This is a genomic window from Bifidobacterium callitrichos DSM 23973, from assembly GCF_000741175.1.
Classification (GTDB): domain Bacteria; phylum Actinomycetota; class Actinomycetes; order Actinomycetales; family Bifidobacteriaceae; genus Bifidobacterium; species Bifidobacterium callitrichos.
In genome coordinates, this window is sequence record NZ_JGYS01000014.1 from 1 (window position 1) to 57671 (window position 57671).

Annotated in this window: 43 protein-coding genes, 1 tRNA gene and 2 pseudogenes (1 of these 46 running past the window's edge); 31 read left to right on the forward strand and 15 right to left on the reverse strand. The window is 63.6% G+C overall.

The features are described from left to right. Nucleotides 1-1740 (forward strand): annotated as a pseudogene (locus BCAL_RS07985) (glycoside hydrolase family 3 C-terminal domain-containing protein); the annotation flags it as partial. Continuing rightward, a complete protein-coding gene (locus BCAL_RS07990) occupies nucleotides 1733-2293 on the forward strand; it encodes a GtrA family protein (RefSeq protein WP_043166213.1) in 561 nt (186 codons plus the stop codon). The pseudogene BCAL_RS07985 and the gene BCAL_RS07990, both read left to right, overlap by 8 nt. Before the next feature lie 96 nt (nucleotides 2294-2389). Here the strand turns inward: BCAL_RS07990 and BCAL_RS07995 are convergent, their stop codons facing one another. From BCAL_RS07995 to BCAL_RS08005, 4 genes are all read right to left on the reverse strand, one after another. Continuing rightward, entirely contained in the window at nucleotides 2390-3733 is a 1344-nt protein-coding gene (locus tag BCAL_RS07995) for a GHKL domain-containing protein (protein ID WP_420796824.1), read from the reverse strand. A gap of 29 nt (nucleotides 3734-3762) precedes the next feature. Continuing rightward, nucleotides 3763-4545: a LytR/AlgR family response regulator transcription factor gene (locus BCAL_RS08000; RefSeq protein ID WP_052119185.1), complete on the reverse strand. Its 783-nt coding sequence runs from the start codon at nucleotides 4543-4545 to the stop codon at nucleotides 3763-3765. Nucleotides 4546-4722: 177 nt separating this feature from the next. Then, the gene (locus tag BCAL_RS12805; RefSeq protein ID WP_081887379.1) at nucleotides 4723-6027 is read right to left on the reverse strand and encodes a sensor histidine kinase; all 1305 of its coding nucleotides are present in this window, start codon (nucleotides 6025-6027) and stop codon (nucleotides 4723-4725) included. Beyond that, nucleotides 6024-6680, reverse strand: a complete 657-nt coding sequence (locus BCAL_RS08005) for a response regulator transcription factor (RefSeq protein WP_043166211.1) — start codon at nucleotides 6678-6680, stop codon at nucleotides 6024-6026. The genes BCAL_RS12805 and BCAL_RS08005 overlap by 4 nt, the downstream gene beginning before the upstream one ends. A 185-nt stretch (nucleotides 6681-6865) precedes the next feature. Between BCAL_RS08005 and BCAL_RS08010 the strand changes: the two genes are divergently transcribed. The 11 genes from BCAL_RS08010 (at nucleotide 6866) to htpX (ending at nucleotide 20423) form a co-directional block, all read left to right on the forward strand. Then, nucleotides 6866-7171 (forward strand): hypothetical protein, encoded by a 306-nt coding sequence (locus BCAL_RS08010; protein WP_043166209.1) that lies wholly within the window; start codon nucleotides 6866-6868, stop codon nucleotides 7169-7171. 167 nt (nucleotides 7172-7338) lie between these two features. Continuing rightward, entirely contained in the window at nucleotides 7339-7905 is a 567-nt protein-coding gene (locus BCAL_RS08015) for a hypothetical protein (RefSeq protein WP_238549670.1), read from the forward strand. A gap of 88 nt (nucleotides 7906-7993) precedes the next feature. After that, nucleotides 7994-9016, forward strand: a complete 1023-nt coding sequence (locus BCAL_RS08020; protein WP_238549671.1) for a peptidoglycan-binding domain-containing protein — start codon at nucleotides 7994-7996, stop codon at nucleotides 9014-9016. Beyond that, a complete protein-coding gene (locus BCAL_RS08025) occupies nucleotides 9006-9608 on the forward strand; it encodes an ABC transporter ATP-binding protein (protein ID WP_043166205.1) in 603 nt (200 codons plus the stop codon). Before BCAL_RS08020 ends, BCAL_RS08025 begins: the two co-directional genes overlap by 11 nt. Then, the gene (locus tag BCAL_RS08030; protein WP_043166202.1) at nucleotides 9605-10702 is read left to right on the forward strand and encodes a hypothetical protein; all 1098 of its coding nucleotides are present in this window, start codon (nucleotides 9605-9607) and stop codon (nucleotides 10700-10702) included. Before BCAL_RS08025 ends, BCAL_RS08030 begins: the two co-directional genes overlap by 4 nt. Before the next feature lie 436 nt (nucleotides 10703-11138). Next, nucleotides 11139-11516, forward strand: a complete 378-nt coding sequence (locus BCAL_RS08035; protein WP_152600364.1) for a hypothetical protein — start codon at nucleotides 11139-11141, stop codon at nucleotides 11514-11516. A gap of 101 nt (nucleotides 11517-11617) precedes the next feature. Further along, nucleotides 11618-12841 carry a glycosyltransferase gene (locus BCAL_RS08040; RefSeq protein ID WP_043166295.1) on the forward strand — a complete coding sequence of 408 codons (1224 nt, stop codon included), beginning with the start codon at nucleotides 11618-11620 and terminating at the stop codon, nucleotides 12839-12841. A gap of 370 nt (nucleotides 12842-13211) precedes the next feature. Then, on the forward strand, nucleotides 13212-14339 hold the full coding sequence (locus BCAL_RS08045; protein WP_043166197.1) for an ABC transporter ATP-binding protein: 1128 nt from the start codon (nucleotides 13212-13214) through the stop codon (nucleotides 14337-14339). Between the two features lie 1036 nt (nucleotides 14340-15375). Further along, complete coding sequence (locus BCAL_RS08050; RefSeq protein WP_052119184.1) at nucleotides 15376-17526, forward strand: heavy metal translocating P-type ATPase; 2151 nt, start codon at nucleotides 15376-15378, stop codon at nucleotides 17524-17526. Nucleotides 17527-17803: 277 nt separating this feature from the next. Further along, nucleotides 17804-19282 (forward strand): FAD-dependent oxidoreductase, encoded by a 1479-nt coding sequence (locus tag BCAL_RS08055; protein WP_052119183.1) that lies wholly within the window; start codon nucleotides 17804-17806, stop codon nucleotides 19280-19282. Between the two features lie 172 nt (nucleotides 19283-19454). Then, nucleotides 19455-20423 carry a zinc metalloprotease HtpX gene (htpX, locus tag BCAL_RS08060; protein WP_043166195.1) on the forward strand — a complete coding sequence of 323 codons (969 nt, stop codon included), beginning with the start codon at nucleotides 19455-19457 and terminating at the stop codon, nucleotides 20421-20423. A gap of 110 nt (nucleotides 20424-20533) precedes the next feature. Here the strand turns inward: htpX and BCAL_RS08065 are convergent. Together BCAL_RS08065 and BCAL_RS08070 are read right to left on the reverse strand one after the other, a co-directional pair. Continuing rightward, nucleotides 20534-20607 (reverse strand) — tRNA-Gly (locus BCAL_RS08065). Between the two features lie 96 nt (nucleotides 20608-20703). Continuing rightward, complete coding sequence (locus BCAL_RS08070; RefSeq protein WP_238549672.1) at nucleotides 20704-22035, reverse strand: polysaccharide deacetylase family protein; 1332 nt, start codon at nucleotides 22033-22035, stop codon at nucleotides 20704-20706. Nucleotides 22036-22414: 379 nt separating this feature from the next. On the opposite strand from BCAL_RS08070, the gene fbaA reads away from it, so the two are divergent. The 4 genes from fbaA (at nucleotide 22415) to BCAL_RS08090 (ending at nucleotide 26287) form a co-directional block, all read left to right on the forward strand. Continuing rightward, entirely contained in the window at nucleotides 22415-23485 is a 1071-nt protein-coding gene (gene fbaA, locus BCAL_RS08075) for a class II fructose-bisphosphate aldolase (protein WP_263390626.1), read from the forward strand. A gap of 87 nt (nucleotides 23486-23572) precedes the next feature. Beyond that, nucleotides 23573-24859, forward strand: coding sequence for an adenylosuccinate synthase (locus BCAL_RS08080; protein WP_043166193.1), 1287 nt, complete (start codon nucleotides 23573-23575; stop codon nucleotides 24857-24859). Nucleotides 24860-24905: 46 nt separating this feature from the next. Further along, nucleotides 24906-25919 carry a fluoride efflux transporter FluC gene (locus BCAL_RS12320; protein ID WP_052119182.1) on the forward strand — a complete coding sequence of 338 codons (1014 nt, stop codon included), beginning with the start codon at nucleotides 24906-24908 and terminating at the stop codon, nucleotides 25917-25919. Further along, a complete protein-coding gene (locus tag BCAL_RS08090; protein ID WP_043166192.1) occupies nucleotides 25919-26287 on the forward strand; it encodes a fluoride efflux transporter FluC in 369 nt (122 codons plus the stop codon). Before BCAL_RS12320 ends, BCAL_RS08090 begins: the two co-directional genes overlap by 1 nt. Nucleotides 26288-26485: 198 nt before the next feature. Here BCAL_RS08090 and BCAL_RS08095 read toward each other — a convergent pair whose 3' ends face one another. Beyond that, the gene (locus BCAL_RS08095; RefSeq protein ID WP_043166285.1) at nucleotides 26486-27916 is read right to left on the reverse strand and encodes a DUF4032 domain-containing protein; all 1431 of its coding nucleotides are present in this window, start codon (nucleotides 27914-27916) and stop codon (nucleotides 26486-26488) included. A gap of 53 nt (nucleotides 27917-27969) precedes the next feature. After that, a complete protein-coding gene (gene rlmB / locus BCAL_RS08100) occupies nucleotides 27970-28968 on the reverse strand; it encodes a 23S rRNA (guanosine(2251)-2'-O)-methyltransferase RlmB (RefSeq protein WP_043166191.1) in 999 nt (332 codons plus the stop codon). 183 nt (nucleotides 28969-29151) lie between these two features. On the opposite strand from rlmB, the gene BCAL_RS08105 reads away from it, so the two are divergent. Both BCAL_RS08105 and BCAL_RS08110 read left to right on the forward strand, forming a co-directional pair. Next, nucleotides 29152-30351: an MFS transporter gene (locus tag BCAL_RS08105; RefSeq protein ID WP_420796825.1), complete on the forward strand. Its 1200-nt coding sequence runs from the start codon at nucleotides 29152-29154 to the stop codon at nucleotides 30349-30351. 151 nt (nucleotides 30352-30502) lie between these two features. Beyond that, complete coding sequence (locus BCAL_RS08110) at nucleotides 30503-33469, forward strand: cation-translocating P-type ATPase (RefSeq protein ID WP_043166189.1); 2967 nt, start codon at nucleotides 30503-30505, stop codon at nucleotides 33467-33469. A gap of 181 nt (nucleotides 33470-33650) precedes the next feature. On the opposite strand, the gene BCAL_RS08115 is transcribed toward BCAL_RS08110, so the two are convergent. Next, nucleotides 33651-35417: an FIVAR domain-containing protein gene (locus BCAL_RS08115; protein WP_052119181.1), complete on the reverse strand. Its 1767-nt coding sequence runs from the start codon at nucleotides 35415-35417 to the stop codon at nucleotides 33651-33653. Between the two features lie 78 nt (nucleotides 35418-35495). After that, nucleotides 35496-36077, reverse strand: coding sequence for a dCTP deaminase (dcd, locus tag BCAL_RS08120; protein ID WP_043166187.1), 582 nt, complete (start codon nucleotides 36075-36077; stop codon nucleotides 35496-35498). Nucleotides 36078-36943: 866 nt separating this feature from the next. Here dcd and BCAL_RS08125 point away from each other — a divergent pair. Continuing rightward, the gene (locus BCAL_RS08125) at nucleotides 36944-37906 is read left to right on the forward strand and encodes a hypothetical protein (RefSeq protein ID WP_052119180.1); all 963 of its coding nucleotides are present in this window, start codon (nucleotides 36944-36946) and stop codon (nucleotides 37904-37906) included. Here BCAL_RS08125 and BCAL_RS13255 read toward each other — a convergent pair. Continuing rightward, nucleotides 37901-39082 carry a sensor histidine kinase gene (locus BCAL_RS13255; protein WP_152600362.1) on the reverse strand — a complete coding sequence of 394 codons (1182 nt, stop codon included), beginning with the start codon at nucleotides 39080-39082 and terminating at the stop codon, nucleotides 37901-37903. The genes BCAL_RS08125 and BCAL_RS13255 overlap by 6 nt on opposite strands. Before the next feature lie 8 nt (nucleotides 39083-39090). Next, nucleotides 39091-39741: a response regulator transcription factor gene (locus BCAL_RS08140; protein ID WP_043166183.1), complete on the reverse strand. Its 651-nt coding sequence runs from the start codon at nucleotides 39739-39741 to the stop codon at nucleotides 39091-39093. 186 nt (nucleotides 39742-39927) lie between these two features. On the opposite strand from BCAL_RS08140, the gene BCAL_RS08145 reads away from it, so the two are divergent. The 4 genes from BCAL_RS08145 to BCAL_RS08160 all read left to right on the forward strand — a co-directional run bounded on the left by BCAL_RS08145 (nucleotide 39928) and on the right by BCAL_RS08160 (nucleotide 44384). Beyond that, on the forward strand, nucleotides 39928-41952 hold the full coding sequence (locus tag BCAL_RS08145; RefSeq protein WP_043260072.1) for a hypothetical protein: 2025 nt from the start codon (nucleotides 39928-39930) through the stop codon (nucleotides 41950-41952). Between the two features lie 39 nt (nucleotides 41953-41991). After that, the gene (locus BCAL_RS08150) at nucleotides 41992-42699 is read left to right on the forward strand and encodes an ATP-binding cassette domain-containing protein (RefSeq protein ID WP_081887380.1); all 708 of its coding nucleotides are present in this window, start codon (nucleotides 41992-41994) and stop codon (nucleotides 42697-42699) included. A 166-nt stretch (nucleotides 42700-42865) separates the two neighbouring features. After that, nucleotides 42866-43546 carry an alpha/beta hydrolase gene (locus tag BCAL_RS08155; protein WP_081887381.1) on the forward strand — a complete coding sequence of 227 codons (681 nt, stop codon included), beginning with the start codon at nucleotides 42866-42868 and terminating at the stop codon, nucleotides 43544-43546. Between the two features lie 91 nt (nucleotides 43547-43637). Beyond that, a complete protein-coding gene (locus tag BCAL_RS08160; RefSeq protein ID WP_081887384.1) occupies nucleotides 43638-44384 on the forward strand; it encodes a sulfite exporter TauE/SafE family protein in 747 nt (248 codons plus the stop codon). Between the two features lie 5 nt (nucleotides 44385-44389). On the opposite strand, the pseudogene BCAL_RS08165 reads toward BCAL_RS08160, so the two are convergent. Beyond that, nucleotides 44390-44862: pseudogene (locus BCAL_RS08165) on the reverse strand (nucleoside deaminase). A gap of 193 nt (nucleotides 44863-45055) precedes the next feature. Between BCAL_RS08165 and BCAL_RS08170 the strand changes: the two are divergent. Further along, nucleotides 45056-47128, forward strand: coding sequence for a cation:proton antiporter (locus BCAL_RS08170; protein ID WP_043166178.1), 2073 nt, complete (start codon nucleotides 45056-45058; stop codon nucleotides 47126-47128). Between the two features lie 124 nt (nucleotides 47129-47252). Further along, nucleotides 47253-49622 (forward strand): alpha-galactosidase, encoded by a 2370-nt coding sequence (locus BCAL_RS08175; protein WP_043166176.1) that lies wholly within the window; start codon nucleotides 47253-47255, stop codon nucleotides 49620-49622. A 79-nt stretch (nucleotides 49623-49701) separates the two neighbouring features. Here BCAL_RS08175 and BCAL_RS08180 read toward each other — a convergent pair whose 3' ends face one another. Next, nucleotides 49702-50961 (reverse strand): ROK family protein, encoded by a 1260-nt coding sequence (locus tag BCAL_RS08180; RefSeq protein ID WP_081887382.1) that lies wholly within the window; start codon nucleotides 50959-50961, stop codon nucleotides 49702-49704. Between the two features lie 195 nt (nucleotides 50962-51156). Here BCAL_RS08180 and BCAL_RS08185 point away from each other — a divergent pair, with 195 nt between their 5' ends. From BCAL_RS08185 to BCAL_RS08195, 3 genes are read left to right on the forward strand one after another with little or no spacing between them, the layout of a single operon-like run. Continuing rightward, the gene (locus BCAL_RS08185) at nucleotides 51157-52431 is read left to right on the forward strand and encodes an ABC transporter substrate-binding protein (protein WP_043166175.1); all 1275 of its coding nucleotides are present in this window, start codon (nucleotides 51157-51159) and stop codon (nucleotides 52429-52431) included. Between the two features lie 29 nt (nucleotides 52432-52460). After that, nucleotides 52461-53390, forward strand: coding sequence for a carbohydrate ABC transporter permease (locus tag BCAL_RS08190; protein WP_043166268.1), 930 nt, complete (start codon nucleotides 52461-52463; stop codon nucleotides 53388-53390). Between the two features lie 17 nt (nucleotides 53391-53407). Beyond that, a complete protein-coding gene (locus tag BCAL_RS08195) occupies nucleotides 53408-54298 on the forward strand; it encodes a carbohydrate ABC transporter permease (protein WP_052119177.1) in 891 nt (296 codons plus the stop codon). 353 nt (nucleotides 54299-54651) lie between these two features. On the opposite strand, the gene BCAL_RS08200 is transcribed toward BCAL_RS08195, so the two are convergent. Further along, nucleotides 54652-55677 carry a LacI family DNA-binding transcriptional regulator gene (locus BCAL_RS08200; RefSeq protein WP_043166173.1) on the reverse strand — a complete coding sequence of 342 codons (1026 nt, stop codon included), beginning with the start codon at nucleotides 55675-55677 and terminating at the stop codon, nucleotides 54652-54654. Between the two features lie 341 nt (nucleotides 55678-56018). On the opposite strand from BCAL_RS08200, the gene BCAL_RS08205 reads away from it, so the two are divergent. Both BCAL_RS08205 and BCAL_RS08210 read left to right on the forward strand, forming a co-directional pair. Next, nucleotides 56019-57344: an ABC transporter substrate-binding protein gene (locus BCAL_RS08205; RefSeq protein WP_043166171.1), complete on the forward strand. Its 1326-nt coding sequence runs from the start codon at nucleotides 56019-56021 to the stop codon at nucleotides 57342-57344. A gap of 175 nt (nucleotides 57345-57519) precedes the next feature. Next, nucleotides 57520-57671: the start of a carbohydrate ABC transporter permease gene (locus BCAL_RS08210; RefSeq protein ID WP_193350937.1), read on the forward strand. Its footprint extends 769 nt past the window's final position; 152 of the gene's 921 nt are visible here — the first part of the coding sequence; the start codon lies at nucleotides 57520-57522; its stop codon lies off the right edge, out of view.

A 57671-nucleotide genomic window follows, 5' to 3' on the forward strand; every position in this document is an offset into this window, starting at 1 on the left:
CACACGTCTCGAAGGCGTCGGCCGCGACCGACCTGCTCAGGCGACATCGCCGCCGCGCACCACGACGTCGCCCGCCGCGTCGCCGAAGGCTCGATGGTCCTGCTCAAGAACGCCGACGCCATGCTTCCGCTCGCCGCCGGCACGTGTCTCGCCGTGATCGGCGACATGGCCACAACCCCGCGATTCCAAGGCTCCGGCTCGTCGAAGGTGAACGCCACGCGTGAGGAGAACATCCTCGACGCGTTCAAGGCGCGGGAATCCGCCGCCGGCACCGACTCGCCGTCCATCACCGTCGCCGGCTACGCGGCAGGCTACGGCCGTCAGGGCACCGCGAACCAGACCCTGATCGACGAGGCCGTCGCGCTCGCCTCCCGCGAGGACGTCGACGTCGCGCTCGCCGTCGTCGGCCTCGACGAACGCAGCGAATCCGAAGGCCTCGACCGCTCCACGATGGCGATCCCGCAGGTGCAGAACGACCTGGTCACCGCCCTGACCGCCACCGGCAAGCCGGTCGTCGTCGTGCTCGTCGCCGGCTCGCCGGTCGAACTGCCGTGGCACGACAGCGTCGCCGCGATCCTGTACGTCGGCCTGTCCGGCCAGGCGGGCGCGTCCGCCACAGTGCGCGCGCTCGCCGGAGAGGTCAACCCGTCCGGCCATCTCGCCGAAACGTGGGCCCTGCGCTACGACGACTGCCCGTCCGCCGGCTGGTATCCGGCCGTCGGTCGCGACGCGATCTACCGCGAAGGCCCGTTCGTCGGCTACCGCTACTACGAGACCGCGGGCGTGCCCGTCCGCTTCCCGTTCGGCTACGGCCTGTCCTACTCCACGTTCACGTACGACGCGATCGCGCTCGCCGCCGACGGCTCCGGCGTCGACGTCACCGTGACCAACGACTCCGACGTGGCCGGTTCGACCGTCATCCAGCTGTACGTGAGCGGCCCGTCGCGATCGGCGGTGTCCGGACGGACAGCTGCGTCCGGCGTGCTGCGTCCCGTGCGCGAGCTCAAGGGGTTCGCGAAGGTCGCGCTCGCGCCGCACGAGACGAGGACCGTGCGCATCGCCTTCGACCGCTACACGTTCCGTCATTTCGCCGCCGCTGCCGGCACGTCCGGCACGTCCGGCGCAGGGGAGTGGCGCGTCGAGGCGGGCGATTGGACGATCGCCATCGGCCCGGACGCCGCGCATCTGCCGCTGACTGCGACCTATACGATCGCCCTTCCCAAGAACGGCGACGCCGAGGCGCACGCCGACGGCACGCTGTTCGGCATGCCGATCATCACCCCCGAGGCGGCCGCGTTCCAGTCCGCCACAGACCCCGCGCTCGGCCACTACCTCAACGGCGACGTCAAGCACGTGACCGACGCCGAAATGACCGCGCTGTTCGGACATGAGGTCATCGCCCCCGGCAAGCCTGCGGTACTCGGCGTCAACGATCCGATCTCCTCGTGGGCGTCGTCGCGTGGATTCGTCGCGCGCACCATCGCCAACACGCTCGCGAAGCGCGAACGCACGGTGCGTGAGAAGACGGGCGCGCCCGATCTCAACACGCTGTTCATCCTCAACATGCCGCCGCGCGCGATGAGCAAGATGACGCAAGGCATGGTCGATTCCGCGATGGTCGACGCGATCGTGAAAATCGGCAACGGGCGTACGTTCCGTGGCTTGGGATCGCTGATCTCCGCCTACTTCCGCAACCAATCCGCCAACAAGCGCACCGCAAAGGAGCTGAACCATGAGTGATACGACGAACCCCACGCCCACGCAGGCCCCCACGCCCGCCGAGCTCGCCGCGATGGGCCCGGTCCGCCGCTGGATCGCCACCCATCCGACCATCTGGGAGTTCATCCTGTTCAACGTGCTGTCGAACATCTCCACGATCGCCCGATTCGTGGTCACGTGGATCGGCACCGCGGTGTTTGTCGGCGCGCTGGGACTTACCGCGCCATTCCACTTCCTGATCTTCAACTATCCGGAAAGCGGCAACGGCCTGGGCGGATTCCTCACGTTCCTCACCGCCGAGGTGCTGGCGCAGGTCGTCAACTTCTTCGTGCAGATGAAGTGGGTATTCAAGTCCGATTCCAGCTTCCGCGACGCCGCATGGAAGTACGCGATCCTCGCCGTGGTGATCGTCGTCGTCAACCTCGTGCTGCCCGGTTACGTGACCGCGCTGTGCCAGGGATTGGGCATGAACGCCGGCATCGCAGGCACGATCGCCTCCGTGGTCAACACGCTGCTCGCCGTGGTCGTCAGCTATCCGATCCTCAAGTTCTGGATCATGCCCAAGACCAAGTAGGGTCAGTCGGGTGACCCGTTTTCTGGCTCACGGGGGATCTCTCCCCCAGTCAGCTTGGCGCTGACAGCCCCCTCGTCAGAGGGGGCCGACTACTGTTCACGGAATGAGGACGGTCAAGGTGAACCAGTGGTCCTCGGCGTGGATCGACACCTCGCCGCCGTACTGCGCGGCGATGTGTCGGATCGACTTCACGCCGAACCCGTGCCGCGACTTGTCCTGTTTCGTGGTGCGCAGGTTGCCCGCCGCATCTCGGCTCAGCGGCGTCGAATCGTCGAAGTAGTTCTCGACGCGGATCACCGTGAACGCGCCCTGCCGGTACAGGGCGAGGCGGATCAGCCGCTGCTGAGGGTCCGCGAGCCGTGACGTCGCCTCGATCGCGTTGTCCAGCGCATTGCCGAACAGCGTGGCGATGTCCATCGACGACATGTTCGATTTCGCGAGCAGCGACCCGTCCGCCACGGCGGTGAACGTGATGCCGCGTTCGTCGCACGTGCGCGTCTTCGTCGTCAGGATCACGTCGAGCACCGGATTGCCGGTGTGCTGCTGTGCGCTGTACTCCGCCACGGATCGCTCCAGCTGCTCGAATCCGGCCGCCGCATGCTGCGGATCGACCTCCGCACGCAACGCGGCGATCTGATGCTTGAGATCATGAGCGAGTCGTCCGATCGACTCGAGATTCTCCTTCGACGCCAGATACTCCTGATGCTGGCTCTCCAGCTGCGCGTTGATCGAGGCGAGCTCCATGTTCGCCGCGAGCCGGCGCGCCTGCTCCTGCTGCGCGTACAGGATCGCGAAACCGCAGAAATCGACCAGCGTGCGGATGTAGAACACCTCCTGACCGATGCGCCCGGAGAACGGCGTGTTCGTCGAGACGAAACTCAGATTGCTCATCGCAAACGTGACCAGCGTGATCGCCACCGTGCCCACCGCCAGCTGCGGGGTCACGGTAGTCTGCTCGTCACGGCTGAAATTGCCGCGTTCCACGAGCCACGCGACGCCGAAGCACACCGCATACACGACGATCAGTGTCACGAGGGAGACCGAGATCGACACCCATTGCGGCAGATCGTCGACTCCCGTGGCCGCACGCAGGAACGTCGCCAACTGCCAGTGCAGCGACGCCACCAGCTCCGCGAGCACGAACGCGCGGGCCCCGATGTACAGGCCCTCGCGCTTGCCGGTTCCGGCCCCCAGCAGCACGATCGCGAACATGCCGCCGAACGCGAGCAGCATGCCGATGATCCAGAACCAGATCGGCATCATGCCGTCAAAATACTGGATCGCGATCATCGCCGGCAGACCGATCGACGCGACTGCGACCGTGCGGCGCATCGACACGCGGTGGTGGATCACCGCGAGGTACATGACGCACGCCAGCCATTCGCACGCCGCCGTATACAGGCGCGGGATGTCCGGCAGGGCGTTCGTGATCGTGTTCATCGTGTTCATCGTGTCCATTAGGCTGTCCGTCACATGCCGCCGGTGCCGCCGGTCCTGCCGGTTGCACCGGTACCGCCCATGTACTCGGCCAGCGCGGTCATGAACGCCTTCTTACGCGGGCGACTCACGCGCAGGCGCTCGCCGTTCGACATCACGCAGTCCTGATCCTCCATGCCGCGCACATGCCGCAGATTCACCAGATAGCACGAGTTCGAGCGGAAGAAGTCACGCGCCTCCAGCCGCTCCTCGAACGACTTGAGCGTGCCCGTCACCGACAGCTTCCCGTTCAGCGTGTGGATGATGATCGTGTGCCGGATCGACTCCACATAGAGCACGTCCGCCAGCTCCAGACGCTGCTGGCGCCCGCCCGCCTCGATGAGCATCGCCTCATCCGCACGCCGACGCACCATGTCGATCGACCGCTTCATCTCCTGCTTGAACGCGAACCACGGCACCGGCTTCAGCAGATACGACAGCGCTCCCACCTGATAGCCGTTGATCGCGTACTGCGGTGCCGCGGTGATGAACACGATCACGACCGAATCGTCGCGCTCGCGGATGCGCCGCGCCGCCTCCATGCCGTCCATGCGCTTCATCTCGATGTCGAGCAGCAGGATGTCATACACCGGCCGGTACTGTTCGACGATTCTCTCGCCGTCGTCGAACACGGACACGGTGAATCGCACGCCGTCCACGTTCTGACCGGGCTGCCCGCCGTCCTGGCTTTCCGCCTGATAGCGATTGAGATAGTCCAGCACCTGCTGGCATGCGGTGGCGTCGTCCTCGACCACCCCGACACGAATCTCGCGCATGCGAACCTCCCTCGCGCATCCCTCGCATCCCTACGCTTCGATTGTATCGGTTGATCTTCATCTTCGTTACCTTAACGTGATGAAATGATCGCCATGTTGAAATAGCATGCTGATACTTTCCCGGAAAAGTATCAGCATGCCTTGCTGAGGTTTTCGTGATCATTTTTTTGATCGGGGTTATTGGACATATGATTCCATTGGTGATACAGGTAAAAATACAGTGACTTCTAATCCACCTCCACGTCGGGGATGCATAACCAAATGTCCATGATGCATCATCACAATTTCTTTCACTATAGATAATCCTAATCCATGATGTTTAGTGGTAGGCTCTGTATGTATGTTTATTCTATTGCCATTTCCTCTATTAAAAGGGGACAGTAATTCGTCCATATTTGTATTGGAAAGATCGATTCCGGTATTGGATATTTGCAACATTGCGTAAGTCTTACCTTCGTATGTACCATTGCAACATACTTTTACCCATATTTGCGGATGAATGGGCTGATTGTGCTGTATGGAATTTGATATTAAATTTGTGACCATCTGTTTGATCAGAAGCCTGTCGGCAAGGATATGAACATTTTCAAGATCAACGAGAATCTGTATGTCCTCTGTTATGAGTTCTTCATTTTCGTGAAGAACTATACGAATTATTTCGGAAATATCAATGCGGCTTAGATCGGTAAGATCTAGTTGCTGTATTTTCGACAGTTCTAGTAGGTGATTGACGATTTCAGCTCCAGAACGATTCGATTCTAAAGCTTTTTCTACAAAAGGTTGGCATTGCTTATCAAAAAGATGATTGTGCAATGGAATTTCCAATGCTGTATAAGTGGCTGCAAGTGGATTCTTCAACTCATGTGAAGCATTCGCAATAAACTCCTTCTCTCGTGCGATCGCATTGTTGAGATCCTCTAACATAAGATTGTATGCTGAAGCAATAGTGTACGCCTCATCATTTTCATATGAAATAACGATAGGTTGTCTTTCCAATCCAGCGTCAGAGGCGGTAATCTGAGAGGCCACGCTATTGATTCTTCGTTGTGTCTTAGTGGTAATAATCCAAGTTATTCCTCCAGATAATAGTCCAAAGGCAATGATGGGGGCTATGCTTATCGCTAATATCAGATCCCTGGTTATTTTGTCTCCTTGTTCCATAGTTAGCGTTAAAGCGTCTTTACTGGAGTCATATCCAGCGGAAACGTAATCCTTGTCGGCTTCGGGAGGAATGGCTTGCGAATTCAAACTATGTTGTTCATCGGCCTCTTCTGCCTGGGTAAAAGATTTATTTACGGTCACCGTTTCCAGTTGCCGGTTCACGACATAATACGTCATGGCAGTCACCACTCCAGTAAGCATGAAGAATGCGATGACGATCGTGGTGACCAATCTTCTTCTTGTAGACCACTGGAACGGTAAATGCGGTTTCGGATGGCTGGAATGGTTCTCATTCAACGAAGGGTATTCCAGCTTTTTCATGATATGCGATATCCTTGCCCGGGAACGGTCTCAATGAAATCAGTAATTCCGATTTTTGTGCGAATCGAATAGATTGTGGTCTTGACGATTCCTCTCGTATGAGCATGATCATCCTGCCAAATCTCACGATATAGGCGTTCTGCGCTAATCACCGCACCTCGCGCCTCAATCAGCGTCCTCAATACGGCAAGTTCTCGTTTTCCAAACTTTAGTTCTGCGCCGCGAACAGTGATGGATCCGGTTCTGAAGTTCGCAGAAAAGTCACCCCGGTTGTAGACCATGTCATTCACCATGCCCAAACGTCGCCGCACCGCATTAACTCTGGCCAGCAGTTCGGCGTATTCAAATGGTTTCGTCAAATAGTCATCTGCACCAAGATCAAGCCCGTTGACTATGTCTTCGGTTTGAGACGCTGCGGTTAACATGAGAATGTGTATGGGATCACGCCGTTCGCTTAACCTCTTAGCGATTTCGTCACCATGTATTCCAGGAAGATCGCGATCAAGTATCAGCATGTCCCACTCCCCGGGATTCAGCTCCTCCAGAGCATCCCGACCATCGTAAACAGCTTTTGCCTCAATCTCTTCCATGGAGAGTCCCATCCGTACCACATCAGCGAGATTGGCGTTGTCTTCGACAATTAGAACCTTCATTCGGCCAGCTCCTTTCGCGAAACAATGCGCACACCATAGCATTCGCACCCAACTTGGTCAGAAATCGGTCAGGTTCAGTCAGTAGCGGGTCAAAACTCATCTCGCCAGCCATACACGTCGTAGCTTTGACTCCGGCTGGACGGACTTCCCCGTGGCATCCTCTTTTGCAAGAGAAAGGAAACAACATGATGAACATGAAGAAAAGAGTCATGTCCGGTGTACTTGGCGCAGCACTTGCCTTGACCGGATTTGCCGGTATCACGGCGCCGGCGATGGCAGTGGTCGGCAACGGCTCATACATCAATGCAGCAAAGAATCTCACTTGGGCTAACGCATACAACACAGCAGGGAACAACGGATACGCACGAGCTGAAGTCGGACGTATCGTGAATGGCAAGAAAGTCGTCTACTACAACGGCTGGAAGCACGGATACGCTTATGCGTCCTCCACCGCTGGATCCTCTTGGTACGCCCGCGGAATGCTGAAGTAACTTTCATACTGTGCTGGCATTCCATTCGATAGCTATTCGTATGGGACGCCAGCACTTTCTTTTTATGCATCAGAGTTTTGAAAGGGACGCATATGTCAAAAGATACGTTGCGCGTGGTTGCGGCTGCCGGTGTGTTGTCGGTGGTGTTGGGTTTGGGGGCGTGTTCGATGTCTGGTTCCGGGAATGCCGGCGCGTCGAACGGTGGTTCCTCCTCCTCGTCTTCGTCGTCTTCGACATCGGCGTCGTATGAGGCGGAATTGAAGCAGGCGTTGCAGTCGGCGTCGAACGATTTCGAGCGCGGTGTGTTGGAGCGCGCGGTCAAGGCCGGCAGGATCAGCGAGTCGGATTACCGCGAGGCGAACGAGAAGTACCAGGAATGCATGGCCGCCAAGGGTTATGACGTGGAGTTCGACACGGACCAGTCCACCGGGTTGATGCAGGAGCACATGAACACAGACGACAACTACGATTCGGCCAAGGCGAACGAGGACAGCATGGCGTGCGCAAAGGGCACGAACCTGCAGATCCGCGATCTGTACGAGCGAATGGCGCAGAACCCGTCGAACGCGGACGAGATCGAACTGGTCGTGGGTTGCCTGAAACGACGCAAGCTGGTGCCTGATTCGTTCACGAAGCAGGATTACCTGACCGAGATGGACAAGCCCGAGGGGTCGTCGAAGCTGGACACGTCGTCGGACGCGTTCTCACAGTGCCTGGCGAACCCGAGCAAGTAAGAGGGGAGTGGCGTTCGTGTTTCGATCGAAGACGAAGGATGGCCGCAAGCGTCGGCGGGTGGACGGTGTGGGATTCGTGGCGGCGTGTATGGCTGCGTGTCTGGCGGCGGGCATGGGCTTGGCCGTGGGGGTGGAGCGGATGGTGACGCCACCGTCCCTGTCGGCTTCCACGGATGCGGGGAGTCTCGCGTTGGGATCGGAGGAGTTCGATGACGCGCGTTCCCTGAACGTGGACGTGACGACGTCGCCGGCCAGCGGGGTCACGTTCCCGGTGTCGGGCAGGGTCACGTTCGCGTCATGCCCCGCGGACGGCGTGGTGCGTTCGGGTTCGCACGAGTACGACGTGGACGGCGTCCCCTTGGTGAGCCTGCATACCGACACTCCCCTGTATCGTGATCTGGCGTACGGGGACAAGGGCGACGACGTGAAGGCGCTGCAGAACGAGTTGACCGCGCTCGGCTATGGCGGTTCCCGGTCGGGCGTGTTCGACCGGGCCACATGGGCCGCGTGGCGGCGCCTGTATGCGGCGAACGCCGGCACGGCCGCGGCGGCGGCTGTGGTCCAGCAGGGCGCGTTCTCCCGCGCGTTGGCGGTGTGGCTGCCCGCGCAGGCGATGAGCGTGTCGTGCACGGCGTCGCTGGGTTCGACCGTGACCGGGGATTCGACGGATTCACCAGCGTTCCGCAGCATGGCTGGGGTCGCGTCGGTCAAGGCCGCGTCCCTGCCGGATGGCCGCATCCAGGGCGATCGCGTAGTCGAGATCAACGGCAGGGACTATCCCATCGGCGACGACGGCATCGTGTCGGATACGGCCGCATTGCAGGCGATGGCAGGATGGTCCACGTACACGGGCGCTCGCAAGGACGACGAGGACACCACGAGCGTGACCGTGACCTACAAGCTCAAGAAGCCGATCGGCGTGTACTCGGTGCCCGCGTCCGCCCTCACCGGGCTCAAGGGCAGCGAGGGATGCGTGGTCTCGACCGACGGCGCAAGCGTCAAGGCGCATGTGGCCGGCAGCTCGTTGGGGCGCACGCTGGTCACGATCGACGGCAAGGCGCCCGCGCGCATCAAGGCCGATCCGGGACAGGCGGCGTGCGATGCGCGTTGACCTCGACCGCGTCGGCCACCGGTACGCCGACGGCCCGCTCCTGTTCCACGGCCTGACCGCAAGCCTCATGCCCGGGCATGTATACGCGCTGACCGGGCCGAGCGGCGCGGGCAAATCCACGCTGCTCGGCATCATCGCCGGCTGGACCACGCCCGCCGAAGGCCGGGTGACCTGCCACGGCATCGACTCGATGCGCTGGATCTTCCAGAACCCGCACGGCGTGGCCCAACGCACCGCGATCGACCACGTCAGTCTGCCCCTGCTTGCCAAGGGACTCTCTCGCCACGAGGCCGAGGAACAGGCACGCACGCTCATGGACCGGTTCAACCTGACCCGGGTCGCCGACCGCAGGTTCGCGGAACTGTCTGGCGGCGAGGCCCAGCGACTCATGCTCGCCCGTGCATTCGCGGCCCAACCATCGCTCATGCTCGTGGACGAACCCACCGCCCAGCTCGACATGCACACCGCGTCCACGGTCAGCGAATCCCTCTCCCATATCGCTCGCAACGACACGATCGTCGTGGTCTCCACACACGACCCGAACACGCGCGACGCGTGTACCGACATCATCGACCTGAAGAACTACCAATGAACCACACCACGATGCAAGCAACCTCCGTCATCTCCGAGGCATGGCGCTCCATCACCAGCGGCGCCGCCCGCCTCGCCCCGGCTGTCCTCGCCCTAGCCCTGACCGCCGCCGGCATGGGCGTCATGGACATCGCCGCCGGCTCGGCCATCCTCGACCAGGCAAGCGCATACCGTCAATCCGGTGCCAACATCCTCGTGCTCAACGCGCCCGACGGCATCGACGCGGCATCCTGCGAACGCCTTGCCAGCCTCACGGGCGTCCAGGCTGCCGGCGCGATCCGAGAAACCGATCCGCTCACTCTCGCCGCTCTTCCCGACACCACCACGCCCCTCTACCAGATCACCCCGGGACTGGCCAAACTCCTCGACACGAAACAGGGCACGAACACGACCGGGCTGATCGCATCCCAACAAGTCGCCGAAACGCTCGGCACTTCCACCGGCGGCACGATCGGCCTCGCCGACGGGCGCACCGCGCGCGTCAAGGGCGTCTACCAATACCCCGACGACGGTCGCACTCCCGGATACGCGTACGCGCTCATGGAGGAAACACCCGCCACTGGCACGTTCGACGCCTGCTGGGCCAAGACCTGGCCGCAAACCGACCAGACCCGCAACGCCCTATGGTCAACCCTCACCCCGAACGCGAAAACCACCGGCAACGACGCGCCCACCCTCGGCCAGCTCAACACCACCAAGGGCGACGGCTTCGACGGACAAACCCTCTACCGGCAACGCTCCACACGCATCCTGCCCGCCTTCGGCGGGCTCATCGCCCTCGCCATCGGATACCTGCTCATACGCGGCCGTCGACTCGAAATCGCCTCCGCACTGCACTGCGGCGTTCCTAAACCCGCGCTCGTCACGCAGATCATCATCGAAACCGGCATCACCATCCTGCTCGCCACCGCCATCATCCTGCCAATCGACATGACCACCGCCAGACTCCTCATCGACACCACCGATCGAACCGCCGTCACCCTCAACGCCATCCAAACCACCATCACCACCATCACCGCCTACCTGCTCGCCACCGCCATCACCACCCTCAGCATCAAAGAACGACATCTCTTCACCTACTTCAAAGAACGTTGAGATAGTTCGATGATCTTCACTTCCGGGATTGCCGTTTAATGTAATCAGGGGCGCAAGGTGCTCGTTGAAATGTGCCCGCTTGCTTCCATGCCCGCTTCCATGCCCGCAGTTCGTCAGTGATTTTACGCCGTAGCATCCTTGTTCTCCTTGCAGATGGTGATGGTGTGGCGATTTCCCTTATAAGAGCAGTGCTTAGGGCGCCGTATGTGCAAAATGCCGCAGTTCGAATCGGCGTTTTTGTGCAAAATGCCGCAGTTCAAAATGGCGTTTTTGTGCAAAATGCCGCAGTTCGGGGGAGTGTGATCGGCGATCCACCTCGGATCAGCAGACGCAGTCCAAGCGGTCGAGTGGCGAATCTCAATCGCAATCCGGGAAACAGGACCGAACCGAGCGCCGCCGCAACCGGTACGCAACCATAGCGTTCCTGTGCGCGATCGTGGGGGTGGCATACCCGGCGATCGCACCCGCTGCGTGGGTCGACCCGCGTTGGATACCGGCGGCCCCCGTCGTCACGGCGCTGTTCGCGCTGCTCGCCATCTCGATCTATGTGCGCAATCGCAGGAACGGCGGTCTGGTCCGTGCGATCATCGCGCTGCTGTGCGCGGGCGGGCTGATGAGCGGGATGATCGAAACGAGCCACGGGTCGATTGTCGTTCACCCGCTCGACGGCATGAACATCTCCGTGCCGGGCGTTATCGACATCACGGCCTCGCAGGGTCCGCAACCATCGGACGGCGAGACCCGTGACACCGTGATCCACGACAATGAGATCGTGCTGATTTATGAGCGGGTGCCGGGGCCGGCCGCGGTGTAGTCGTCCCAGTCGTCCCAGTCGTCCCAGTCGTCCCACAGCCGTCCGGGTTTCGGGGGTGGAGCTTCACCGTTTGTTCGTTTCGGGGCGTTACTCTGGTGCGCATGGAACTTGAGCCGTTGGTCAGCATCATCATCCCGATCTACAAGGTTGCGCGGTTCCTCGACGCATGCGTCGAGAGCGTGACGGCGCAGACCTACCGCAATCTGGAGATCCTGCTCGTCGACGACGGATCGCCCGACGAATGCCCTGCGATGTGCGACGCGTGGGCCGAACGCGACTCGCGCGTACGCGTCATCCACAAGCCCAACGGCGGCCTGTCCGACGCGCGCAACGCCGGCATCGCGCATGCCACCGGCGACTACATCTACTTCGCCGACTCCGACGACGCCATCGCGCCGAACCTCGTCGAGGACTGTCTCGACGCGATGCGCAAGTATGACGCCGACCTCGTGATGTTCAAGTTCGACACGATCTCCGAGTCCGGCAAGACGCTGCTGTCCGACTACCGTCACAACGATTTCGACCAGGTGCAGGTGCTTACGCCGGTCGAGGCGATCAAGATGCAGGTCAAGGCGGAGATCGACGGCTATTTCTGGGCGTTCCTCGCGCCCGCGTCGACCTATCAGGGCACGGGATTCTCGTTCCCCGTAGGCCGCAAGATCGAGGATCTCTCGCGCATCTGCAACGTGATCGGCGCCGCGACGCGCGTCGTGCGCATCCCCGAGGTGCTCTACCACTACCGCATGCGCGGCGGGTCGATCACCGCCACCGCCGATCCCAAGCTCATGCGCGACTGGATGAAGGCCGCCGACGATCGCGAGGAGTACATCGACGAGCGATTCCCCGAGCTCAAGGGGTTCATGAAGCTCCAGCAGCTCAACTTCTTCGCGAACCTCGACTACGAGACGATGCGTCAGTCGCTGATCGCCGGACTCAAGATCGACCCCGAGGACGCGGACGCCCTGCGCCGGCGTATCGACGGACTGCGCAGCGACGTCGAGAAGGATGACAGCGAGACGATTCCGGACGCGCTGCTCGAACTGCTCGGCATTCTGAAGCTGGCCGTCGCCAACGGGGTGAACGGGCTGGTCGAGGGCGCGGCGATGCCGGTGGGTGCCGTGCCGGTTCGGCCGGGCGCCTCCGGCGGCTCCGTCGCCTCCGGCGCGGGGGCGATCGAGTCGACGGGGAAGGACAAGTCGGATGGATCGGATGAGAGGCCGTCGCTGTCCGACCTGTTCCGCGACATGCGCGAGGACTGGCGTCAGATGCGCATCCAGTGGGTCGACGCGATGCAGAATGCGGTCGAGGAGCGTCAGCGGGATTGAACGGCTCGGCTCGGCTGGGTTGGCTCGGTCAGGTTGGCTCGGATTGGCGTCGGTCGGCGTTCGGCGTGATGTGTGATTCGCGTCACGTCGAGTAGCCGATTTTCTGTGTGCGACACGCCGTTGCGTTTGCGCAAAACGCTTGCGAAAGCGCTTTCCTTGATTCGGTCGATAAACCGTGTATAGTGAAGCGCAGGCTCGACGGAGGAGTCCGGAGGGTCCGCAATAAGTAAACGCCGAGGTTTGCGGTTTACCGGATGTTGCAGTGATGCGGCGGAAGGTGACGAACGGATCAAAGCACAGAAAGTAAAGCAACCAGTAATCCCTTTACAACGGATCGTGAGGCACGTACCTGCCTCTGAAAGGATGAACAATGGCAGAAGTTATCTTCGACCACGTCACTCGTATCTACCCGGGCAACGACAAGCCCTCCGTGGATGATCTCAACCTCGACATCAAGGACGGCGAGTTCCTCGTTCTGGTCGGCCCCTCCGGCTGTGGTAAGTCCACCACCCTGCGCATGCTGGCCGGCCTCGAGGAGGTCAACAAGGGCCGCATCCTGATCGGTGATAAGGACGTCACCACCATGCAGCCGAAGGACCGCGACATCGCAATGGTGTTCCAGAACTACGCGCTGTACCCGCACATGACCGTTGCCGACAACATGGGCTTCGCCCTGAAGATCGCCGGCACTCCGAAGGAGGAGATCCGCAAGCGTGTCGAAGAGGCCGCCAAGATCCTCGACCTGACCGAGTACCTCGACCGCAAGCCGAAGGCTCTGTCCGGTGGTCAGCGTCAGCGTGTCGCCATGGGCCGCGCCATCGTGCGTAAGCCGAAGGTCTTCCTCATGGATGAGCCGCTCTCCAACCTCGATGCGAAGCTCCGTGTCCAGACCCGTACCCAGATCGCCGCTCTGCAGCGTCAGCTGGGCGTCACCACCCTGTACGTCACCCACGACCAGACCGAGGCCCTGACGATGGGCGACCGCATCGCCGTCATCAAGCTCGGCATCCTGCAGCAGGTCGGCGCCCCGACCGAGCTGTACGATCGCCCGGCCAACGTCTTCGTCGCCGGCTTCATCGGCTCCCCGTCGATGAACATCAACGTGCACCCGGTCGTCAACGGCAAGGCCCAGATCGGTGAGGACACCGTGGACCTGCCGGCCGACGCCGTCAACAAGCTCACCCCGGAGGACGGCGGCAAGATCGTCGTCGGCTTCCGTCCGGAGGACGCTTCCCTGGCTCCGGCCGATGACCCGAACGCCTTCTCCCTGAAGGTCGTGAACGTTGAGGACCTCGGCTCCGACGGCTACATCTACGGCAACATCATCACCGACGGCTCCGCCGCCGAGGAGGCTCAGGTCATGTCCGACCAGAACAAGCTCACCACGGTTCGTGTGAACCCGCGTGCGCTGCCGAAGGTTGGCGAGACCGTCAAGATCAAGATCGATCCGGCCAAGATGCACCTGTTCGCCCCGTCCACCGAGCTGCGCCTCAACTGAGACCGGCTCCACGCCAATCGCTTCCGGTAGTCGGCTGCCGCCGGTTCGGTCCGCGCGACCGGCCGGCGGTGTCCGCCGGGTTCGCGATTGCCGATTACAGACTTGGCCGAACAGCTGTTGGTTCGGTCAACCATTAAACGAGACGTCTCTCTTCCTCTCTATTCCGTCTCGTTGAAGAAGCCCCGCTATGTTGCGGGGCTTCTTTTTTGGGCGCGATGTTGGTGTTATGTCGCGTTGCGCTGCGGTGTGGCGCGATGTGGCGCCCATGTTTCCTGTGGGGTGTCCCATGTTTCCTGTGGGGTGTCCCTGTCTCCCAAGGGGTGCCCCCTGTCTCCCGTGGGTGCCCTTGACGCGGTTTCCCATGGTGTAGTTTCCGGTACCATCGCGCGGTGTCTTTCCCATGAAGCGGTGAAATCCCCATGACGCGGTGACGCAAAACGGCGGAATCATGCGGTTTTAGGAAAACGGCTCACCGCGTCATGGGAAAGTCACCGCGTCATGCGTGCACAGACCGCGCGATGGAAGGGCATCGGAGCTTCGTGGAGGGTGCGCATGTCACCATGGAGGGGCGCATGTCACCGTGAGTTGTTACAGTGCCAATGAAAACTGAATAACGAATTTTTACGCCGTGTATCGTGCGCATCATGCACTTGGCTTCTGTGGTACGGGAGCCGACGTGTTGCATGCGTCGATGGGTTAACAAGGCGTGACCGCATAGTCGTGCGGCACGTTTGCGAACCATCCGATCCGATACCGGGGGATTGCCAGCAACGAAGCCGTGCGGCCCTGACCAGCGTAAGGAAAACCGATGAGCCGACTCAACGGCAATAGCAATGGCAACGCAACAAACGCACCACATGGCAACGTAACCGGCGGCAACGCAACAGGCCCCAAGTCAACCGTCAATACCTCCCATCGGAATCGCCCCGATAGGCCCGGTCACCCCGGTTCCGACGATTCCGCCACGCCCGTACCCGTTTCTGACCGCATCGGTAGTCTGTTCGCTGCCGTCATACGCCTGTGCCGACGTGTGCCGATGCTGCCGGTCGTGATCCTCTCCGCGATCCCGATCGCATTGCTGTGGGACGCGAAGCCGTGGGGTTCGGCGCCCTGGGTGAGCGCCCTCGCAACCCGCATGAGTATGAGTATGGGCAGCGGCGACGGCGTGGCCTCCTCCAGTGCGATGCCGTTCCCGCCCGATCCGTCGATCGGCCAGTGGATCGTCGTCGCGCTCGTCGCCTACACGGTCGTCGATACCGTGCGCGGCATGATCGACGACATCCGCCACGGACAGGTCGGCGTCGATCTGCTCGCCGTGATGGCATTGCTCTCCACCCTTGCGGTTGGCGAATACTGGGCCAGCTGGGCCGTCGTCCTGATGATCACCTCCGGCGAGGCGATCGAGGAATACGCGCAATCGAAGGCCGAAGGCAACCTGAACGCACTGCTTCAGGCCGCACCGCGCACCGCGCACGTCTCGAACATGCCCGGCGTCGGCGAGGGAACCGGCGACTCCTGGTTCCAGACCGTGCCGGTCGATCAGGTGAAACCCGGCGACGTGATCATCGTGCTGCCGGGGGAGACCGTGCCGGTCGACGGCGAGCTGCTCTCCGGTTCCGCCACGCTCGACCTGAGTGCGATCAACGGCGAACCGGTGCCACGCGAGGTGTACGCCGGCGCGCGCGTCATGTCCGGCGCGGTGAACGGCGCGACCACGCTCGCGATGCGCGCCACCGAACTCGCCGCCGACTCACAGTACCAGCGGATCATGGCGCTCGTCTCCGAGGCTCAGGAATCACGCCCCGCGGTCGTACGCGCCGCCGACCGACTCGCCGTGCCGTTCACCGTGCTCTCGCTGCTGATCGCGGGCGTGGCATGGGCGGTATCCGGCAGCCCGACGCGATTCGCACAGGTGCTCGTGCTCGCCACCCCCTGCCCGCTGCTCATCGCCGCGCCGATCGCGTACATCGCGGGAACAGGGCGACTCGCCGCCGCCGGAATCCTCATCAAAACGCAGGATGTGCTCGAATCGCTGGGGCGCGTCACGCAGATCTTCTTCGACAAAACCGGCACGCTGACCGTCAAGCAGCCGCAGGTCGTGCGCGTCGAACTTGTAACGAGCCCTCGCCCGCGACTGGACGAGGACCACGTCCTGATGTTCGCCGGCGTGGTCGAAAGCTACTCGGTGCACGTGCTCGCCAAGGGCATCGCCGCGGCCGGACGCGACGCGATCGAACGCCTCCACGCCCGTTACGCCGCCGGACAGCGCGCCTGCCCGGAACCTGAGGCGAGCTGGGCGGGGCATGGCCGCGATTATCCGGTCGTCAAACACGTCGAGGAGATCGCAGGCAAGGGCATCGTCGCCGAGGTCAACGGCCACGCTGTGCGCGTCGGACGACTCTCCTTCGCAGCCGCCGGCGACGACGGCTTCCTGTCCACCGGGTCTGGGTCCGGTCTGGGTCCGGGCCTTGGTTCGGGCTTTGGCTCGGGGATGCAGCAGCCGTCAGCACTCGCCGCCGCGGCTGGCCAGTCCGACGCCTCGGCCGATGCCCAAGCCGGCCTGCGGCGCACCCGCTTCGGCGCGCTCGCGGCGGACGAGATGGCCTCGTACGTGTCTGTCGACGGGTATCTCATCGGACGCATCGTGCTGCGAGACGTGCCGCGCGCCAACGCGCGTGAGACGCTTTCCGGCCTACATGCGCTGGGGGTCGAGAAGCTGACGATGCTCACCGGCGACAAGCGCACCTCCGCCGAGATCATCGCCCGCGAGGTCGGCATCGACGAGGTGCACGCCGAACTGTTCCCCGAGGACAAGGTCGCCGCGGTGCGTGACGCCCACTCGCCGGTCACGATGATGGTCGGCGACGGCGTGAACGACGCGCCCGTGCTCGCGGCGGCCGGCATCGGCGTCGCGATGACCGACGGCACGTCCACCGCCGCGTCGGAAAGCGCACAGGTCGTCATCATGAACGACGACATCGCCGCCGTGCCGCGTGCGATCGCCATCGCCCGGCGCACCAGGCGCGTGATGCTTCAGGCCGTGATCCTCGGTCTCGCGCTCGCCGTCGTTGGTATGGTCGCGGCCGCGTTCGACCTGATCCCGGTCGTCGTCGGCGCCTTCCTGCAGGAGGGCATCGACGTGGTGAGCATTCTCTGGGCCCTGACCGCCGTCCTCGACCGTGAGTGAGGAGCCGACAGCGAGCCGCCACCGGCCTCCATCGATCGCATCTCGCCCGGATGGCGGGTCTGGATGGCGTCCGCGGCTCATTTCTTAGGCACATTTTGCATTTCTTAAGCAGGTGGCCGTTGTGCTGGCGGTCAAGTGTCGGCTTAAAGTGACCATTTTCCAAGGTGCCATCCGATCGATTCGTTGAATGACCTGCCTAAGAAATGCAAAATGTGCCTAAGAAATGTGAGGAAGACGGCTCTTCCGCGATTCGCCGGCCTGCGATACCCTGTAAGGCGTGACTGAATCTTCGAATACTGCTGAAAACACCGCGAACACTGCGAACGAACTGCGCATCGCCGTGATCGGCGCCGGCCCCGCCGGCGTCTACTCCTCCGACATCTTCCTTCGCCAGCTCAAGAAGCTCGGCACGGAACTCGGCCTCGGCACCGAGGCCCGCATCGACCTGTTCGAGAAGCTGCCGGTGCCGTTCGGCTTGGTCCGCTACGGCGTCGCCCCCGATCACCCGTCCATCAAGTTCATCGCGTCCGCACTCGAGAAGACCCTCGACAACCCGGACATCCACCTGTACTGCGACGTCGAATTCGGCAAGGACGTGACGCTCGACGACCTGCTCGCGCGCTATGACGCCGTGCTCTTCGCCACCGGCGCGGTCAAGGACAAGCCGCTCACGATCCCCGGCGCCGACCTCGACGGCGTGTACGGCGCGGCCAAGTTCGTCGAATGGTATGACGGCTACCCCACGGGCGCGCGCGAATGGCCGCTGACGGCCGAGAACGTCGCCGTGATCGGCGGCGGCAACGTCGCGATGGACGTCGCGCGTGAGCTCATGCGCAACGCCGACGACCTGAAGGCCAAGACCGACATTCCGGACAACGTCTACGAAGGCATTCAGAACAACAAGGCCAAGGTGCTGCACCTGTTCATCCGCCGTGGCGTGGCCCAGGCCAAGTTCAGCGTGCAGGAGCTGCGCGAGATGGAGAAGCTGCCCGGCGTGCAGCTCATCATCAACGAGGACGACTTCGAACTGGACGACGAGACCATCGAGGTCGCCGGCCAGGACAAGCTCACCCGCCAGATGGTCGAGGAGCTGTTCGCCATCCGCGAGATGGCCGAGGACATGGAGGACGACGGCGACGTCGACTTCGAAGGCAACCCGGCCGACCGCAAGTACTACGTCCACTTCAACTCCGCCCCCACCGAGATCCTTGGGTCTGACGGCAAGGTCAAGGCGATCCGCGTCGAACGCACCGAAACCGGCGCCGACGGCAAGATGCACCGCACCGGCGAGTTCACCGACTACCCGGTCGAGGCCGTGTACCACGCGATCGGCTACAAGCCGGCCGAAGCGCCCGGCATCGCCTACGACGAGCACGGCGCGCACCTCGCCAACGCGAACGGCGACGGCCGCATCACCACGTCGGCTGACGGGGGAGAGGTGCGCGAGCGCCTGTACGCCACCGGTTGGGCCAAGCGCGGTCCGGTCGGCCTGATCGGCTCGACCAAGTCCGATGCGCTCGCGATCGTCACGAACATGCTCGAGGACCTCGCCAAGGCCGCTGAGGGTGGTCGCGTGGCCGCCGATCGCGACCCCGAGTCGATCGATCGACTGCTCGCCGAGCGCGGTATCAGGCCGATCGACTTCGCCGGCTGGAAGAAGGTCGACGCCTTCGAACGCGCCGAGGGCGCCAAGGAGGGTCGCGAGCACAAGAAGGTCGTCGAACCCGACCAGATGCGCGAGCTCGCCCTCGCCTGATTCGCTCGCTCTGATCCTATAGGATCCGCCGATGATGTGCCCCTGTGGCTGCTTGGTGCGGTGGATCCTGTAGGATCGGACGTTTTGTTCCCCGTCAGTGTGGCGTAGTTTGGTCGTTCACGTCTGGCGTACGTCCAGCTAAAACTCAGCTCGTGAATTTAGTGTGTGCCTTATGGACGGCAAATTGCGAGTGCACGGCCATTTCAATGGCCTGAAGACGACCCTCCTGTTCGGGTTGATGTGGGGCGTCATCATGCTCATCTGGTGGGCCACCGGCGGCTCACGAGGCACCCTCGGCATCTATATCGTCATCGGACTGGTCACCACATTCGGCTCCTATTGGTTCTCCGACAAGCTCGCCATCGCCTCGATGGGCGCACGCGAGGTCAGCGAGGCGGAGGCCCCCACCCTGTACAAGATCGTTCGGGAGCTGTCGGCCAGGGCTGGAAAGCCGATGCCGCGCATCTACATCGCGCCGACGATGAGCCCGAACGCATTCGCCACCGGGCGCAACGAGCGCCATGCGGCGGTCTGCTGCACGCAAGGCATCCTGCGCATCCTCAACGAGCGCGAGATCCGCGGCGTGCTCGGCCACGAGCTCATGCACGTGTACAACCACGACATCCGTACCTCCGCGATCGCCTCGGCGATGGCCACCGTCATCACGTATCTTGGCTACTCCCTCATGTACTTCGGCGGCGGCACCTCGCGCGACGAGCGCGAGAACTCCTCCGGCGGACTCGGGCTGATCGGCGTTCTGCTGAGCATGATCCTCGCGCCGGTCGCGGCATCGCTCATCCAGATGGCGATCTCCCGCACGCGCGAATACGATGCCGACGAGGACGGCAGCGTGCTGACCGGCGATCCCGAGGCACTCGCCTCCGCGCTCAACAAGATCTCCTACGGTGCGCAGACCACGCCGATGCGCAAGACCGCCGGCACGCAGTCGGTGTCCGCGATGATGATCGCGAACCCGTTCTCCGCTGCCGGTTTCTCCAAGCTGTTCTCCACGCACCCGCCCACCGAGGATCGCATCGATCGCCTCATGCAGATGGCGCAGGAGATGCGCGCCGCGCAGGCCGGACAGGTCTACGGCGGCATGGGAGGCGGCATGGGAGCCGCGCCTCAGGTGCGCTACTAGGTGACTAATTACAGCGTCAACTGTCAACTGCGTTGTCTACCGTGTGTCCACGGAAGCTATTAAAACGCCTCAACAATGACGAAGACCGTTGGAATTCCAACGGTCTTGACTGGAGCGAATGACGGGAGTCGAACCCGCCTCTACAGCTTGGGAAGCTGTCGTTCTACCGATGAACTACATTCGCGAAGGGTGCGTCTTTTGGACGCGAGCCACTAGTGTACCACGGCGGTGAGCCGTGGTGCCGGCCGTCTCATTAAGCGGGACGCCCTCAGTTCTCAGGTCAGTTCTTCAGCTCGAGCTTAGGGCTCATCTCGATGAGCTGCTTGACCGTCACGAACTCATAGCCCTGTGCGCGCAGATCATCGATGATGCGCGGCAGCGCCTCGATGTCCTGCGTGCGATCGCCGCCGCCGTCGTGCATGAGCACGATCGCGCCGTTATGCGCATGCTGCATGATGTTGTCGTGGATCGCGTCCGCGCCCGGACGCTTCCAGTCGAGCGTGTCGATATCCCACAGCACGTTCATGTCGATCAGATCGCCCGCGTCCTTCCACTGCTGCACGCCGAACGCGCCGTAGGGGGAGCGCAGCACCTTCGTGTCGACGCCCGAGGCCTCCTTCGTCGCCTCGAATCCCTTCGTGATGTTGTCACGCAGCGCATCGCGATTCAGCTTCGGCATGTTCGGGTGATCGTAGCTGTGGCTCGCCACCTCATGCCCTTCGGCGACCATGCGCTTCTCGGCCGAGGCGAATTCCTTCGACTGCTGCCCGAGATCGAAGAACGTCGCCTTGACGCCCTTCGACTTGAGGATGTCGAGCATCGGCGCGCTGTACTTGCTCGGTCCGTCGTCGAACGTCAGGGCGATCACCTTCTTGCCTTCCGGGCGCGGACTGTACGAGCGCACGATCATGTCCTCGGGCTTCTTCGTCACGCCCTTGTCGACCTTCTTGCCGGACTTCTTGCCGACCCACGTTTCGGCGACGCCGTCCTTGCCGTGGCGCAGCCGCATCTGGATCGCGCCGCCCCTGAGATCGACGTCTGCGCCGTACGGTTCGGCGCGTTTGATGACGGTATGCGCTTCGGTCACGTCCGCGCCCGAGTCGACGGTTACGTCCGCGTGATCCGGCACGACCATCTTCGACCAGTCCGATTCGGGGATGGCCTGGCCTCCGATGGCCGGCACGACCGCCTTGCCGCCGTGCTCGTCAAGCACCGAGCCGTCGATGGCGAGCAGGCGGCCGCGTTTGGCGCCGAAATCATCGTTCTTCTTGAGCAGTATGTCGAGCGTCGTGTCGACGCGCGTGCGGACGACCTGATTGTTGACGGTCACGTTGATCGGACGCCAGTGGTCGTCCCACATCCAGGAGAATCCGGCGGCGAGCCCCGCGATCAGTCCGAGTGCGAGGATGACGAACATGGTGCGCATCCACAACGGCATGCGACGGCGCATACGGACCGCGGTGCCGAAGGACAGCTCCTCCGGGGCGCCGGGGGTTCCGGGAGTGCCGGCGTCCCCGTCGGAGGGGACGCCTTCGGGGATCTGCGCGCCACGGGAATCCCGCGTGTTGCGGGTCGGCCCATTCCATGCGTTGGGATCGTGCGAATCGTGCATGACACTCTCCTTAACCGTGCTTATTACCGTCGCTCATTCTATGGTTGATTGGTGTGCGCAGGTAATCCGAAAGTAATGCTTTTGCGTAGATTCGTAAGGTTGTTCAAGCGCGCAAAACGGTGGTATGAAGCCGAAATCGAGGGGTAATGCGGGTGTGAGCGTTCACTAGGATTTCACTAGTAATACGGCGGACGGCTGTCGATGCATGGCGATCGTCATCTAATGAACGCGTCGGTGATCACTATGTGATCGACGGACGGCGTGGCAGGCGTCGCACTGTGCATTGCGACCCCTCACTGTGTAAAGTGTCTGTGAGGCAACGCACATATGATTTGTGAGCGACGCGTGAAGCCGCGTCACCGCGACGCGGGATAATGTAATCATGACTATCGCAACGCCAGAACGCTATGCAGAGATGCTGGATGCCGCCCGTCGCGGCGGCTATGCCTACCCCGCGATCAACGTGACGAGCACGCAGACCCTGAACGCCGCTCTTCAGGGCTTCGCCGAGGCCGAATCGGACGGCATCATCCAGGTGTCGGTCGGCGGTTCCGCATACTTCTCCGGACAGGCGGTCAAGAACCGCGTCACCGGATCCCTTGCGTTCGCGGCGTTCGCGCACGAGGTGGCCAAGCAGTACCCGAACATCACCGTCGCGCTGCACACCGACCACTGCGCCGAGCAGTACCTCGACGAATGGGTCCGCCCGCTGCTTGCGTACGAGGCCGACGAGGTCGCGCACGGCAAGGAGCCGACCTTCCAGTCGCACATGTGGGATGGCTCGACGGTGCCGCTGGAGCGCAACCTCGACATCGCCGAGGAGCTGCTCGACAAGTCGCAGGCCGCGCACACCGTGCTGGAGATCGAGATCGGCGCGGTCGGTGGCGAGGAGGACGGTCAGTCCGCCGCGATCGATGACAAGCTGTACTCGACGCCGGAGGACGGCGTGAAGGTCGCACAGCGTCTGGGATTGGGCGAGCGTGGTCGCTACATGGCCGCGTTCACGTTCGGCAACGTGCACGGCTCGTACAAGCCGGGCATGGTCAAGCTGCGTCCGGCGCTGCTCGGCGAGATCCAGAACGAGGTCGCGCAGGCGGTGCTCGACGGTCGCGTGGCGTCCGCCGCGGGTGCCGTCGACTTCCCGGCCGGCAAGCCGTTCGAGCTCGTCTTCCACGGCGGCTCCGGCTCGACGCCCGAGGAGATCGCCGCCGCGGTCTCGTACGGCGTCGTGAAGATGAACGTCGACACGGACACCCAGTACGCGTTCACGCGCGCGATCGCCGGTCACATGTTCGAACACTACGATGCGGTCCTGAAGGTCGATGGCGAGGTCGGCAAGAAGAAGTTCTACGACCCGCGCTCGTGGGGCAAGAAGGCCGAGTCATCGATGGCGCAGCGCGTCGTCGAGGCATGCCAGGAGCTCGGCTCCGCCGGCCGCGCCCTCAAGTAGCGTCTCAAGTGAGACTGCGTCGGGGGCGGGTAGAGGGCGTACGGTAGGCTGTTTCGCGGCGGAATCGAGCGTATGCGGAGGTGCGTTATGCCTGGAATTGTGTTGATCGGTGCCCAGTGGGGAGACGAAGGTAAGGGTAAGGCAACCGATCTGATCGGCACGAAGGTCGACTATGTCGCGCGTTTCAACGGCGGCAACAACGCCGGCCACAGCGTGGTTGTGGGCGATGAGTCCTACGCGCTGCATCTGCTGCCCTCCGGCATCATCAACCCGAACCTCACCCCGGTGATCGGCAACGGCGTCGTCGTCGATCCTGAGGTCCTGTTCCAGGAGATCGACGGCCTCGAGGCCCGCGGCATCGACTGCTCCCACCTCAAGGTGAGCGAGGCCGCGCACATCATCGCGCCGTATCATCGCACGCTCGACAAGGTCACCGAGCGCTTCCTCGGCAAGCACAAGATCGGCACCACCGGTCGCGGCATCGGCCCGGCCTACGCGGACAAGATCAACCGCGTCGGCATCCGCGTGCACGACCTGTTCAACGCCGAGCACCTGCACGACAAGGTCGAGGCGAGCCTGCACCAGAAGAACCAGATCCTCGTCAAGCTGTACAACCGCCGCGCGATCGACGTCGACCAGACCACCGACGAGCTCCTGAAGCTCGGCGAGCGTCTCAAGCCGTACGTCGCCAACACCGGCCTGATCCTCAACAAGGCGCTCGACGAGGGCAAGACCGTACTGTTCGAAGGCGCGCAGGCCACGATGCTGGACGTCGATCACGGCACCTACCCGTTCGTCACCTCCTCCAACCCGACCGCCGGCGGCGCATGCACCGGTACCGGCGTCGGCCCGACCAAGATCAATCGCGTGGTCGGCGTCTCCAAGGCGTACGTCACCCGCGTGGGCGAGGGCCCGTTCCCGACCGAGCTGTTCGACGAGTCCGGCGAGTGGCTGCGTCAGCAGGGCCACGAGTTCGGCGTGACCACCGGCCGTCCGCGTCGCTGCGGCTGGTTCGATGCGGTCGTCAACCGCTACGCCAGCCAGGTCAACGGCCTGACCGATCTGGTCCTGACCAAGCTGGACGTGCTCACCGGTCTGAAGGAGATCCCGATCTGCGTCGCATACGACGTCAACGGCGAGCGTCACGACGACATGCCGACTGATCAGGCCGCGTTCGCCGCCGCCAAGCCGATCTACGAGACGATGCCGGGCTGGACCGAGGACATCTCCAACTGCCACAGCTTCGACGAGCTGCCGGCCACCTGCCAGGCGTACGTCAAGCGCCTCGAGGAGCTGTCCAACTGCCGTATCTCCGCGATCGGCACCGGTCCGCAGCGCGATCACATCATCTCCATCCACTCGCTGATCGACTGATTCGACTGCGCAGGCCGCGGCCGATCGCCGACTGGACGTGAGTCACATGCCCGAATATTTCGCCGAACCGGATCCCTCCACGCAGGAGATGACCGCCGCGCACGCGCGCTCGTACGCGGTGGCCGCACCGCATCCCAAAGGGGCGGCCGCGGCCGAGCGACCTCCGCAGATTCCGCTCGCGCCGGTCAAACGCGTGCAGGCGCAGTTCAATCCACTCGCCGACGGCATGATCTATCTGGTCGTGTTCCTGGGCGGCGCGATCGGCACGGCGATGCGGTACGGCCTGTCGCTGGCATTGCCGGCTCCGGCGGCGGAAACCGGGTTCTTCAGCGCGTTCCATACGGCCACGTTCATCGCCAATATGGCGGCCTGCTTCATGTTCGCCGCGCTGACGGCGTACATGTCGCAGGCGTCGTGGATCCGCAAGCGTGTGCGCCAGCTCACCTCGCGCGGCATCGGCATGGGCATGTGCGGCGGATTCTCCACCCTGTCCGCGATGGTCATCGAGGAGCTGACGTCGATCCACGGCAGTCAGATCGGCGGATTCCTGTTCTACATGTTCGTCAGCTTCGCGGTCGGCATGCTCGTCGCCGCGGCCGGCGCATGGCTCGCCACAAGCGTCGCCTCGCGTCGGTCGGCGCGCATCGCGGCCGGTGCGATCAATGCGCGCGCCGGTCACAAGGCGCCGAAGTCGAAGCGCTTCTTCGGGCTGGGAGATCGCATCGCCGACGATCCGGTCGTGCACGTCGTGGATGACACGTCGTCCGTGTTCATCGACGTGCGCTCCTCCACTCCGCCTGCGGGTGACTACGGCCAGCCCGTCCCCGCCGCACGCACCGTGCAGACGGGCGCGGGCGCGGCCGGCGGGGTTCCGGAGTCGATTCCGGATGCCACGGCGATCCCGTCATACGAGCCCGCTCCGATCACCGACGAGATCCCGATGGTGGGTGATCCCGCCACCGGAGGCACACGCGAATCGCACCCCGAGAGCGGTGTCCACGGTGCTGCCGCCGGCAACGAGCGCACGTTCCTGTACCGAGACGCGGAGGAGTGGCGCTGATGACGTTTCTTCTGGTATGCCTATGCGGCGGACTCGGCGCGATGACCCGTTTCGTGGTCAACACGTCGATACAGCGTTGGTGGAACAGGTCGTTCCCGTTGTCCACGTTCGTGATCAACGTGATCGCCACGTTCTGCGCCGGCATCGCCGCTGGCGCCTATGCGAAGGGCGGTGTCGTCGACCACAGCACCTACCTGCTGTTCGTCACCGGTTTCCTCGGCGGATTCTCGACCTTCTCCACCGCCATCAACGAAATGGTCTTCCTGCTGCGCACCCGCAAGTGGGCGATCGGCGCCGCCTACATCGCCGCCACGATCATCATCCCCCTACTCTGCGTAGCCGCCGGCTGGTGGATAGTCTCCCTCTAGCCACCAGCCCTTGCCCCTTGTCCCCTAACAAATTCGCACTGACGTCTCGCACCTGAAACCGGACGATTTTGGCTGGAACCGGGGTTGGGCCGGCGTATGCGATACACGACTGTAGGCTTGGCCAAACGGCCTTGAGTGTGTCGTGTATCGCATACGCCGGCCCAACCCCACACACAGGCAGACCAGGAAAGCCGATCGTCAGTGCGACCACACCGCCGCATCCGGGTCGAAGTCCGGGTTGTACCCGTCGTCATCCCCGTCAGCACCGGAGTTGTTCTCGTAGTACGTCGACTCGTCGTCGATGACGCCGGCATCGGCCTCCTCGAGCAGCGTGTCGATGTCCTTCTTGTTGAGCACCTGCTTCGGCAGCACGTTCTCGATGTAGCTGGTCACGGCCTCGCTCATCGGTACGTCGTGACCGGCCTTCTCCGCGAGGAACCAACGGTGGTCGAGCACCTCGTGGAAGAACTGCGCCGGTTCGATCTGCGAACGGTACTTGGCCGGGATCGAGCGCACGGTCGGCTCGAACACCTCGCGCATCCAGTCGGTCGCGACGATCTCGAGATCCTCACCGTCGCGCCACGTGGAGGCGCGGTAGGCGTCGAGGTCGTTGAGCAGTCGACGGGCCTGGTTCTCCTGCACGTCGAGACCGGTCAGGCGCAGCAGCTTGCGGTTCGCGTAGCCGGCGTCGACGACGCGCGGACGCACGAGCACGCGCTTGCCGCCCTCCTCGGTCTTCATCTCGAGCTCGTCGACGTCGAAGCCGAGCTCGTTGAGCTTGTTGACGCGCTTCTCGATCTTCCACATCTCGTCCGGACCGAACTTGTCGGTGTCGGTCAGGGCGCTCCACAGCGAGTGGTAGCGGTCGACCAGACGGTTGCCGACCTCGATCTCGTCGACGTCGTCAGGCAGCAGCTTGCCGGAGCTCAGATCCATCAGTTCGCCGATGATGTTCGTGCGCGCCAGATCGATGTCGTATTCGCGCTGGCCGTTGGTCAGGTTGACCTGCAGGTCACCGGTCTCGGCGTCGACGAGAAACGCGGAGAACGCGTCGGCATCGCGCAGGAACAGGACGTTCGACAGGGAGACGTCGCCCCAGTAGAAGCCGGCCAGGTGCAGACGCACGAGCAGCACGGCGAGCGCGTCGATCAGACGTTCGGCGGTGTCGTGCTGCAGGTTGCGGGCGAAGAGCGCGCGGTACGGCAGGGAGAACTTGAGATGCTTGGTCACGAGGATCGCCTCGAGCGGTTCTCCTTCGCGGTTGTGACGTCCGGTGACGACCGCGATCGGGCGGACGGCCGGCAGTTCGAGCTTCTGCAGGCGGCGCAGGATCTCGTACTCGCGCTCGGCCATCTGACGCGTGATCTCCTTCATCGCGTACACTTCGTCGCCCACGTGGACGAAGCGCACGACGTGGCGGGAGATGCCTCGCGGCAGGTTGGCGAGCAGTTCGGCGGGCCAGGTGGCCAGCGGCTGCTCCCACGGCAGCGTGAACATCTTCGGGTTCGAGCTGGCCGCGGTGATCTTCAGCGCCTGCGGCTCCGGCGTATCGGCGGTGTCGTCCTCCGCCTTGACGCTGGTGGCCTTCGCCGCGCGCGGATCCAGCTGCGAGAGTCCCGACAGGTTCATGGATGATTGCATCTTTGCCTCGTTCCTACGTGTATTCGGCCTGTTTATTCGGCTTATTCGGCCGCTTCGGCCGCCTTGCGTCGCGCGTTGGCCACGGCGTACAGGCTGATGCCCGCCGCCACGGACGCGTTGAGTGATTCGACCTGGCTGGAGATCGGGATGCCGGCCACGGCGTCGCACGCCTCGCGCACGAGACGGCTCACGCCCTTGCCTTCCGACCCGAGCACGACGACCAGCGGATCGGTTTCGAAACCGGTTTCACCCACGGTCTTGTCGCCGCCGCCGTCCAGCGCCACGACGTAGTAGCCGCGCTCCTTGAGGCTTTCGATCGCCTTGGTCAGGTTGACCACTCGGCACACCGGCAGGTGCGCGGCCGCGCCGGCCGACACCTTCCACGCGGCGGCGTTCACCGACGCGGAGCGACGCTCGGGCAGGATCACGCCGTTCGCGCCGAACGCGGCGGCCGAACGGATGACCGCGCCGAGGTTCTGCGGGTCGGTCACACCATCGAGCGCGATGAACAGCGGGCGCGCGGACAGCTTCGCAGCCGCGGAGTTCGCCGCCTCCATCGCACGCGACTTCTTGTCCGCCCGATCGGCGAGCTCGGCGAGCGACGAGTACTGGTACGGATCGACCTTGAGGATCACGCCCTGATGGTTGCCGGAGCGGGCGATGCGGTCCATCTCCAGTCGATCGGCCTCCAGCATGTGCAGACCCTGCGTGCCGGCCAGCTTGACGATCTCGCGCGTGCGGTCGTCGTGTTCGATGCGCGACAGGATGTACAGCGTGGAGCTCGGCACGCCCACGCGCAGCGCCTCCAGGACCGAGTTGCGGCCGAACACCAGATCCGTGGTGTCCGACGACGCGAACTTGTCGACGCGGCGGCGTGCGGCCAGTCGCGGATCGGCCAACTTGCGGCGATCGGCGACCTTCTTCGCCTTGTATGCCTTGTGATAGACGCGATCCTCGGCCTTGGGCGTCGGTCCCTTGCCGCGAAGCGCGTTGCGATGCTTGCCACCCGACCCCTTGGTCGGTCCTTTCTTCATAACCATAACGGTCATTGTCTCACAAGCCCCAACCGAACGGTCTGCATGTGCGGTCGGGAAGCTGCCGGACGCCGACGGCAAGCCGCCCCGCCGCCCCCGAGTAGGGTATTGAGGGTGAAACAACGGCGCACATTGTTCGGTTTGCCCCTGCTGTACTGGGGCCTGTGGCTGGCGATCCTGATCCTATGGATGGGACGGTTCGTCACCTCGTTCCTGTCGATCTACCTGGTCTCCGCGCTGCACATCGACGAAGGCGTCGTCGGCGCGGTCGTCGCGATGTACGGCTTCGGGTCGATCATCGGATGCCTGTTCGGCGGCACGCTCTCCGACCGCTTCGGCCGACAGTCGATGATCATCATCGGCGAGATCGGCGCGGCCATCGCCCTGCTGGTCGTCTCCGCGCTCGCCGATCCGATCGCGCTCGGCGCGACCCTGTTCGTCTACGGCGCGTTCGCCTCGCTGCCGAGTCCCGCGATCGCCGCGTACATCGCGGACGTGGTTCCGGTCGAACGCCAGCAGCGCGCGTACGTCCTGCAATCGTGGGCGATCAACTTCGGCTACGCGATCGGCCCTATCATCGCCAACCAGCTGGTCAAGGTGTCGTATTCGCTGATGTTCTACGTCGAGGCCGCCGTGATGCTCGCCGTGACGATCCTGCTCGTCGGATTCTTCCGCGAGGTGCGGCATCTGGGCATCGCCGTGCCCAAGCCGGGGGACGCCGCCGTCAGGGCCGACTCCGACGTCGCCCCCACCTCCCTGCGCGACAACTGGCACAGGGTCCTCACCGACTGGCCGTTCCTCGCGTTCTCCGTGCTCATGTTCGGCTACTACCTCGTCTACTTCCAGTCGACCTCCGGACTGCCGATCGCGATGACGAACCTCGGCATGGGACTCGGCGAATACTCCGTGCTCCTGACCATCAACGGGTTCATGCTGTGCGCGCTGCAGATCCCCGCGATGAAGCTGTTCGCGCGCATGGGCAACTCGCGCGTGCTCGTCGCCGGACTCGCCGTCACCATCATCGGCTACGCCGTGCAGATCGTGGCCGGATCGTGGGGCGGGTTCGCGCTCGCCGTCGTGCTGTGGACGCTCGGCGAGCTGGGCACGTTCCCGATCGCCACGACGATCGTCGCCGCGATGGCTCCCGCCTCCGCGCGGGGCACGTATCAGGGCGTGTACAACGTGCTGTGGTCGCTGTCGATCGCGCTCGCGCCGCTGATCGGCGGCGGCGTGATCAGCCGATTCGGCGGGCGGACGCTGTGGATCGTCTGCACGATCGCCCTGATCGCCGTGACCGCCGGCATGAGCGCGACCAAGGGGTCGCGGGACCGCGCGATGAGTAGGAATCTCGCGGACCTACTGGACAACACCCCTTACGCCGTGCGATGACTGCTCCACACCCATATGGAATAATGGCAATCGTATGCATCGGCGTCGGTTTGCGCCGGTGCCCATAACCGCGCAGTCCGATGCGCGTCGGGGGAGACAACCCGGCCGCCGCACGGACTGACTACTCCGCGGCTATACCAAGGAGAATCACATGGTTGATCAGAAAGGTCAATCCACCGCGCCCGCGGTATCAGAGGAAGTGCGCGCCCAGCAAGCGCTGATGGGCGACGTCGATCCGAGCCTGACCGATGCGGCCGAGGTCGCCAAAGCATTGAACGTCGACCCGAACGTCGGCCTGAGCGAGGCCGAAGCCAAGCGTCGACTCGAGAAGTTCGGCCCGAATGAGCTGGCCAGCGCGCCGCCCGTGCCGAAATGGAAGAAGTTCCTGGCCCAGTTCCAGGACCCGCTCGTCTACCTGCTGCTCGCCGCCACCGTCATCTCGGTGATCGCGTGGTTCATTGAGCGCGGGCACGCCGCCCCCGGCGCGGAAGGTGGCGAGGCGCTGCCGTTCGACGCGATCGTCATCGTCCTCATCCTGATCGTCAACGCCGTCCTCGGCTACATCCAGGAGGCGAAGGCCGAGGCCGCGGTCGAGGCGCTCGCCCAGATGACCGCGCCGCAGACCTCCGTGCTGCGCGACGGCAAGGTCGTGCGCATCAACACCGCCGAAGTCGTCCCCGGCGACGTGATCGTCCTCGCGGAGGGCGACTCCGTCTCCGCCGACGGCCGACTCTTCACGGCCGCCAGCCTGCGCATCGCCGAAGCGTCGCTCACCGGCGAATCCGTGCCGGTCGGCAAGAAGCCGGACACGCTGCCCGAAGCCAAGGCGCTGGGCGACCGCGCCAACATGATCTTCAACGGTACCTCCGTCACGCAGGGCACCGGCCGCGCGATCGTCACCGGCACCGGCATGAACACGCAGGTCGGCAAGATCGCCGACCTCCTGTCCGCCACCGAGGACGAGCAGACGCCGCTGCAGAAGGAGATGGACTACATCTCCAAGATCCTTGGGCTAGCGGTGTGCATCATCGCGGCCATCGTGCTCGCCGCGCTCGCGTTGCTCGAGGGCTTCCACACCACGCAGGACATCATCGACTCCCTGCTGCTTGCCGTCTCGCTCGCCGTGGCCGCCGTGCCCGAGGGCCTGGCCGCGATCCTCACCGTCGTGCTCGCGCTCGGCGTGCAGCGCATGGCGATGCACAACGCGATCGTCAAGAAGCTGCACTCGGTCGAGACGCTCGGCTCCGCGTCCGTGATCTGCTCGGATAAGACCGGTACGTTGACGCGCAACGAGATGACCGTCGAACGCGTCGTCACCCCGTCCGGCGAAGTGCAGATCACCGGCACCGGCTACGCGCCGGAAGGCAAGATGGTCGCCTCCGACGGCTCCTCGCTCGCCGATGCGCCGGCTCTGCGCGCCGAGGTCATTGCGACCCTCGCCGCCGGCACGCTTGCGAACGACGGCGACCTGCGCAAGGAGAACGGCAAGTGGGAGATCGTCGGCGATCCGACCGAAGTCTCCCTGATCGTCGCCGCGCGCAAGACCGGCGCGATGAAGGGCTACGAGCAGTTCAGCCGAGTGGCCGAAGTGCCGTTCACCTCCGAACGCAAGCGCATGTCGATCATCGCGAAGGACTCCACCGAGGGCGGCAAGCTCACCGTCTTCGCCAAGGGCGCGCCGGACGTGCTGCTCAGCTTCTGCTCGCGCATCGCCGTCGGCGGACAGGTCCGTCCGCTCACCGAAGGCGATCGCCAGACGATCCTCGCGACCGTCGAACGCCTCTCCTCCGAGGCGTACCGCACGCTCGGCCAGGCGTACCGTCCGCTCGGCACCGCGAACCTGTCCGAGGTGCCCGGCGTGCGCGCCAATGCCGCCGGACAGGTCACCGACATCGCCGACCAGTCCGAGGCGATCGAAACCGACCTCATCTGGAACGGCATGGTCGGCATCATCGACCCGCCACGTACCGAGGTGCGCGACTCCGTGGCCGAAGCGCATCGCGCCGGCATCCGCGCCGTCATGATCACCGGCGACCACCCGCTGACCGCGGCCCGCATCGCCTCCGATCTGGGCATCATCGACAAGGGCGGCAAGGCCCTGACCGGCGACCAGCTCGACGCGCTCACCGATCAGGCCGCGTTCGACAAGGCCACCTCCGAGGTGTCCGTGTACGCGCGAGTCGCCCCGGAGCACAAGCTCAAGATCGTCGAATCGCTGCAGCGTCAGGGCAACATCGTCGCGATGACCGGCGACGGCGTCAACGACGCCCCGGCCGTCAAGACCGCCGATATCGGCGTGGCGATGGGCATCACCGGCACCGAGGTCACCAAGCAGAGCGCGAAGATGATCCTCGCCGACGACAACTTCTCCACGATCGTGGCCGCCGTGCGCGAGGGCCGCGTGATCTTCGACAACATCCGCAAGTTCCTGCGCTACCTGCTTTCCAGCAACGTGGGCGAGGTGTTCACCGTGTTCTTCGGCGTCGTGCTCGCCGGATTCCTCGGCATCACCCAGCCCGGCACGCAGGGCGTGACCGTGCCGCTGCTCGCCACCCAGCTGCTGTGGATCAACCTCCTGACCGACGCCGCGCCGGCGCTCGCGATGGGCGTCGACCCGCAGACCGAGGACGTAATGAACCGTCGTCCGCGCAAGGTCACCGACCGTGTGATCGACGCCTCGATGTGGGGCGACATCATCTACATCGGTGTGATCATGGCCATCGTGACGCTGATCGGCATGGACATGCACCTGGCTGGCGGTCTGTTCACCGACCGCTCCGTCGACGCGCTCGGCCACGACGCGCAGATGGTCGAGGCCCGCACGATGGGCTTCACGATCCTCGTGTTCGCACAGCTGTTCAACGCGATCGCCTCTCGCTCCCACGCGCAGTCGGCGTTCGTCGGCCTGTTCTCGAACAAGTGGCTGTGGGGCGCGATCGGCCTGTCCATCGTGCTGCAGCTCGTCGTGATCTACGTGCCGTTCCTCAACTCCGCGTTCGGCACGACCCCGCTGTCGGCGCTGGCATGGGTCGAATGCATCGGCCTCGCCGCGTTCGTGCTCGTCGCCTCCGAGCTGCGCAAGTGCGTCCTGCGCGCGATGGAGCGCTCGAAGCGCTGAGTCCCTCTCTTCCGCCTTGCTCGGCCCCCTCTGATGAGGGGGCCGTCAGCCGGAGGCTGACTGGGGGAGAGACAACGGGATTTCACCGCTAAGTGCTGATTGACGGGCTTGATGGGCGGGCATCCTCGCAGGAATCGGACGATAATCGTCCGTTCCTCATGAGGATGCCGCCCTACTCATATCAATCGGATCCGGAGTAGGTGCCGCCGGCGTCATTGGAGCTGCCAGATCCGGTCGAGCCGGAATCCGTGCCCGAGTTGGCACCGGAACCGGTCGAGCCGGAGCTCGATCCCGAACCGCCCTGAGACTGCTCGGGTTCCTCGGCCTCCTGATCCTCCATATCCTGACGCTGCTGCTCCTGCTGTTGCTGGAGCTTCTGCTGCTCCTCCTGAGCCTTCTGCTGCGCCTCGGCCTGCGCCTGCTGATCGGCCTGAGTCTTGGCGCTCATCGACGCGTTGACGCTCTCCATCGCCTTCTGCAACGCCGAATTCGCGCTGTCCACCTCGCTTTGCGAAGGATTCGACTTCGACGCCACGCTGTTCGCGTTGGTGATCGCATCCTGCAGCGCGGTGCGCGTGCTCTCGTCGGCTACCTTGCCCGTCGAACTGCTGAGCAGCGACTGCGCGGACGAGAGCGACGTGTTCAGCGACGACTTCAGCGAATCGGCGGTCTTCGACTTCTTGGCCGCGTCCACCGCGTCGATAGCGTCGTCGATCTTCTCCTTGAGCGAGTCGGCGTTCTGCGCCGCGATGGTGAACTGCTGCGCGTTCGACTTGAAATCGTCCTTCGACATGTCCGTCTTGCAGCTTGCGTTCGTGGAGACGTTGCCCGCGTCGGAGATCGCCTGATTGAGCGTGTCCAGCGTGGTCGCGTCGGACAGCTGATCGGCGGTCGTCGACGACACTGTCTGCTGACCCTTCGCGATCGAGGCTTTCAGGCCGGCCGCCGACCCCTTGTACTGGAGCTCTGCGGCCGTGCACGCCGCATACGTGACCTTGCCACTGCCTGCGGTGAAGAGCCACACGCCGCCGCCGATCAGTGCGATCGCCACGATCGCCCCCACGACGATGCCGGCGATCGCGCCGCCGGACAGACCCCTGCGGCGATTGCCGCGGCGCGAGTTACGGCTGTTGTCGCCGGTGCCGTTGTCGTCGGAGTTGCGATCGCCGTGGCCGTCGTCCTCGTTGTCTTCGCCATCGTTCGGGGCGATCGACGGCGGCATAACCGGCGGCTGCCCGGCTGCGGCCGGTGCCGGCTGTGCCGGCGGGAACGACTGAGCTGCAGGGAACGGCTGTGCGGGCGGGAACTGGGCGTTCTGCCCGAATACCTGCGTCGGCTGTCCACTGTCGGCGATGTTGCCGGCAGCACTGCTGGCGGCAATGCCGATGCTCTGCGCGAACGGCTGGGCCGCAGCCTGATTCAGCACATTCGGATTGAATACCTGCGTACGTTCCTCGCGCGGATCGGCGGATTGCGCCGCCGCTTGAGGTTGAAACGCCTGCGGCTGGGATGGGGCGTACGGCTGTGCCGGCTGTGTCGGCTGAACCGGCTGTGCAAACACCTGCGTCGGCTGGGATGCGGCAGGCATGACCGGTTCGGTGACGGGTTGCGTGAACGCCTGTGTGGGCTGGGAGTAGGTCTGCGAGGGCAGCGGAGGGAGATCCTCGTCGGCGAACGGATCGAACGCCTGCGTGGTCTCCAGCTCGGTCGGAGGTTCCGGAGCAGGAGTCTGTGGCACCGCGACGGTCGGCTGCTCATATCCGGTTGCCGGTTGCGTGAACGCCTGCGTGGCGGCGGTCTGAGTCGCCTGCGGCTGGCCGTAAGCCGGCTGCTCTGCTTGCCCCGGCTGCGGTATCGCCTGCCCCGGCTGGTCCGCCTGCGGCTGCTGCGCTCCCTGCTTGGCTTTGTTCTGGAAATCGAAGTGGAATTCGCCACTTGGATCGGTCATGTTCTGTCCCCCTGTTTGTCCCTGTCCAATTAACGATGAAGCCAGACCGCCGTTGCCGGCCGCCTGGCTTGTTACGACTCAGTCGTCGATGTGCGCGCGATAGAAGTTCTCGTACGAGCGACTCGGCGTCGGCCCGCGCTGCCCCTGATAATGCGATCCGACGCCCTTCGAACCGTACGGATGCTCGGCCGGCGAGCTCAGCTGGAAGAAGCACATCTGGCCGATTTTCATGCCCGGCCACAGCTTGACCGGCAAGGTCGAGACGTTCGATAGCTCCAGCGTGATATGCCCCTCGAAGCCCGGGTCGATGAATCCCGCGGTCGAATGCGTGAGAATGCCGAGGCGACCCAGCGAGCTCTTGCCCTCGAGTCGTGCCGCGATCGTCGAATCGAGTTTGACGTACTCCCACGTCGATCCGAGCGCGAACTCGCCCGGATGCAGGATCCACGGCTCATCCGGGCCGACGGCGAACTGCTCGGTGAGCGCGCCCTGATTCTCGGCCGGATCCACGTACGTGTACGCGTGGTTGTTGAACAGTCGGAAGAACCGATCGAGCCTGACGTCGATCGATGCGGGCTGGACCATCTCCGGGGTCCACGGGTCGAGCGAGATATGTCCCTCCGCCTGCGCGGCCAGAATGTCGCGGTCGGACAACAGCATAGGAAGCTCCTCACGGGCAAATCGTCAAAATACTGCCCTTCAGTCTAGTGTCAGCCCGCGATGCGCGCCATGGGACTGGTCGTCGGCGAACGGGGGCGCCTACAGGAAACCGCTTTTCCGTCAATCGAATGCGACAATGTGTCGTATTAATGTGGATAACTGCGCCGTTGTGGCTGTTCCGAAGCGTTCAGGCTGTGGACAATTCACCAAAAATCGACAATTTTCAGGAAACTCACAGCGAAACACCGCGTGTGGCCCAGAAAAAAGTGGTTATCTATAAACCGTCAGCAAGAGCCGACCCGGAGCGTGAGCCCCCGACAATTGAACCTTTCTTCTTCTCTCCTTTCTCTGGCCCCGGTGGTACCCCCACCGGGGTTTTCTTTTTCCGAATGCGCATCACGCGAGAGGTTGTTAATGGCGGATGTCACCGATCTCTCGCCAGGCGGGGTGCCAGTGAGAGATCGGCGTCATTGGGCAGAGGAGATCTCTCGCTAGTGAGGCGTTCGCGAGAGATTCGCGGCATCACTCGGCTGTTGTCTCTCGCTAGGAGCGATGCTCGCGAGAGGTTTTCGGTACCGGACGGTTGCGGTCTCTCACTAGCAGGGTTCCCGCGAGAGGTTTTTGGCACCATATGACTGTTGTCTCTCGCTAGGAGGGGCGCCCGCGAGAGATTTGTGGCACTGATTGCTGGTGACCTCTCGCTCGCAGCCGATCGCAGAGCCGATCGCAGGTGACACGTGACCCTGATTCATCCCTGAGACCGACGAATACGAGGGCTCGCGGCGGTAGACTGAAGGCAGCATAGAGCACGGCACGGGGTCGGTGATGTTGGCGACTCCGACGAAGGGGAGGCGAAGGGAAACGCCATGGCCGACAACGAATACGACTTCTTCGCAAACGGCGACGGTCCGGATAACGCCGGCGGATACGACGAATACGACGGCGATGACGGCTCGCGTCGTAGACGCCACCCACGTGCCGGTCAGAACACAGGTCGGAGTGCCGGCCAGAGCGCCGGTCAAGCCGGCCAAGCCGCTCAGTCCTCCTCCGCTTCCCGCCCCTCCGGCCGCACCACCACCTATCGCGCCGGATTCGGTTCCGAGCCGGCCCGCCGTTCCAGGACCGCCGCGATCATCGCGCTGATCGCCGGCCTCAGCGCCGTCGTGTTCGGCGCGCTCTCCGCCGCGCACGAGTCCGCGCCGGCCCTCGTCGACCCGGACGGCAAGGTGCCGGGGCGCTATATCGCCCTCACCTGTGGGATCTGCATCGCGATCGCGTTCGTCTCCGTGATCGTCGCGAAGGCGAATCTACCGCGCAACAGCCGCCGGCATCGGGTCGCGGCGGGCGGCATCGTCACACTGCTGGTCGCCGGGCTCCTGCTCGCGTTCGGCGTCGTGTGCGGCGTGCTGTTCCCCGACGGACTGTTCAAGCCGGCCATCCGCGACGAGGCGCCGGTGGACAGCGCCGAGTCGATGCGATTCGGCATCGAACGCGCGACCGGCGAATGCAAGGCCGGGTGGACCGACCTTGATGTATCGATGTTCCCCGGAGTCAAGAACGCATCGCTGTGCGCCGAGACGCGCGTCGCCTACGTCACGTTCGACTCGAACACCACGAAGCGGCTGTACGACAATCCTCTGCAGGGCAAGATCGCGGAACTACTCACGCAGAACGCCGACGACCCGGCCACGCAGGGCGATTGGCGACTGCTGTCCGGTAACGAGTGGATCGCGTTCGGCCCGTCCGAAAGCATGACCACGCTCGAACACGAATGGGGCGGCGAACTCACCACGATCACCCCCGCGGGAGATGACGACGGCCAATCATGACGACCGCGGAACCTGCCATGGGATATTGGCGTGAAGAATCCAGAGCTGATCGTCGAGATTGGTGTCCAGTGTTCCACCAAGCCGTTCGATCTGTCGGCGATGCATACCGAGTCCACGGCCGGAGCGTTCGGCCTCGTCCAACGTCGTCTGTCCGGTATCGTTGCTTTCAAAGATCTCAACGCCATCGGGTGTGACATCGATGCTGAGAATATAGGCCGCTTCGCCCGCCACGGCATGCCGCTGGATGTTGGTGCCGATCTCCTTGAGCAGCGCCAGTATCTCCTCTTCGGCATCGTGCGTGGTGACGAGCGATTCGCCGTGTATCGTTGCTTCGCCATGGTATCCGAGGAAATCCAGATAGTGCTTGGTTTCGGCCAGCTGACCATGAAGTCGTTCCATGAATGGCGATGTATGCTGTGCACTGACGTTGCGCCCCGATAGATAGTCGATGACGGCATGTGCCTGCGTGAATGCGGACTGGCTTCGCTGCAGCACGACATTCCATTCGGGATCATCGGGATGCTGATGAGCGATGGCCGAGATGCAACTCAGATCATTGGTCAACGTATCGTGCATGCGCACGGCAACATTGGCATTGGCGCGCAGTCTGGCGTTCTCCTGTTCCGCGGCGAGATGCTCCTGCGAGATCTTCTGCATCCGGAGGTTGTTCTGATGAAGATTGAACGCATATCCGATGATCCACGCGGTGATCGATGGCAACGCCAGTTTGACGATGGTGGCGATCATCGAAACGTCCGGTGAATCATCGGCGATGCCATTGCCGATTGAGTTTCCGATCGCTGAGATCGCGGCCGCGGCAATGCCATCCCGAAACGGATGAAGATAGGCGAGTATCCCGACGGCGATGAGTATGGAGAAATCCTGAATGACCGTATATCCAAATGAATGCCCAACCGACATCGAGGATACGCAGAAGCAGGCGACTGCCATCCACTGCGTCATGCGCGGTGCCACGGGTGTGGCGACGATGCATGCCGCCAAGAGCATGGAGACGGCGGTCATAATCAGTCCGGACGGGGGTGCGGATAGCCATTCCAAGACAAGGATGAGGACGTCTATCGCGGCAGTGATGGAGATTCCGGGATGGGCCCGTAGCCGGTCGAGAGGAATTTGAAGCCCTGCTCGTAAGTGTTGCATCATCATGGTGATGGACATGGTTCCTCTCATCGGCTGCGTAGACGCAGCCACGTGCTGATGAGCTCCTTGCGGCTGGCGCATCCGAGTTTCTCTGATGCACGCGCGAGATAGGTGCGTACGGTATTTTCGGACACATCCATGCTTTCGGCAATGCGTGCGGCGGTCATGCCACGGCACCATGCGTTCACGGCTTCGATTTCGCGCGCGGACAGATCGTTTTTCCTTTCGGCCTTGACCCGTTTGTATGCTGTAGCCGCGTCATCGAACGCGACTTTGGCTCCGCCATCCCACAGCCGATCATCGGCTACGGCCTGCAAGGCGTCAGCCATATGCTGAACGTCGTTCTTGCTGATGATGCCCTGTGCGCCTGCCTCGGCGGCTTCGCGCGCGTAATCCTCAAGGGTGAACGAGGTCATCGCCAGCATGCGTATGTCCCTGTTCTCGCGTCGAATGGCTCTGATGGCCATTGGGCCATTGATGCCGCTCATCGACATGTCGATCAGCAGTACCTGCGGAGGATCGAACGCGCCTGTGCATCGCTGGATGGCCTTGTCTCCACCGTCCGCGGGAGGCAGTAGATCAAAGTCGGGTAAAGCCTTACTGAGAAACGAATGCAACGCCATCAGCGTGATGTGGTCATTGTCCACGATCAGCAGCGTATTCCGCTTGTGCTCCATGGTTGAGCAGTATAACCGGCCTGCATCGCCGTCATCGAAGCCGCAGCCGCAGTTGTCCTCGTTGTCATCCGAACCAATGACAGCCCACGATCCATGTCATCGTTTCCGATTACGAGCCTTTCCGTTGCAAGAACCGCCATGGATATCGTGAAATCGCAATCACATGATCAAGAACGGTAGAGGAGCATGATGCATCGGTTGTTGAGGATCGCCGTGCTGTTGGATGTAGTGGTGGCCGTGCTGGCCGGTGCATTGTTCGCGGGCATGGTGGGATCGTGGTTCCCGCTGGGTGCTGAGGGTGCGGTGCAGGTGACGAGCGCGCATAATGCGAACGTGGCTGTACTGGGAACGGTGGCCAGGGATCATCATGTCGTGGCGGCCAAGCTGCTCTCGGATTCGGCGGACGCCAATGGTGCCGATGTGCTGCTGATCGCAGGTACGCATGAGCATGATGCCCGTTCCGTTTCGTCGGCGCCCAAGCCTGGTGAGACGGCCCGCGGCTATGTGTTTGGCGACCGGATCGTGGTGCGCGAAGCGGATACGCTCACCGCGCCGACCGGCCGATGGATCGTGTACGGGGATGCAGACGACGTGCGCGCGTTCTCCGCCTCCCTACGCGTGAAGGGGCTGAAGACCGACTCACCGGAGATCGCATCGGCCCGTTACCTGTTGGAACAGTTCATGCAGACGCCGTTGGTGGTGTTGCCGTTGTTCGTATTCTGTCTGACCTTGGCGGCCGGACTGGTGGCGTCTTCGGCGATGATGAAACGTCGTGCGATCCAGTCGTTCCACGGCATGCCACGTGCAATGGCGGTGGCCCGGGAGCTCGGTGACGATTGGCTTGCTGAAGGTATTGGCATGGCCATGACAGTGATCCTGTGGATTATCGGATCGGGCGCGGCATGGGGATTTGCGCCGAACCGACTGCCGTTCCTGATCGTCGTCATCACGAGCGCCGGTTTCCTTACCGTGATGCTGCTGGCATCACTATTGGCGGTGCTGATGGTCGCTGTGCTGGTACCGCGCGTATTGGATCAGGTCCGGGGCAAGCGTCCATTGCGTGCGATCATGACGGTGTCCGTCGTGGCGTTGCTGGCATGTGCGGTGGGTGCATCATCCACGTCGGCGATCGCCATGAGTGCGATCAATCAGGCTTCGGCGGCGCATCATGCGGCGGCGCTTGCGGCTGAAGCGCCGAACGCCTACGCGTTGTCCTTCTGGAACATGGCCAACGAGGAGACCAGCCGGTATATGTCTCGTTGGCGGTCGTTCACCGATGACCTTGACCGGCAGGGGCGTCTGGAGCTGATCGACTATGAGCCACAGTGCATGCTCGATCAGCTGGATGGGCGCACGCCTGAGGCGAGTCGCCCTTGTCTGACCGTCAACCCGGCTGCAGCCCGACAGCTCGGCATCCCCTACGATCGCGCCGCCGAAGACAAGGCGCAGCTACTCCTGCCCGCGAGCATGCAGGAGGAACGACCCCGATTGATGGATGCGTTGGGACGGCTCGTCAACGTGGAATACGACCTCGCCGACAGAATCGACGGCATCCACCTGACCGATACCACTATCGCGGCCGGCAACCTTGGTAGCACCGGTAGTTTGAGCGACGATCTGACGGTGCGTCTGTACACGCCATCCGCAATCCAGAACAATGCCACACAACTGCGCGGGACGATGATCATTGTCATGCCGGGAACCGCGATATCCCCGTCGAACAGGCTCTCCTACGCCAGTCAGGGCAGCATCCTGTTCGCCGCCCAATCGGCCAAGCAGCTTGCCGATTGGCTGCAGACCTACGAGCTGACCGGTCTGGTCGCCTCGGCACAGAACACGGTCGAACAGGCGCGATCCCAGGCAGCGCAGGCGAGACAGGCGATTCTGGAGTACGGGCTCATGGCCCTGACCACCATCATGGGGCTGGCCATCGTGGCCGCGACTTTGGGAGACGGATACTGTCAGCGTCAGCGCCAACGTCTGTTCGTCCAATACATCCATGGGGCGGATTTCATGCGACGATACGGGTCGCATATCCTCGCAACCCTCGTCTGTCTGATCGCCGGCATACTCGCCGCGCAGCCGTGGCAGAGCAGCGGACAATGGCCGCTGCCCGCCATGCTGATCATGCTGGCGGGCATGGCGGCGACCATCATCACCCTGATCATATGGGATCGGCGGATGCGTGCCGACACCATCAAACAATCCTGAGCGTCGGCAAACACGCAATATCGCGACCAAGGAGCAATCATGACTGACATCTTCAATGGAATACAGGCAGAAACCGATGCAGACGGAACGTTGCATCCCCTTGCAGCGCTCGATGCGCACGGTCTGACGAAAGGCATCAATGGCCGCACTCTATGGCACGATCTCGGTTTCCATATCGACCCCGGCACTATCACTGCCATCACTGGACCATCCGGCGCGGGCAAGACCACCCTGCTCAACGCGATCGGTCTGCTCGAACCCATCGATCGAGGAACCATCATCTACGGTCACCAGCGTCTCGATCGGCTGAATCGTGGAAGCATTCGCCGCCTCTACCGTGAAACGTACGGCTTCCTGTTCCAGAACTACGCGCTTGTCGACCAATGGACCGTCGTTCGCAATCTCGATCTCGCCATGTCCAGTGCGGGCATTCCGCGATCTCGTCGTGCATGCCTTGCCTCGCGCAGCCTCGCCCAGGTCGGATTGACGGACAAGCGTGACGCCAAGGTGTACACGCTCTCGGGCGGCGAACAGCAGCGCGTCGCCATCGCCCGACTGCTCACCCGCAGCCCGCGCATCGTCCTTGCCGATGAGCCGACCGCCGCCCTTGACCCGGATAATGTCACCCGCGTCATGAACCTGCTGCGCGGTCTCGCCGATCAGGGGGCCATGGTCATCATGACCACGCACAACCCGGATATCGTTTCCCTGACCGATCAGCACATCACGCTGATGCCCGATGATTGAGCGTGAATAGGGGCTGTGTCGTGACTCACAGTGGTGACCTGCACGTCGATCGGCGATCACCGCCGCGGATGAGGCACAATAGAGGCGGAACCGTTTGTGCCGGCGAACACCACTGAAACACCATTGAACGGCATCGAGCACCGTTGAGCGAAGAGGCGAGACAGATATGACCATTGACCTGACCGAAGCGCAGTACTCGCGCGGCGGGGGAGCGACGCATCCCACGCATCCGCTGTTTCTCTGCCTGCACGGCTGGGGGTCGAACGAGATGGAGATGGCCGATCTCATGCGCCAGATCGCGCCGTACAACGACTACGCGTCCCTGCGCGGCCCCATTCGACTCGCCGGTGGCGACGCGTTCTCGCCCGGCGCGTACGCGTGGTTCGGCGAGCGGCTGCCGATGGGGGACGACCTCGATCGCGCCGCCTACGATCTGGCGATCTCGATCGACCGGTGGGTGACGAACAACCTGCCCAACGAGCGCGAGATCGTACCGCTCGGCTTCTCGCAGGGTGGTCTGCTGGCCGTGCACCTGCTGCGCGTCAACCCGAAGCGGTATCGCGCGGTCGTCTCGCTGTCCGGATACGTCGCGCCCGCCATCGTGCCCGGCACCGCGCCGGCCGACGGGATCCTCGAGAACTACAACGTGCCGGTCTTCTACACGTACGGCAAGAACGATGACGTGATGCCCAAGTACGAGCTGTTCGCCGCGCAGGCATGGCTGGGCGAGCACACGTGGCTGACGACGAAGAGCTACCACGGGCTCGACCACAACGTGAGTCTCGAGGAGCTCGCCGACCTGCGCCAGTGGCTGCTCGACCACGACATCACGTCGGGGATTCTGTAAAGAGCCGAGATATAGACGATATAGACTGGGCCGCGTGAATGCAGCAATCGATGAGAATCATCTGGACGAATCCCCGCGCGGCCTGACCATCATGGCCGTCGTGGGCGTGTTCGTCGGCATCCTGTCCGGCATGTTCGGCATCGGCGGCGGCACCATCATCGTCCCGGCCCTCGTGTGGCTGGGCCTGACCCAACGCCACGCGGCCGCCACCTCGATGATGGCGATCGTGCCCACCGCCATCTCCGGCGTCATCTCCTACGCCGTCGAGGGCAACGTCGACTGGATCGCCGCGGCACTCGTGTTCGCCGGCATGTTCGTCGGCGGGCAGATCGGCTCGTGGCTGCTGTCGAAACTGCCTGAAATCGCACTGCGATGGGCGTTCGTCGCGTTCCTCGTGTTCGTCATCATCAACCAGGCGATATCGAATCCGTCGCGCGACTCGCATATCGACATGCATCCGATCATGGCGCTCGGACTCATCGCGTTCGGCGTGATCGCGGGCGTGCTCGCCGGACTGCTCGGCATCGGCGGCGGCGCGATCTGCGTGCCGGCCCTGTCGATCATCTTCGGGGCGAGCGACCTGATCGCGCGCGGCACGTCGCTGCTGGCGATGTTCCCCAACTCGATCACCACGTCCGTGGCGAACGTCAGACGTCACATGGTGCACGTCAAGGCGGCCGTCATCATCGGCGTGGTCGCGGCCATCACCGCGCCGCTCGGCACGTGGATCGCCGGCGCGGTGACGCCGCGCACCGGCGCGATCATGTTCACCGTGTACCTCTCCGCGCTGCTCGTGCGCTCGCTGTTCGTCGCGTTCAAGGCGATGCGGCGCCGATAGCGCGATCAGCGGCGGGTGGAGAAGAAATCGCCCAGAATCCGCGCGCATTCGGCCTCGCGCACGCCGCCGAACACCTCGGGCGTGTGCCCCACATGCGGATCGCGCGGGATGTCCCAGATCGACCCGCATGCGCCCAGCTTGGCGTCCCACGCGCCGAACACGATCCGGCCGATGCGCGTCTGCAGGCATGCGCCCGCGCACATCGGGCACGGCTCCAACGTGACGACCAGCGTGCAGTCGGCGAGATTCCAATCGCCCCCGCGCGTTTGCGCGGCCTCGCGCATCGCGACGACCTCAGCATGGGCGAGCGGATCGCCGTCGACCTCGCGGGTGTTGTATCCGCGGCCGAGAATCGCCCCGGACTCGTCGTCGACGACCGAGCGCGCCGACCGRCCGGCACGTCGCCGGCCGCCGCGGCGCGCCGGGCCAGCGTGAGCGCCTCGTCCATCAGCCCATCGAGCGTCGTTCGATCGAACATCATGAATCCCCAGTCTACGGATAGGTCTCGCTGATCGGGCCATGATCGGGCCATGATCGGGCCATGATCGGGCGTTGATTCGGGCGCATATCGCCACGTGCTTAACGATTTCCTAACGGGTTTTCTATAATCTGAGCAGCGCCTTATGGGAGAAGAGGGGCGAGCGCCGGAAGCGGGGAGTCGAGAGGGAACCATGGATGTTGTCGAGCTGATACTGTGCATTATCGCGGCCGTCGTGCTGTCGTCGTTCCTCAGTCGGTTCATCCCGAAGGTCTCGACGCCACTGGTGCAGATCGCGCTCGGCGCGGCCGCCACGCAGCTGCCGTTCTTCCCCGACGTCACGCTCAGTCCGGAACTGTTCATGGTGCTGTTCATCGCACCGCTGCTGTATCTGGAAGCTCACGAGATCGACAAGTCGGCACTGCTCAAAACGTTGAAGCTGAGCATCTCGCTCGCCATAGGACTCGCGATAGTGACGATGGTGGCGGTCGGATTCGCCCTGAACGCGATCTGGCCGGTCATCCCGCTGGCCGCCGCCCTCGCGCTCGGCGCCGCCCTCGGCCCCACCGACGCGGTTGCGGTGTCCTCGCTCGGCAAGGAGGCGTCGCTCACGCTGCGCCAGCGCGGCGTGCTCAAGGGCGAATCGCTGTTCAACGACGCGTCCGGCATCGTCGGCTTCCAGTTCGCGATCGCGGCGGCCGTCACCGGCGAATTCGCGGTGGGTGAGGCGGCCACGAAGTTCATCGTCTCGTTCATCGGCGGCGCGCTGTTCGGCACGGTGGTGGGACTCGCCGCGAACTGGCTGTTCGAAACCGTCCGATCGCTCGGCTGGGAGACCACCACCACGCGCATCCTCATGGAGCTGTTCCTGCCGTTCCTGCTGTACCTGGGCGCCGAGGAGTTCCACGTCTCCGGCATCCTGTCGGTCGTCGCGGCCGGCCTCCTGGTGCGATTCGACCGCACCGGCGTCGGCCCGAACGTGTCACGCACGAACATCGTCGCCTCCAGCGTGTGGGGCGTGCTGTCGTTCACGCTGAACGGCGCCGTGTTCATCCTCCTCGGCATGCTGCTGCCCGGCGCGATGCACGCCAGCTGGGTCGACCCGTGGGTCAGCAACAACATGCTGTTTGGCGTGATCGCGTTGGTCACGGGCGTGGCGGTCGCACTGCGATTCATCTGGGTGGCCGGCATGCTGCGCATCGCCCGCGATGAGAACACCGGCAAACGTCGTCCGATGACCGCCGACCGTTGGCGATCGGCCGCGGTCATGACCTTCGGCGGCGCCAAGGGCACCATCACCCTGTCCCTGATGTTCACGATCCCCTACTACATCGACGCGGGCACGCCGTTCCCGATGCGTGACGAACTGATCTTCATCGCCTCCGGCGTGATCGTATGCACGCTGCTGCTGGCGAACTTCCTGCTGCCGCTGCTCGCGCCGTACCGCGCGAAGGACGACGACGGCGAACTCGAGGAGATCACGATCGAGGTGCTGCGGCGCACGGTCGAGGAGCTCACCGGGCGCATCACGCCGGAGAACCGACGCGCCGTACTCATGGTCATCGACTCGTACACCAAGCGCATCAGCCGGCTCAAGCATCGCATCGGCGCGCTCGACCCGGCCGGCTACGGACAGCTGCAGATCCGGGCGCTCAACTGGGAGAAGGAGTTCGTGCGCGACCGTCTCGCCGACGCGAAATCGCATCCGGACGCGGACAAGGCCGTGCAGGAGCTCAACGTCGAGGCGTGCGAACGCATGCTCGACCAGATCATGAACTCGCTGCGCCACGCCACCGCAGGCCCGGAGGCCGGCGGGCTCGCATGGCAGATCAGCGGGCGCATGCGCGGGTGGAGGCATCGCACGATGAACCTCATCAAACGCACGATCAACCGCATCCGCCGCACCACGCCGCTCGTGAGCGAGGACCAGATCTTCGCGCACATGCGCACCCTGCAGGTCGAGGCCATCGAGCACGTGATCGCGATGCTCGAGGAGGAGATGACCTACGACCGGTACAACACGGAGTTCTGCTCCGCCCTGATCCTCGACTACCGTCGCGCGGAGGGCTCGCTCAAGGCGCGGCCGAACGTGCAGGGCAGTGCGGCGGCTGCCGGCAAGGCCGAGGAGGTCAAGAAGGAGAGCTACGGCATCGAGCTCGGCGTCGTGCAGGACATGCTCGAGGCCGGCGACATCTCCCGCGCCCAAGCCAGAGCCCTGCGCCGCAACATCTATGTCATGCAGGTCGATGCCGATTCCGGCATCTGATCCGGCATTTAGTTTCCTGACGTGGCAAACACACGGGGGTATGGCAAGGAAAGCCGGTTGTCCTACGATCGATAGCGGAAAAACGTGGTGAACGGAACAACCCCAAACCCCAAGGAGATATGCAATGTCGCGCATCGAGCAATTCCACGGCGTCGCCGCCGACGGCACGCGCCTCAACGTCGTCTACGCCGAGCAGCAGGACGCGAACGTCGCGTTCGCGCTGGTGTTCCCGAACGACGACCTGCCCCGCTTCGTCCACTGGGGGCGTCCGATCGCACACCCCGAAACCCTGATCGCCCAGTACGACGCCCTGAAGCCGCAGCGCGTCTCCGGCGCCCTCGACGAGACCGCATGGCCGTCGATCCTGCCCACGCAGGCCGAATCGTGGATCGGCGCCCCCCGATTCTCCGTGCGTCGAAACGGCGTCGAACTGTTCTGCCGCTTCACCGTCGAATCCGTCACGGCCGATGCGCCCGAAGTGGGGTACTTCATCCCCGAAAGCGATGACGCCGCCGCAACCGGCCCGGCCCCGGCCTCCGCTACCGTCGGCGACGAGATGTTGCACTCCCGCGACGCCCACCGTGTGCCCACGCCGACCATCACGGTCGAGGCCCACGACCTCGAACAGGGCGTCGGCATCATCTGGACGTGCGAACTCGACGAATCCGGACTGATCCGCCAGAAACTCGACGTCTCCAACGAAGGCGGCGAGAGCGCCGGCGACCTCGAGATCGGCACGGTCGAACTCGGCTTCCCGCTGCCCGCGCTCGCCGGCGAAATCCTCACCACCACCGGGCATCACCTGCGCGAACGCAGCCCGCAGCGCCAGCCGCTCACCGTCGGCCGATTCGAAAAGGTCTCGATGGCCGGACGCCCCGACTTCGACGCGAGCCTCCTGCTCACCGCCGGCACCCCCGGATTCGGATTCGAACACGGCGAAGCGTACGCGGTCCACGTCGGATGGAGCGGCAACAGCGTACTGTCCGCCGAACGCCAGCCGTACACGACCGGTCTGATCGGCGGCGGCGAAGTGCTCATGGGCGGCGAGATCACCCTTCCGCGCTTCGACGAGACAAATGCCAACACTGACACCGCCACCTACACCACCCCGTGGGTCTACGGCTCCTACGGCGACGGTCTCAACGAGATCGCCGCGCGATTCCACGCCTACCTGCGCCATGCGCACCACGACGCCCGCCGCGCGCTCGGCATCGCCGACAAGCCACGCCCGGTGATCCTCAACACGTGGGAGGCCGTCTACTTCCAGCACGACTTCGACACCCTCAAGGCGCTCGCCGACAAGGCCGCCGCAACCGGCGTCGAACGCTTCGTCGTCGACGACGGCTGGTTCGGCTCCCGCCGCGACGACACCTCCGGACTCGGCGACTGGCAAATCGCCAAGGAGGTGTGGCCCGACGGCGACAAGAGCCTCAAGGCGCTCGCCGACTACGTGCATGGTTTGGGCATGGAGTTCGGCCTGTGGTTCGAGCCGGAGATGGTCAACCCCGATTCCGACATGTTCCGCGCCCACCCCGACTGGGTGCTGAAGCCCACCGCGAATCGTCTGCCGATGCAGGGCCGCTCCCAGCAGGTCGTCGACCTGACCAATCCGGACGCGTACGCCTATCTGTACGACGCGATGGATTCGCTCGTCGGCGAGCTCGGCATCGACTACATCAAGTGGGATCACAACAAGCACGTCACCGAAGCCGTCTCCCCGCGTACCGGCCGCCCGGCCGTGCACGAGCAGACGCTCGCCGTCTACCGCATCTTCCGTGATTTGAAGGCCGCACATCCCGGTCTCGAGATCGAAAGCTGCTCCTCCGGCGGCGGCCGCGTGGACCTCGGCATCCTCGAGCTCGCCGATCGCATCTGGGTGTCCGACTGCGTCGACCCGGTCGAGCGCGCCGACATCCAGCGTTACACGTCGCTGCTCGTGCCGCCGTTCATGATGGGCGAGCATGTGGGCGCCTCCCCGGCGCATTCCACGCATCGCGCGACCAGCCAGGAGATGCGCATGGCGATGGCGTTCTTCGGGCACATGGGCATCGAATGGAACCTGCTCAAGGAGCCGGAGGCGGACGTCGCGAAACTCGCCGAATGGGTCGCCGAGTTCAAGAAGCATCGCGAATGGTTCGCCGTCGACACGTGCGTGCACGCCGACGCGATCGATCCGGCCGTGCGACTCGACGGCATGGTCAAGCCCGACCGTTCCGCCGCGTTCTACCGCTTCACCCAGCTGACCACCGGCCAGACCTACCCGGCCGCGCCGATCCGCGTACCCGGCCTCGATCCGGACGGCGTCTACCGCATCCAGCCGCTGTGGCTTGACCTCGATCTCGAGGGCCTCGGCATCGGCAACGGCCAGTCCGCGCTCGGCTGGTGGACGAAGGAGGGCGTGCTCATGACCGGCCGCGCCCTCGAGACCTACGGTCTGCGCCCGCCGAGCCTGCATCCGGCCCAGGCCGTGTTGTTCACCGCCATTCGGCAGTGAACAACACACTGACTACCCCTCAGACCCGCTTCGCGGGCCAGCTCCCCTGACAAGGGGAGCCAAGGGAAGGGGGTGACCATTACTCCAGATATCGCGCGATCACTCGGGATGCGGCGGCCTTGGCCCACAGCTGCCAGTCATGGTCCACGACGGTGAACTCCACCGGCGAGGCCTGACTGTGCCGGTAGCGGTTGATGCCGTCGCGGATCGGGTCGATCGCCATCTTCGCGAGGAACGCCGATTCGCCGGCGACCATCACCTTCGACGGCATCGCGATGTTCGCGACCGTCGCGATCAGCGATCCCAGACGGAAGCACGTCTTGTCGAGCAGTCGCGACGCCTGCGGCACCCCCGCCCGGGCGTCGCGCGCGAAATCGTCGAACGTGCACGCGCGACCCATCATCTGCGAATACTGGTCGGCGAGCGAATCGTCGGTCAGACACTGCGCGCAGCCGATGTGTCCGGCCGTGCATCGCGGCCCCTCCGGATCGACGAGCACATGACCGAGCAGTCCGTAGCTCTTGTCCGGATAGGAGACCGGCCGGCCGCGCATCGCCAGCGAATAGCCGATGCCGATGCCGATCGTCAGCACCGCGAACGCCTCAAGCCCCACACCCGGCCCGAACCAGCTGGCATCCACCAGCAGCGAGTCGATGTCGTTGTACACGCCACACGGCAGGTTCGTCGCGCGCGTTACCATCTCGGCCAGCGGCACGTCGTGATCCCAGCGCAGGAACGGCGCGAACGTGACGGTCCGATCGTCATCCGCCACATGTCCGCCGATCGCCACGCCGACTGCGATCGGGGCGGGCAGCGCCGAACCCGTCACGTCGACCACGCACTCGTTGACGAGTCGCGCGATCGTCGCCGTCACCGATTCGGGCGATCGGTCCGGGAATGCGGCCTCATGCCGCCCGGACACGACCTCGCCGTGCGCGTTGACCGCCGCGGCCACCGCGGACGTGCCGTTCGCCTTCACGCCGACGAACGTGCGTGCGTTCGCGCACAAGGCCAGCGCCGTCTGCGGCCGGCCGCGCCGATCCGAGCTCTCCTTCGGCGTGAACCCCTGCGGCAGCGGGCCGCGTGTGACCGAATCGCCCGGTAGCTCCTCGATGACGCCCGCGTAGATCAGATCGCTCGTGATGCGCGACAGTGAGCCCTGTGACAGGCCCAGCAGCTGCGCCAGCGTCGTGCGTGCGATCGGTCCGTACTTCGCGATCGCGCACGCCACGCGATGCGTGTACTCCGATCCCTCGAACCAGTGGGGGAGGGATGGAAGCTCGTCGGGTGACTCGCCACTTCCCGGCCGGTTCCCCGGCCATTCGTCGTTGTTTGTCATTCCCATACACTCCCCGCATTCGTCGGCGAATCGAATCTGTCTGAATTCCATTCCTAGAATACATAATTCGCCGGTCTTTAATTTCCACCGTTGCGAGGCTCGCTCACGCTTGGAATAAAAACTATCGAACCGTATCGTGGAAGCACATTCCGCGGCACCGACGCTGCGGAAAGGAGAAAGCTAAGGAGTCTACGAATGCAGTGCGATTCCCCCAAGTCATGGATGAGACGGGTCGCGGCCGCAGTCTGCGCGATCGCGGTCGGCGTCGGACTTGCCGGTTGCGGCGCGAACACCGCCGGCACCGTCACGCTTGATTTCTTCCAGTTCAAGGCCGAGGCCGCCGATTGGTTCAAGCAGGCCGCAGCCGAGTTCGAGAAAGAAAACCCGACCATCAAGATCAACATCAACAACTCCGCCAACGCGCAGACCGATCTGCGCACCCGATTCGTCAAGAACCGCGTGCCGGACGTCATCACGTTCAACGGCGACATCAGCTTCGGCAACTTCGCCGCATCCGGCGTCTTCTACGACTTCACCGACGAGCCGATCGTCGACGAGCTCAACCCCGGCATGGTCGAAATCGCGAAGAACCTCGTGCAGACCACCGACCAGTCGAAGAAGCGCCTGTACGGTCTGCCGTTCGCCGGCAACGCCTCCGGCTACATCTACAACAAGGAGATCTGGCGCAAGGCCGGCGTCGACCCGGAGAACCCGCCGAAGACGTGGAGCGAGTTCACCGCGATGCTCCAGAAGTTCCGCGATCAGGGCATCAACCCGGTCGAGGCGACGGTCGCCGACGCGTGGACCACGCAGGCGCCGCTCGCGTCCCTCGCCGGCACGCTCGTGCCCGAAACCGAGTACACGAAGCTCAAGACCGGTGAGACCAACTTCCAGGACATGTGGAAGGACACCGTGAGCAAGGAGGTGGAGCTCTTCAAGTACGCCGACGGCGACAAGGGCATCACCTACCAGCAGGGCACGCAGAACTTCGCCAAGGGCTCCGCCGCGATCATCCCGCTGGGCACGTACGCCATCCCGCAGATCCTCATGATCAACAAGGACGCGGATCTGGGCTTCGCGCAGATGCCCGCCTCCGACAACGCTGACGAGCAGATCCTCACCGCCGGCGACGACGTGATGCTCACGATGGGCGCCAACACCCAGCACAAGGCCGAGGCGATGAAGTTCATCGAGTTCCTCATGAGCGAGAAGACCCTCAACGACTACGCCGACGCGAACTCCGCGATCACCCCGCTCAAGGACACGCACTTCGGCAACAAGGCGCTCGAAACCGTGCGCCCGTTCTTCGAGGAGAACAAGGTGGCCGACTTCTGCGACCACTACATCCCCTCCTCGATCAACATCGGCGGCTACCTGCAGACGATGGTGACCAGCGGCAACACCGACCGCTTCCTGAACCAGATGCAGACCGAATGGGACAAGGTCCAGGCGAGGACCTTCACGAACTGACGAATCGAAAGGAAGGAAGGAGCATCATGATGACATCATCATCCGCGGCCTCCGCCAAGGCGACGAAGCCCGCGAAGAAGCGCGTCTCCGCATTTTCCGACCGCAAGGTCGACCGCGCCTTCTACTGGATGGCCGTACCGGCCGCGATCATCTTCGCGGTCTTCCTGTACGTGCCGTTCCTGCAGGGCGTGATGTACTCGTTCACCAATTCGCAGGGCTACGGCGACTATGACATCATCGGATTCAAGAACTACATCGCCCTGTTCCAGGACGATCGCGTGGGCCACGCCTATCTGTTCACGTTCCTGATCGCCATCGCGATCACCGTGCTCATCAACGTGATCGCGATGTTCATCGCCGTCGCGCTGAACGGCAAGATCGCGTTCAAAAACGGCTTCCGCGCGATCTTCTTCGTGCCCTACACCCTGTCCGTGCTGGTCATCGGCTACGTGTTCAAGTACATCTTCATGAACCCGCTGCCTGAGCTCGGCAAGGCGCTCGGCATCGACTGGCTGTCCGAATCGCTCATCACCAGCGAGCAGTACTCGTGGATCCCGATCGTGTTCCTCGCCGTGTGGCAGGGCGTCGCCTACTCGGTGCTGCTCTACCTCGCCGGCCTGCAGACCATCGACACCGAGATCTACGAGGCGGCCGCGCTCGACGGCGTCAACGCGTGGCAGAAGTTCTGGAAGATCACGTTCCCGCTCATCGGACCGTTCTTCACGATCAACCTCGTGCTGTCCATGAAGAACGCACTCGGCACGTTCGACCAGGTCGTCGCCCTGACCGACGGCGGTCCGAACTCCGCCACGGAAACCGTGACCTACCTCATCTGGAAGGGCGGCCTGACCGGCGGCGAGTACGCGTACCAGACCGCCAACGCCGTGCTCTTCTTCATCGTCCTCGCGATCATCGCGTTCATCCAGCTCAAGTTCTTCGGCAGCAAGGAAAAGGTGTGAGTGCCATGAGTGCCGCAATGTCAGTCAAGTCCTCTTCGTCCACGCAGTCCGGTGTGCAGTCCGGAAAGTCGTCCGGCAAGCCCGAGAAGTTCCGCAGGGACCGCAACATCAACTGGTGGCTCACCGCCGCCGTCGCGGTCCTGTCCCTGACGATCCTGATCCCCCTGTACTTCACGATCGTCACCGCGCTGAAGACGCCCGCCGAGGCCGGCACGTTCGCCCTGCCGACCACGTGGGAGTGGCACAACTTCGCCGACGCGTCCGCCAAGGTCAACTACCCGAAGGCCGCGCTCAACTCGGCGATCATCACCGTCGCCGCCGTGGTGCTGACCCTGCTGACCAACACGTTCGTCGCGTACGCGGTGGCCCGCAACATGGACAAGCGATTCTTCCGCTTCCTGTACTACTTCTTCATCGCCGCGATGTTCGTGCCGTTCCCGGTCGTCATGCTGCCGATCGCCAAGCAGATGGGATCGTGGCACCTCGACAACCAGGTCGGCCTGATCCTGCTGTACATGGTGCTGGGCCTTGGCACGAACCTGTTCATCGCGACCGGATTCATCCGTTCGATCCCGGTCTCGCTTGAGGAGGCCGCGCGCATCGACGGCGCGTCGACTTGGCGCATCTTCTGGCAGATCATCTTCCCGCTGATGAGCCCGATCAACGCGACCATCGCGATCCTGACCGCGCTGTGGGCGTGGAACGACTTCCTCCTGCCGCTCATCGTGCTGACCGACCAGTCGAACCAGACGATTCCGCTGGCCCAGTACGTCTTCAGCTCCCAGTTCGCCACCAACTATCCGATGGCCTTCTCCAGCTACCTGATGGCCATGGCCCCGATCCTCATCGTCTACGTCTTCGCCCAGAAGTGGGTCATCGGCGGCGTGATGAGGGGAGCTGTGAAGTAACGGAAAGCCCGGTGGGCTTTCCGTTGACCGCTCCGAGCGGGCGACAGCCCGTGAGGCAGGTTGAGTCTCGCCGTAAGGCGAGTCCGTACTTGCAGGACGCGGTCAAGTAACGGAAAGCCCGGTGGTCCCCTCGCAAGCCATTCCCGGCGTCATATAGCGGAAACCTCTCGCCAGGCCCTCGCCAGCGAGAGGTTTCCGCTATATGACGCCTGTTTCCTCTCGCGCAAGGGCTACTCCGCGAGATACGCATGACTCGGACTGACGGTTATCTCTCGCTGAGGCCCAGTAGGCGAGAGACAACCGTCACTGCATGTCCGGTGTCTCTCGCTGCTGCGCGCCCATGCCAGACTCCGCTACTCGCGCACCGGGGCGCTGGTGGCGGCGGGTTGGATCGCGACAGGCACGGTGGTATGAGGTTCGTCCGGCGTATGACCGGCGACAAGATCGAGGGTCTTGCGCGCCGCGATCCGTCCGATCTCGCGGGGCGATGTCGGTACCATCGTGCTCAGCCCGATAGCGTCCGCGACGTCGGATCCGTCGAAGCCGAATACGGACATCTCCTCAGGGATTCGAATGCCTGCCGCGTGCAGCTCGTGGATCACGCGTAGCGCGTAGTAGTCGGACCAGACGCAGATTGCGGTCGGACGTTGGAGTCGGGGCTGGGCGAGTATGGTGGCGACTGTCTGACGCGCCGACTGGGGGTCCCAGAGATCGATGCAGTGGATTCCGCAGTCGGTCAGTCCGAGCGAGGCGATCTCGTCCTTGTACCCGCGTGCGCGTGCGTCGAATCCCCATGCGGTGCCGGTGAGCGGGTCCACTCGTCCGACGTAGCAGAATCGACGGTGTCCGAGCGCGGCCAGATACCGCACCGCCATGGCCTCGGCCGCCTCGTCGTCGATGGCGACGGACGCCTGGCAGCAGCTGATATACGGCGAGTTGACGGATACGATCGGCATCCCCATGCCCGCGAGCGTGTCGGCCTCCTCGTCGGTCGCGGAGAATCCGGAGACGATCAGCGCGTCCGCATTGCGATTGGCGGGAAGGCGAGTGAAGAACTCGCTGCGCTCCTCGACGCTGCCCGCGCGATAGACGGTCAGATCGTACTGCGCCTGGCTGAGCACGTCGTACAGGCCGTCAAACAGTTCGCCCATGAACCAGCCTGCGATGCGTTCGCGGGCGAGCAGCGCGATGCGATTGGTCCGACCGCTGGCCAGAGCGGCGGCCGATCGCGAGACCGTGTAGTTGAGTTCCTTGGCGGCCCTGAGCACCTTCTCACGCGTCTTCGCCGCCACGTGGTCCTTGCCGCGCAACGCACGCGATACCGTGAATGTCGATACGCCGGCGGCCTTCGCCACGTCGTCGATGGTGACCTGTCCCATGATGTTCCTCGTTGTGCTGTTGTGGTTGGCTGACCTTGTACTAAACGATTATATACGCGTCGATGCAGCGTGCATATAAGCGCTGAGATTGTGTGAACGATGCGCCTGCATGTGAAGATGGGAGTAATGCACATCAAATCCTTTGATTTTCAATGTATTTTGCAGGGCAAAACGCTTCGACACGCCGGATATGGTGTATACCTAAGCTGAAGTTGACGAACCGGTTCGACGGGTGCTATCCTCATGCATAAGCGCTTAGCAAAAAGATTTGAGCGCTGATGACATAAGTCAAGGAAGACAGCCGGGCTGGCATCGCCCGGATGAAGGAAAGGAAATCTACGATGAGGATCATGAAAGCCGTCAAGACCGCGGTCGCGGGTCTGCTCGCCGTGTCCTGCCTGACGTCGGTCGCCGCGTGCGGACCTGGCTCGTCCAGCTCCAAGGCGAACGTCAGCAACGAGCCTGTCAGCACAGATCTGGGCGACACCAAGTACGAGCTCAGGCTGTGGGACGGCGCAGGCCTCAAGGCCTTCGACGACCAGCTGATCGCCGCCTTCCAGAAGAAGTACCCGAACGTGACCATCAAGGCCACCTACGATCCGGACAATACCTCCCAGCAGAACGGCCCGCGCATCATCTCCGCTGCCGACACCCCGGACATCGCCCGCATCACCGACATCAACTCTGCCGTGCGCGGCAACCACCTCGTCAACCTCGACGAATACGCCAAGGCTTACGGCTGGGACCTGCCCGATTCGCAGACCCAGGTCTACCGCGTCGACTCCAGCGGCAAGATCGGCTCCGGCAGTCTGTACGCGGTGCCGGATGGCGTGTCGATGACCGGCCTGTACTGGAACAAGAAGGTCGCCAAGGAACTAGGCATCACAGAGGCGCCGGCCACCGTCGCCGAGCTTGAGGCCGACATGAAGAAAGCCAAGGACGCCGGCAAACTCGCCATGATGATGCCGGCCAAGGAGGGCGGCACCTCCTATATCTATCAGGCGCTGCTCACCAACTACGAGGGACGCGACGCCGTGCAGGACTGGATCATCCAGAAGGACGGCGCCACGTTCAGCACCGACGGCGCGGTGAAGGCAGCCCAGAAGATCCAGGACTGGCAGAAGGCCGGCTACTTCTCCAAGGACGCGCTCGCCCTTGATGGCTCCACCGCTCTGAGCCGCTTCAGTGACGGTCAGGCCCTGTTCTTCCCCTCCGGCAGCTGGTACTCCGCCTCCATCAACGAGGCCCTCGGCGACGATGCCGGCTGGATCGCCTTCCCGGGCGAGCAGGCCGACTCCGGCTCCGCGGCAGCCAACGCCGTTACCGCGTTCGGCATCCCGGCCAACGCCAAGAACAAGAACGCCGCCGCCGCGTTCCTCGACTTCCTGCAGTCCGATGAGGCCCGCCAGATCGCCGTCGACAACGGCTACCCGCCGATCGGCGAAGGGGATACCCCGAGCACCGACAACCAGCTGCTTGGACAGGTGCTTACGGCCTACGAAGGTTTGGTCGAGACCGGCAACACCACTGACTACATCAACAACGCCACCGCGGGCATGCAGGCCAGCGCCATCATCCCCGGCTTCCAGTCCCTGATCGACGGTTCGATGACGCCCAAGGCGTTCGTCGAGTCGATCCAGGCCCAGTACGAGAAGGAAGTCAAGTAGGCGCACGGCCATTCGTCCGCGTCGACCGATCCTAGACCGGTTCCGGGCGCGTACTCCCCATACTTCGGGCGGGGCGTTTTTATCCCCTTTTGCCGTCCCGCTCGATTCTCCAATCAACTCATCGCATTCAACATCGCACTCAACACCCAGCATTCAGCAAAGCATGGTGACAATCATGGATACCCATAAGACGGTCGCGGCAGCCAAGGCTGCCAAGCCCAAGCGCGGCATGTCCCTCGGCTTGGTCAGCCTGCTGTTCCTCGCCCCCGCGCTGCTGTTTTACATCGCCTTCGAACTGTGGCCGATCATTCAGACCATCTGGTACTC

Excerpts from the sequence above, each read along its gene's own strand:
- BCAL_RS12320 (WP_052119182.1), top strand. The coding sequence starts at position 24,906 with ATGCCCGAATATTTCGCCGAACCGGATCCCTCCACGCAGGAGATGACC.
- BCAL_RS08140 (WP_043166183.1), bottom strand. The coding sequence starts at position 39,741 with ATGGAGCACAAGCGGAATACGCTGCTGATCGTGGACAATGACCACATC.
- BCAL_RS08115 (WP_052119181.1), bottom strand. The coding sequence starts at position 35,417 with ATGACCGATCCAAGTGGCGAATTCCACTTCGATTTCCAGAACAAAGCC.
- BCAL_RS08180 (WP_081887382.1), bottom strand. The coding sequence starts at position 50,961 with ATGACAAACAACGACGAATGGCCGGGGAACCGGCCGGGAAGTGGCGAG.
- BCAL_RS08045 (WP_043166197.1), top strand. The coding sequence starts at position 13,212 with ATGGCAGAAGTTATCTTCGACCACGTCACTCGTATCTACCCGGGCAAC.
- BCAL_RS08190 (WP_043166268.1), top strand. The coding sequence starts at position 52,461 with ATGACATCATCATCCGCGGCCTCCGCCAAGGCGACGAAGCCCGCGAAG.
- BCAL_RS08110 (WP_043166189.1), top strand. The coding sequence starts at position 30,503 with ATGGTTGATCAGAAAGGTCAATCCACCGCGCCCGCGGTATCAGAGGAA.
- BCAL_RS08005 (WP_043166211.1), bottom strand. The coding sequence starts at position 6,680 with ATGAAGGTTCTAATTGTCGAAGACAACGCCAATCTCGCTGATGTGGTA.
- BCAL_RS08030 (WP_043166202.1), top strand. The coding sequence starts at position 9,605 with ATGAACCACACCACGATGCAAGCAACCTCCGTCATCTCCGAGGCATGG.
- BCAL_RS12805 (WP_081887379.1), bottom strand. The coding sequence starts at position 6,027 with ATGAAAAAGCTGGAATACCCTTCGTTGAATGAGAACCATTCCAGCCAT.
- BCAL_RS08015 (WP_238549670.1), top strand. The coding sequence starts at position 7,339 with ATGTCTGGTTCCGGGAATGCCGGCGCGTCGAACGGTGGTTCCTCCTCC.
- BCAL_RS08150 (WP_081887380.1), top strand. The coding sequence starts at position 41,992 with ATGACTGACATCTTCAATGGAATACAGGCAGAAACCGATGCAGACGGA.
- BCAL_RS08070 (WP_238549672.1), bottom strand. The coding sequence starts at position 22,035 with ATGCACGATTCGCACGATCCCAACGCATGGAATGGGCCGACCCGCAAC.
- BCAL_RS08175 (WP_043166176.1), top strand. The coding sequence starts at position 47,253 with ATGTCGCGCATCGAGCAATTCCACGGCGTCGCCGCCGACGGCACGCGC.
- BCAL_RS08200 (WP_043166173.1), bottom strand. The coding sequence starts at position 55,677 with ATGGGACAGGTCACCATCGACGACGTGGCGAAGGCCGCCGGCGTATCG.
- rlmB (WP_043166191.1), bottom strand. The coding sequence starts at position 28,968 with ATGGTTATGAAGAAAGGACCGACCAAGGGGTCGGGTGGCAAGCATCGC.
- BCAL_RS08185 (WP_043166175.1), top strand. The coding sequence starts at position 51,157 with ATGCAGTGCGATTCCCCCAAGTCATGGATGAGACGGGTCGCGGCCGCA.
- BCAL_RS08195 (WP_052119177.1), top strand. The coding sequence starts at position 53,408 with ATGTCAGTCAAGTCCTCTTCGTCCACGCAGTCCGGTGTGCAGTCCGGA.
- BCAL_RS08155 (WP_081887381.1), top strand. The coding sequence starts at position 42,866 with ATGACCATTGACCTGACCGAAGCGCAGTACTCGCGCGGCGGGGGAGCG.
- BCAL_RS08160 (WP_081887384.1), top strand. The coding sequence starts at position 43,638 with ATGGCCGTCGTGGGCGTGTTCGTCGGCATCCTGTCCGGCATGTTCGGC.
- BCAL_RS08080 (WP_043166193.1), top strand. The coding sequence starts at position 23,573 with ATGCCTGGAATTGTGTTGATCGGTGCCCAGTGGGGAGACGAAGGTAAG.
- BCAL_RS13255 (WP_152600362.1), bottom strand. The coding sequence starts at position 39,082 with ATGTCCATCACCATGATGATGCAACACTTACGAGCAGGGCTTCAAATT.
- BCAL_RS08170 (WP_043166178.1), top strand. The coding sequence starts at position 45,056 with ATGGATGTTGTCGAGCTGATACTGTGCATTATCGCGGCCGTCGTGCTG.
- htpX (WP_043166195.1), top strand. The coding sequence starts at position 19,455 with ATGGACGGCAAATTGCGAGTGCACGGCCATTTCAATGGCCTGAAGACG.
- dcd (WP_043166187.1), bottom strand. The coding sequence starts at position 36,077 with ATGCTGTTGTCCGACCGCGACATTCTGGCCGCGCAGGCGGAGGGACAT.
- BCAL_RS08205 (WP_043166171.1), top strand. The coding sequence starts at position 56,019 with ATGAGGATCATGAAAGCCGTCAAGACCGCGGTCGCGGGTCTGCTCGCC.
- BCAL_RS08090 (WP_043166192.1), top strand. The coding sequence starts at position 25,919 with ATGACGTTTCTTCTGGTATGCCTATGCGGCGGACTCGGCGCGATGACC.
- BCAL_RS08010 (WP_043166209.1), top strand. The coding sequence starts at position 6,866 with ATGATGAACATGAAGAAAAGAGTCATGTCCGGTGTACTTGGCGCAGCA.
- BCAL_RS07995 (WP_420796824.1), bottom strand. The coding sequence starts at position 3,733 with ATGAACACGATCACGAACGCCCTGCCGGACATCCCGCGCCTGTATACG.
- BCAL_RS08105 (WP_420796825.1), top strand. The coding sequence starts at position 29,152 with ATGGGACGGTTCGTCACCTCGTTCCTGTCGATCTACCTGGTCTCCGCG.
- BCAL_RS08000 (WP_052119185.1), bottom strand. The coding sequence starts at position 4,545 with ATGCGCGAGATTCGTGTCGGGGTGGTCGAGGACGACGCCACCGCATGC.
- BCAL_RS08095 (WP_043166285.1), bottom strand. The coding sequence starts at position 27,916 with ATGAACCTGTCGGGACTCTCGCAGCTGGATCCGCGCGCGGCGAAGGCC.
- BCAL_RS08040 (WP_043166295.1), top strand. The coding sequence starts at position 11,618 with ATGGAACTTGAGCCGTTGGTCAGCATCATCATCCCGATCTACAAGGTT.
- BCAL_RS08145 (WP_043260072.1), top strand. The coding sequence starts at position 39,928 with ATGATGCATCGGTTGTTGAGGATCGCCGTGCTGTTGGATGTAGTGGTG.
- BCAL_RS08125 (WP_052119180.1), top strand. The coding sequence starts at position 36,944 with ATGGCCGACAACGAATACGACTTCTTCGCAAACGGCGACGGTCCGGAT.
- BCAL_RS08020 (WP_238549671.1), top strand. The coding sequence starts at position 7,994 with ATGGCTGCGTGTCTGGCGGCGGGCATGGGCTTGGCCGTGGGGGTGGAG.
- BCAL_RS07990 (WP_043166213.1), top strand. The coding sequence starts at position 1,733 with ATGAGTGATACGACGAACCCCACGCCCACGCAGGCCCCCACGCCCGCC.
- BCAL_RS08025 (WP_043166205.1), top strand. The coding sequence starts at position 9,006 with ATGCGCGTTGACCTCGACCGCGTCGGCCACCGGTACGCCGACGGCCCG.
- BCAL_RS08050 (WP_052119184.1), top strand. The coding sequence starts at position 15,376 with ATGCTGCCGGTCGTGATCCTCTCCGCGATCCCGATCGCATTGCTGTGG.